A 54,245-nucleotide genomic window follows, 5' to 3' on the forward strand; every position below is an offset into this window, starting at 1 on the left:
CACCACCCCAAATGGGCAAGATTCAGCGTCCACAAAGGTGAATTCAGGCTGATCAACACCCGATCCATCCTCAAATAGTTCATCCCGAACAAACCGCGGCTCCAGACTCTCTTTTAGGACTCGTTGTCCAGAGGTTCCTTAACTGAATCGGTTGTCATGATCAAAAACTCATCCCAAGCAGCTATTCACTTCATTGTCCATCCACCGCATTTGGCGATGACCTGGCCGGTTCGGGTAGACGAAGTCTCGGACTTTCATTTGGAGAAGGTTCGAGTACGGTGATCGGCTTCCCCTTCACCCCCGCGTAAACCACCACAATCTCGGCGGGTTCTGTGCCGTTGTTGCTGCCGTAGTGGGGCTGATTCACCATCTCGATCAGCCCGTCCCCTGCCTTCAGCTGCACCCTGGAGCCCGCCTCACTGATCACCAGCAGCTGCCCGCGAATCAGCATGCCAGCGTTGATCACCGGGTGGATGTGCATGGGTAGTCTCACCCCCGGGGGAATCGTGATGTGCAGCACGGTCACTTCCGGCTCGCCGCTGGGATAGGCGGGCAGCTGTGTTCCATTCCATGCCTGGCCTGAGCGGACCAGCGTCTGCACCTTGACCGCGGCGGGCTCCCCATCCGCCAATGCCCTTGGTCCTGCCCATAGCAGGCTGCCACCGATCAGCAGCAGAGCGAGCCAGCGCTGTCGGTTCTTGAGCCGCGCCTGGGACCTTGTTGTTGCACGCACGGGCATGGGAGGTCTTCGTCACCCAGAAGTCTGGGTGGTTCGCCACAGGATTGCTAGCCCGTTTCTGCCGAGGTCCTGCGGAGCGTGCAGTCGTGGGCCAATTCGCCGAGTGAACTCAGCTCCCATTCTGTATGAAGTTCTTCTTTGAAGTGCTTATATGTGCAGGACAGGTCTATTTGTAATTATTGTGTAGGGAATGGAAAATCAGTGAGGTCTGGTGGCACCCATCGTGCCTTCGCTTCATCCGACCAAACGAGCTCCGGAGAGTAGTGATTGTATAGCCAGGCGATCGTGCATGTGGATACAGCAAGCGTAAAGTCTTGCCAAGCAGAAATTCGGGAACTTGGCTGCGTTAGTTGTTCACGGATCTTTGCAAGAAATGCAATCGTCACAGTTTCATTGTAACCGTTAGGATCGCCGCGCGCTCGGTTGTAATCATTGATTTTGCGTCGGATTGTTTTTAGCGTTTCATTGAAAGTATGATTGTGCAAATAGTAGACGGCTACAGCGAGGTGGGCGCGGTGCGTCCAGTGTTTGTAAGGAAGTTCCTGTACCTCAAACTGGTCGACTAAACGCGCGATCTCGGCATCACTGTTGAGCGGTAGTTCGATCTTCGATGTAGCGGGACTCATCGGCATTGAAAGCAGCGAATCTTGGATCTGAACTAAGTGGGGATTTCAGTCGGATCACGCTCAAGGTGGCGCGGCGGGTAGGGGCCGGATGAAATGACCAGGCATTTTGGCACCGGCCTCTGGATCTTGAGTTAGGTGTTGCATTTGCTCGCCGACTGGTGTGCAGAGTTCAATGAGGCAGCCATCCGGCGCTCGGATATACGAGACGATTTGCCCCCAGGGTTTCGTGACAGGCGCGCTCAATTCAATGGCACCTTCTCCTAATGCATGTGCATGGGCAGAAGCGACGTCAAGCGTTACTAAACCGATTTCCATCCCTAGCGGTATTGTTGATTCATTTGCACGAATATGGCCACCAGCGAAATTCGTATTGCCAAGTGTATGTGCAGCAAATGCTAGCGTTGTTTCTCCGGTCTCAAGTTCTCCATATGTTCCGGATTCATGGAGGAAGCGTCGCTTCAGTCCGAATGCACGCTCGTAGAAACTCAGGGATGAAGCAACATCGGCGACGTACAAAATTGTGTATCCGAGTTTCATCATCAAAATCTAGAAATGTTCATGTCCAGCCTATCCCAAGCGGCGATCGAAGACCCAGCCGTCGGCTTGGACATGCGCCAACGATCGGGGGTCACGCACGCGATTTGCCGCGTCGGCGTGCAACGCTGTTGTTGGGCATCTTCTTGTAGAGGTATGTGAAGTTGCCGTCTTCTCGGGCCTCTGCCCACACCTCTTTCATGCCGTTGGCAGCAAGCAATGCCGTGTATCCAGCTCTACCCAGGCTGTAGTGATCGATCGCATTGACATGAGGTCCTATCGAGCCCTTACATTGGCCCGGTTCCTCACCACCGGTAAACAACAGACAGCCACCCGCCCCGAGGAGACCCAGGGAAGAGATGCGCGGACGTTGTGACGGATAGAGCCCAAGCATGACCGCTGGTAGCGGCAGAAGGGCCAAGTAGTTCAACCAGGGCTGGATAGGCGAGAAGCCCCGATAGATCCATTCCAGGACATCGCTGAAGGTGTGGAAGCTGGGAGCGATCATGGCCCCAAGGATGGTGAGTCGGGTGGCAATGCGATTCATCAGGCCTCCCTGGAAGGTTGTTGTCGTCAAACGCTGATTTGGAAGGCTCGCATCAAACCTCCTTCTCGCTGTCGTCTGCAGCATAGGAGCGCATTGCCCTGAGTGCAGAACTGCTGAATCGCTGTGATGGCACAGGTTCTTGGATGGACGCTTCCAGGCTCTGGTGACTTATGCGGGTCCGCCTATGACCGTTCATGGTGTTACTCAACCCCAGTTTGATCTGTGGTTTCTGATCGTTTTCCTGAGAAGGGTTGCCTGCCATCGCGTAGAAGTAGCAGCAGGATGGGGAGAACACGGCAATCCAGCCAGCCAAGGACTGGCCGACCTGGATGATCGACTCAGTGTTTTTTCAGACCCTCAGCTTTGACGCGCTTGAGGTTCTCGCCTTGGTCGAGGATGCAGGCCACCCACGCCTCAGCTCTCAAGACCGGCTCTGCCGGGATGGTGTCGCCAACACCAGCAGCGCCGCGCTCACCAATAGCACCAGAGTGGAGAGTACCTGGATCTGGGGAGAGATCTCCCTCTGAAAGGCTCCGGCCAGATAGAGCGGCAAGGTCACGATCTCGCCGGCGGTGAAGCTGCTCACGACGTAGTCGTCGAATGACAGGGAGAAGCAGAGCAGGGTGGCCGCCAGGATTCCCGGCGCCAGCAGCGGCAGGGTGACCCGGCGGAAGGCCGCCAGCGGCGGTGCCCCCAGATCCTGGGCGGCCAGCTCCAGGGTTGGATCGAATCCTGCCAGTCGGGCCTTGAGGATCAGCGCCGCGTAGCTGAGGCAGAACAGGCTGTGGGACAGCAGCAAGGTGAGTGGTCCACGCGGTAGATCGATGCCCACGAACAGGTTCAGCAGTGCTGTGGCCAGCACGATCTCCGGGTTGGTGAGCGGCAGGGCCAGCAGCAGCTCAATCGAACGACTGCCGCGCACCCGGGCACGGCCCAGTGCCAGGGCCATCAGCCCCCCCAGCAGCACCGCCAACAGCGCCGCCGCCACGGCCAGGCCGAGGCTCGTGAAGAACGCCTCGGTGAGCGCGGCATCGCGCAGGGGATGGCGCCAGTTCTCCAGGGTGAAGCCCTGCCACACCAGGTTGAAGCGCCCGCGGGGCGCGTTGAAGCTGAACAGCACCGTGACCACCACCGGCGCATAGAGCAACCCGTAGGCCAACGCACTCCACACTCCCAGCGCCAACGATCCCAGGCGGTTCATGGCAGCGGCAGCTCCTCAATGCCACGGCCGCGCAGCTGCAGCAGCACTGCCAGCGTGATCAGCGCCATCAGCACCAGCGTCAGGGCTGCCGCCCGCGGTGCCTGCAGTTGCACCAGCAGCAGGTTGTCGATTGTGTTGGCGATCATCCGCTCGTTCGGCCCACCCAGGAACAGTGGATTCACCACATCGCCGGCGGCGGGGATCAGGCTCAGCAGGATGCCGGCACCGAGCCCCGGCAACGACAGGGGCCATACCACCTGCACAAAACTCCGCAGCGGACCGGCGTGCAGATCGTTGGCGGCCTCCAGCAGCCGTGGATCAATCCGTTCCATCGCCACCACCAGGGGCAGCACCAGGAACGGCAGCAGGTTGTTGGTTAGTCCCAGGATCACCGCGGCGGCGGTGTTCAGCAGCCGTCCATCGCGCAGCACCCCCAACCCATCGAGCACACCCGTGAGCCCCAGGGCCTCCACCAGAGCCAGCACCGGTCCGTTGTCACCCAGCAGGCTGGTCCAGGCGATCGCTCGCACCAGATAGGAGGTGAGTGAGGGCAGTACCACCAGTCCGATCAGCAGCGGTTGCCAGCGCCCGCCTCGGAAGCGGATCGCAAAGGCCAGTGGGTAGGCCAGCACCAGGCCCAGGGCCGTGGCGATAGCGGCAAAGCCGAAGGAGCGCACCAGGATCGGGCCATAGGTCTGCAGCACCTCCAGGTAGTTGGCTATCCGGCCGTTGAACACCGTGTCCAGGCCGAAACGGCTGAGGGGTTCCGACAGCGACAGCGGCACCAGGGCCAGCAGGGGCAGCACGTACAGCCCCAGGAGCCAGAGCAGGCCTGGCGCCAGCAGTGCCCACGGCCACCAGCACCGCCGCCGGCGGGCCCCAGCCCTCCCCTCAGCCCTCGGTGATGCGGGCAAAGCGCTCCTCCCAGCGGGCCTCCTCGGAATCGCTCAGGGGGCCGAAAATGTGGAGTCTTTTCTGCTCCGCCGCATCCGGGAACATCAGCGGACTGGCGGCCAGGGCGGCTGTGGCCGGATCCTTGGCCAGGATGTCGCGCACCCCCTCCACCGGTGAGATGTATTGCACGGCAGCGGCGATGCGGGCCGCCTCGATCGGGTCGTAGACCCAGTTGAGCCATTGGGCCACTTCCTTGCGGTGGCGGGCGCCCTTGGGCATCAGCATCACGTCGGCCCAGAGCACGCCACCGCTTTCCGGCACCAGGAAGCGCAGGTCGGGCTGCTCCAGAGCCAGCTGGGCCACATCCCCCGACCAGCCGATGCAGGCGGCCAGATTCCCGGCCAGCAGATCGTTCTGATAGTCGTTGCCGGTGAAGCGGCGGATCTGCCCATCGCGGCGGGCCTTCTCCAGCCGATCGAACGACGGTTGGGCCTCCTCCCAGGTGGGGCGCCTGATGTCCTTGCCGTCGGCCAGCATCAGCAGCCCCATGGTGTCGCGCATCTCCAGCAGTGCTGACACCCGACCCTTCAGGGCAGGATCGAATAGGTCGTCGATGCCGCGCAGTTCGCGACCTGTGGCCTTGATGTTGTATGCGATGCCTGCGATGCCGGACTGCCAGGGCAGGCTGTAGCGCTGCTGCGGATCCCAGGAGGGGTTGCGCAGGGAGGGGATGAGGTTGCGGGCGTTGGGCACGTCGGCCAGGGGTAGCGGCTCCACCCAGCCGAGCCGGATCAGCCGCTCGGCCATCCAGGAGGTGAGCACCACCAGGTCCTGGGAGAGGGGCTGGCCGGCGGCCAGCTGGGGCCGGATGCGTGCGAAGAACTGGCGCACGTCGTTGACATCTTCGACGTAGCGCAGACGGATGCCGGTGTCCTTGCTGAAGCGCTCGACACTGCCGGGGGCGCCTGGGGCGCCCGGATCGATGTAGAGCGGAAAAGTGGAGATCACCAGCTCGCCACCGCGATCACCTCCGCCATCCCCGGCGCCATCACCCGTGTTCCCGCCGGGTCCCCGCCCGCAGGCCTGCAGCAGCGCCGGTGCCAGAACGGCGCCTGAGGCCCCCCAGGCCAGCCGTTTCAGGAAGGTTCGACGGCCGTACGGGGGCGAAACGTGGGACATCAAGGCAACGAGGCCTCCAGGAGATGACTGTCGGCCGGATCCCAGCGGCACCAGAGTTCCGTTCCGATGCGCAGATTCTCCGGCAGGGCGGCGCTGGTGTCTATGGCGATCAGGGGTAGGTCATCGGCGCAGCACAGCCGCACCTCCACCGTGGCTCCCTGAAAGGCGAGCTCGCGCACCCGTGCCCGCAGCCCCCGCTCGCCCTCCGTTGGTGGGCTGGCACTGAGCCGCAGACGCTCGGGCCGCAGCAGCCGCAATCCGCCCGCGGCACCTTCGGGCAGCAGGTTGGCGGCGCCCAGGAAGGTGGCCACCACGGCGCTGCGGGGGTGGTCGTACAGCTGCCGTGGCGTGCCCACCTGCTCCAGCCGGCCTCCATGCAGCACCGCCAGGCGGTCGCTGAGGCTGAGGGCTTCCTCCCGGTCGTGGGTCACCAGCAGGAAGGTGATGCCCACCTCCCGCTGGATGCGCTTGAGCTCGGAGCGCATCGTGCGGCGCAGGTCGGGGTCGAGGGCGGCCAGCGGTTCGTCGAGCAGCAGGGCGGCCGGTGCATTCACCAGCGCCCGCGCCAGGGCCACCCGCTGCTGTTGGCCGCCGGAAAGCTGGTGGGGCCGCCGCCGCGCCAGCTCAGGCAGTCGCACCACCTCGAGCACCTCCCCCACTCTCCGGCGGATCTCCGGTTCCGTCAGGCGTTGCGAGCGGGGCCCGAAGGCCACGTTGTCCCAGACGCTGAGATGGGGGAAGAGGGCGTAGTTCTGAAACACCAGGTTCACGGGCCGCCGGTGTGGTGGCGCCTCGGTGAGGTCGCGGCCCTGCAGCAGGATCCGGCCCGCCTGGGGGCGATCGAAACCCGCGATCAGGCGCAGGGTGGTGGTCTTGCCGCAGCCGGAGGGGCCCAGCAGGGAAAAGAACTCCCCCGCGGCGATCGAGAGGCTCAGGTCCTCAATGGCGGCGGCGTCGCCGTAGCGCCGGCTCACGTTGCGCAGGGCAATCACGTCGGAGGGCAAAGCCTCGATGCTGCCGTTCTCCCTGGCGGGCTCCGTGAGCACAGGTGGTGCGCGATTGGGCCACTCTTTAGCAATTCCTCCGCCAACCTGAGGTCCACCGCTGACGGATCCCCATTCGCCTCAGGCGTTCTTGCTGACCCTGTCGCTGATCAGAACTTCCATATGTCCTCCTCGGGCCGAGTGGTTAACTGTTGAGGACTTGTGTCAACTGGCCAGCCAACTGTTGAAGCATCGCTTTTCGTCTCCCCAATGAATAGGGGCTGCTGTCTTGATCACCTGGCTGCCCGGTCGGGACCAAGCAACAGTGCCTTGGTGTTTCCCTCCAGCCGAATGCTCTCGATCAGGAGATAGAGGCTCAGAAACAGTGAGCCTCCGAAGGCAGCAAGGAGTGCCAGGCCTAGGCCGGCAGGCGAGAAGTGGTGCCGCCATGCCACCCAGGTCCCGGACAGGCCAAGCATGCAAAGGAAATCGAGGTCGAATTGACCCGGCCATCCCACCTCGGCCATGTCGCCAATCAACAATGACAGCAGGCCCATCCCATGGCTGGAGGCAACAACTCCTGTGTAGCCCGCGATCACAAGGAAGACAACGACCAGAGCGAAACGAAAAACACCCATGCGCTCACTCTTTCTCAACGAGGTGCCGTAAGCCTACGATCACATTCTGATCGTCAATGTGGTGGGTGCCGATGGAGACTCACTGCAGATCTCCTGCTTCTACCCGCGCCCGAATCTTCTTCAGCAGTTCCCGCACCTGGGGGGTGCAGTCATAAAACATCCCACCGTGGCGAGCGCTCCTGGCCACGAAGAACAGGGCGCAGCGCAGTTCCGTGAGCGTGGTTGCACCATTGTTGTTGGCCAGATCGGCGCAGGCCTCGAATGACCCGGCTGCTTCGTAACCATTGATCGTGTGGGCGAAGTGCTCCCAGCCGTGCAGGTCTCCCTCGGGATCAGGAATCCGTGCAAGATCGGGCTGGCGGTTGGTCAGTTCCTTCAAAATGGTCGGCTGCTGCCTGGTTGGAGACTAGGGGCGCTTCTTCATGGGCATGGCTGGTTCTGGCAACAAGATCCTGAAGGGCTTGCCCGTCCTGCCTCTGGGCCAGGACGGTTTTGCTGTGCATTCTTTTTCGCTGTGCATTTGTTTCTGCCCAGGGCGAGTGGGCGCAATAGCAGTCCAGGTCCCCGCACTGTTCTTCGCAGGAAGATTCGCTCGGCAGCCCGCCCTCGCCTGCACGCTGATTTCAGACGTGCGCCCCCGCTCAGATGAACGACGACCAACTCTGCTTTGCCCCTGAGCCCCCTGGCCGCGGGGCGAGTTCTGGTCCCAGATGCGGCAACCTTGACGGCATCCGCGAGCAGCCGATGCGCCGAGCCTGCTGGTTGTCCCTGGCCCGCACGGCGGCGGTTGGGCTGTCTCCCCCCGCCTGGGCCCATGCCGAGAGTGGCCACGGCGGTGGCTTTGTGGCCGGTTTTCTGCACCCCATCGCCGGGCTCGATCATGTGGTGGCGATGGTGGCCGTGGGCCTCTGGGGTGCCGTGCTTGGTCCCCCTGCTCTGGGGGTTCTGCTGGGCGAGACTCGCCGCTGGCCAGGTGGGCGCTCCTTCGTGCGAACAACTGGGGGTGGCGTGACTCTGGTGGGACTGTGGTTTCTGGAGCGGGCCCTCACGTGAGCATCCTGGCCCATCTGGTTCCCACCGGGCTGGGTCCCTGGGGTGACGGCATCGCCCGGCTCCTGCTGGACCCCACAGATCTTCTGCTGATTGTTTGTCTGGTGCTGCTGGCCTTCCCCTGTATGGCCGTGATCACCCTGATCGGGTGTCTCACTGCCCTGGGGGTTCGGCTGGGTCGGCTGGTCGTCCTGGTGCTCAGCACCAGCCTCACGATCGCCTTCGCGATGGTGGTGGGCTCCACCCTGGCCGGTCATCAGGGTGCTCTGCCGGCTCTGCTGGGCGAGGTGGTGGCGATCGCCGTGCTCGTCAGTCTGCTGTTGTTGCCCCTGGCCCCGCCCCAGCCGCGCTGGCTGGCCATCGGCCTGCGGGTGGGCGGCAGCTGGATCGCCGCTGCCGGCCTGCTGATGCTCGGCTGGCTGTGGCGACATCCGCAGTAAGGGGAGCGTTGGTTCCCCTGAGGGATGAGGGGCAGCAGAATGGCGCGAACGGTTCCAGAGGGTCACTCCCTGGAGGCAAGGAGGAAAGTCCGGTGGGGTGCGGGTTCGTCCTGCGCTGAGTCCGGCACTGTCCCGCAGCTGTGATGGAGGCCCTCCGGCTTTCTCAGTCAGAACGCTCGCCGTGTTCAACCACCATCACCGGCGCGGACCGGCTCATTCGATGACACCCTCCTTCTCCTTCCGATCCCTGGCCTCGATCGTGGGCGCTTCCTGCCTGGCGATGCTGCTGCTGGATCAGCCGGCCCAGGCCCACGGCATCGCTCAGGGCGGCGTCGCTGCCGGCTTCCTGCATCCGATCAGCGGTGCCGATCACTTGTTGCTGCTGATCGGTGTGGGGGCGGCCGCCTCCTGCATCTCCAGTCAGCTGCTGCTCTGGGGCCTGGCTGGTGCCATGGCCGGTGGGGTGTTCGGGGCGATGGGAGGCAGCTTGCCGGCCCAGGAACTGCTGGCGGCCCTGGCGATCACGGCGGTGGCGGTGCTGGCGCTGCGCAGCCTGGGCGCCCGCCAGGCACCCCAGATCAGTGGCTGTGGTGCCCTGGTGGGCACTGCTGTGGCCGTTCACGCCATGCTGCACGGCCTGGAGGCCCCGGCGGACGGCTCTGCCGCGCTGTGGTGGCTGGGCGCCTTCGGAGCCTCGCTGCTGGTGAGTGGCGGCAGTTTCCTGCTGCTGCGACGCCTGCCCCTGGGCTTGACCCAGGGACTCGCCCTGCTGCTTGCCCTCTGTGGGGGCGTGATCGCCCTGGAGCCCATCGGGCAGCTGGTGCGCTGATCCCTTGGTGCGCTGATCCTGGCGTTCTCGCCCACTCCTTGCCCTTCATCCGGTTCTCCATGTCCGCCGATGTCCTCGTGATCTCCGTCAGTGCCGGCGAGAATCTCCGGCTCGCTGAGCGCTTTGCGGCAGCGGCACGCGGGCACGACCTGTCCGCGGAGGTGTTCGGCCTGACGGAGCTGCCACTGCCTCTGTTCAATCCTCTGACCCTGGCGGAGAGCGGCATCCCCGCCGGGGTTGCCGAGCTCAATGCACGGCTGGATGCATCTCCCCGCTGGGTGATCTGCACACCGGAGTACAACGGCTCGATCCCGCCACTGTTCACCAGTGCCGTCGCCTGGCTATCGGTGCAGGGGGACGATTTTCGCAGGTTGTTCAACCATCGGCCGATCGCGATTGCCACCCACTCTGGCGGTGGTGGCTACACGGTGCTCACCGCGCTGCGGCTGCAGTTGGCCCATCTCGGTGCCAATCTGGTCGGCCGGCAGCTGGTGAGCAATCGCGCCAATCCAGCCAAGGACGACTCGATCGATGATCTGGTGGTGCGTCTGCAGAGGCTGGCAGCGATCAATCACTGATTGATCAGCATTTGATTGATTGGCAATTAATCGATCAATCGCTGATTGACCCACAACGGATTGATCACTAACGGATCAATCAAGAACTGATTGATCCACAGTCGAATCGATTGATCCGGGCGCAGGCTCTCAGCGTGGCGCCTGCTGAGTTCCGTACCACTTTCGGTACCACTGCTCCATCTGTTCAATCTCCTCGCTCTGTACCCGCACCATGGCTTGCTGCAGCTTGCGCAGCTCGGGGTGTTGGGCGTTGATCTGGGCCATGGAGGCCATCATCACGCCCATCTGATGGTGGGGAATCATCTGTTCAATGAAGGCTCGATCGAAGTCTGGAGCCTGGCTCAGGGCGACCAGGTTGGTGCCCCAACCCATGGGCCCGCCCCCCATTCCCATCCCCATTCCCATCGCTCCCATCCCGCCCTGCCAGCCCCAGCCCGCGCCAGGTCCCCAGGTGGGCACGCTTTGGCCGAACCATTGCTGATACCAGGCGCGCATCTGGGCGTTTTCTTCGGTCTGACTGGTCTTGATGCTCTTCGCCAGGGCCTTGATCTCAGGCCGCTGCGCGCGGGTGAGGGCGAGATCGGCCATGGCAATCGCACCGTCGTGGTGGGGGATCATCATCACGATGAACTGCTGGTCCGAATAGCCCATCCCCATCCGGCCCGGGCCTCCCACGCCTCCTCCAGTCCCGGGCATGCCCGCCCCGCCTCCGTACCCGGGCATGCCTGGTGCTCCTCCAGTTCCATGCATGCCTGCACCGCCCCAACCCTGGGACAGGCACTGGGCGCCGGGCCACAGGCAGATCGTGATCACTCCTCCTGCGCCCAGCAGCAGTAGGGCTGGCCGTCCGAAGAGTCTTCGGCGTGGATCGTTGGTGGTCATCCTTTGAACACCGCTCGCTAATCGTCCATTTCCAAGGTGGCCACGGGCTAGCTAGTGGATTGACAAGTCAGCCGAATGTTCACGCGCCCTCCGCCGGCCGGGGGCTGCTCAGACGTTGAGATTCGGGCAGATCACGGCAATGTTCGGCGCTGGATCGCTTTGCCAGTTCGTAAGCAGGCTTTGCAGTTCCTTCCTGAACAGACGCAGCTCCCGAAGCCTTTTGTCCACCAGATCGATCTGCCGTTGGAGCTGCCGCTGGATGTCGCCGCAGGGGAGCTCGCCGGCATCGTGCACCGCCAGACACTCCTGAATTTCATCAAGAGTCAGACCGAGGCTCTTGAGCCGCCGGATGAAGTCCAGGCGCCGCAGGCTCTCCTCGGCGAACAGGCGGTAACCGCCTTCGCTGCGGCCCAACGCCGGCAGCAGGCCGAGATCTTCGTAGTAGCGGAGGGTCTTGATCGGCAGGCCACTGCGGCTGGCGAGGGCCCCGATCTTCATGCCAACGGCGGTCATGGGCTTGACTCTCCTCTCGTGGGGAGACTCTAAGGTGACGGATCTGTGCTCCCCCCTCACTCCGTGAACCGCTTCGCTCTCGCTCTCCTGGTATCGGCTGGCGTCTGCCTGGGCAGCAGCGAGGCCCGTGCCCAGGCCAACGACATGTTTCCGAGCCGGGCCGCTGCCGAACAGCGAGCCAAGGAACTCCAGTGCAGTGGTGCCTTCGCGATGGGAAAGGAATGGATGCCCTGCCAGAACTTTGATGTGTACGAGAAGGCCGTCTCCCAGGAGAAGTGACACCATCAGTTCCTTTCTGACCATCCCCGCGAGACCACGATGACCCCGCACATCAGCGGCCCCTTCCAGCAGCCCAACCGTTGGGCCCTGCTGACTGCCCTGGCAGCTGCGGCCTTCGCCCCGTTGCTCACCACCTCAGCCGCTGAGGCGCATATGAAGGGCATGTTCAAGACCAAGCAGGACGCTGAAAAACGTGCCGCCGAGCTCAAGTGCAAGGGAGCTTTTGCCATGGGCTCGCTGTGGATGCCCTGTGCCAATGAGCAGGCGCTCCACAAGGCTCTGCAGAACAACTGACCCAACGCAGGGGATCCCCTTGAGCCGACGTCATCTGCGCCGCCGCATCCATCGAGCCCTGGTGCCGATCGCAGCGGTCCCCCTGATCATCACCGCGCTGTCGGGCTCGATCTATGGACTGATGCTGGCGAACAACATCGATGCCTTCTGGCTGCTCAAGGTCCACACGGGCAACTTCGGGATGCTCAATCTGCAGCCCTATTACTCGGCGATCATCGGAATTCTGACGTTGATGATTGCCATCTCCGGCGTCGGCCTGATGTTCGGCGGTCGCCGCAAGCAACCAACATCACAGAGCCCAGAGGCGAAAGATCCGGAATCAAGATACGAAAATCACCGGACATAGCTCTCTATCTGACTGGACATCACTAACTTGAAGCCATAGCCCCGCGCCAACGCCAGGCCCCTGATGTCACGCACCCAATGAGCGCCCCTTCCCCCGGCCCACCCTGCTGCCATGCCGAGGGCCCAGCCGGATCAGCGGACAGTATGTCTGGATCGGCGGACGGCATGGAGCGGGAGCTGGCCCGGGAGCGCACCCTGCTGCGCCGCAAGGTCAGCGTGGCTGCCGTGCTCACCGTTTTGGTGATGTTCTCCAGCCTGCCCCACATGCTGGGGCTTCACAGCCTTGCGTTCCTGCCGCTCTGGTTCAGCAGCCCCTGGACCCAGTTGATCCTCACCACCCCGGTGTTGTTCTGGTGCGGACGTGACTTCTTCACCGGCGCCGTGTCGGCTTTGCGGCAGCACTCCGCCGACATGAACACCCTGGTGGCGGCCGGCACCGGCATCGCTTACCTCACCTCGCTGTTCACCACCCTGTTCCCGCAGGTGCTGATCGCTGAAGGCCTGCCGGCCGACGTCTACTACGAAACCGTGGCGGTGATCCTCACCCTGGTGCTGCTGGGCCGGCTGCTGGAGGCCCGGGCCCGCGGCCAGACCTCAGAAGCGATCCGGCTGCTGCTGCAGCTGCAGCCCCCCACCGCCCGAGTGCTGCGGGAAGGACAACCGGTTGACGTGCCGGTGTCGCTGGTGGTGGTGGGGGACCTGGTGCAGGTACGACCGGGCGAGAAGCTGCCCGTCGATGGGGTGGTCGAAGAGGGCAGCTCCTGGGTGGAGGAATCGATGCTCACCGGTGAACCCACACCTGTCGCCAAAGCGCCTGGCGATGCGGTGATCGGCGCCTCAATGAACCGCAGCGGCAGTTTCACCTTCCGGGTCAGCCGGGTGGGCGGCGACACGGTGCTGGCCCAGATCGTGGAGCTGGTGCGCCAGGCCCAGAGCTCCCGCACCCAGGTGCAGCGCCTGGCCGATCAGGTGGTGGGCTGGTTCGTGCCGGTGGTGATCGCCCTGGCCATCGCCGCCTTCGTGGTGTGGTTCCTGGTGAGCGGCAATCCCGTGCTGGCGATGCTGTTTCTGGTGAGCGTGCTGGTGATCGCCTGCCCCTGCGCCCTGGGCCTGGCCACCCCCACCTCGATCATGGTGGCCTCCGGCAAGGGGGCCGAGAACGGCCTGATCTTTCGCAGCGCCGAGGCTCTGGAGACGGCCGGCAAGCTGCGCACCGTCGTGCTCGACAAGACCGGCACCCTCACCCGCGGCCAGCCGGAGGTGACCGATTTCGAGCGGCTGAACGGTGGTGGACTTCCGGCCCGCACCCTGCTGGCCCTCACCGCCGCGATCGAATCACGTTCCGAACACCCCCTGGCTGAAGCGATCGTGACCTATGCCCGCAGCCAGTTGAAGGACGGCGCACTGCCTGCGGTGGAGGGCTTCGAGGCCGTGGCCGGCCGCGGCGTGCAGGGATCGATCGCCGGCCAGCAGGTGCGGGTCGGCACCCCCCGCTGGTTCGAGGAGCTCGGCATCGACACCGCCGCCCTCAAGCCCCTGGTGGAGCGCCTCGAGGCGGCCGCCTGCAGTGTGGCGGCCGTGGTGGTGGACGGGAGGATCGAGGCCTGCTTCGGGGTGGCCGATCCCCTCAAAGCGAGTTCAGCGGCTGCCGTGGCCGCCCTGCGGCGCCTGGGTCTGCAGGTGGTGATGCTCAGCGGCGACGCCCGCCGCACCGCCGAGGTGGTGGCCGCCCAGGTGGGGATCGAGCGGGTGATCGCCGAGGTGCGCCCCGCCGACAAGGCCTCGGTGATTCGCAAGCTGCAGGAGCAGGGAGAGGGCCCGGTGGCGATGGTGGGCGACGGCATCAACGACGCCCCCGCCCTGGCCCAGGCCGACGTGGGCATCGCCATGGGCACCGGCACCGATGTGGCGATCGCCGCCAGCGACATCACCCTGATCTCCGGCAACCTGGCCGGCGTGCCGGCGGCGATCGAGCTCAGCCGCGCTGCCATGGCCAACATCCGCCAGAACCTGTTCTTCGCCTTCGCCTACAACGTGGCCGGCATCCCGATCGCCGCCGGCCTGCTGTTCCCCCTCACCGGCTGGCTGCTGAGCCCGATGATCGCCGGCGGCGCCATGGCCTTCAGCTCCGTGTCGGTGGTGAGCAATGCCCTGAGGCTGCGGAACTTTCGGCCCAAGCCCCTGCCCGTTGCCGCCAGTTGATGACCCATCTCTTTGCTGCCGACCTGGTCAAAGCCGAACCGCTCTGGCGTGCCATTGATCAGCCCGTGGTGCTGAAGGCCCTGGTCGCCACCGTTGGTGTGTTGCTGATCGCCTGGGAACTGTGGTGGTTCCTCGGCCGCCATGGCGGTGGTGTGGCGGCCCGCGACGGCGAGGCGGGCGTGCAGGACATCACCATCACCGTGGATGGCGGCTATGCGCCCTCAAGAATCAAAGTGAAGGCCGGCCGGCCGCTGCGGCTGGCGTTTCACCGGATCGATCCGAGCGGCTGCGTGGCCCAGGTGATCTTCCCCGATTTCCACAAGACCCTTGATCTGCCCCTTGATGCCACAACAACCCTGGAATTGCCGCCTACCGAAGCCGGCAGCTATCCCTTCCACTGCGGCATGAACATGGTGCGAGGCGTGCTGGAGGTTGTGGACTAGAGGGCAAAGAGCGCGTCGTAGTTGTGGTATTCCGGCTTGCGCAACCCCTCCACCGCCAGCATCCGGCGCAGCTCTCTGATCTCGGCCCGTTGGGCCACGATCACGGCCCGGGCAAAGCGCCGGATCGTGGGGTTCGTGCTCTTGGCCAGAGCGTCGTGGGCCATGATCAGCGCGCCGCCGTGGTGGTCGAGCATCCCTTCGAGGAACCACACCACCCGGTTCTCCCTGGTGGGTCCGTCGCCCATCATCCGCATGCCGTCGATCTGGGCCTGGCTCATCCGGGTCAGACCAGACAGGCTGTTGGGATCGCCGCCGGCCGCCAGCGCCACCGGATAGACGGGAGCCTGGGGGTACCAGGCCTTGCGCCAGAGGCCCATGGCGCGGATCTCCTGGGCCTGATCCCGCCAGATCGTCTTGCCCAGGGCCCCGACACCGGGTTGGCCGATGTCGAACACGAATTCGCTCATGCGCAGGGCACCGGTGTGGTGCTGCACCATGCCGTCGATGAAGCGCAGGTCGTAGGTGACGCCGGCCGGGCCCACGTCATGGGCATGACCGGCATGGGCAGGATCCACTCCGGTTGGAGTCGTCATGCCTGGCATGTCGTCCATGCCGCGATGACCCTCGTGGGGATCCCCCTGGGCGAAGGCCGTGGACGACATCGTGGAAGACAACAGCACAGCTGCAGCCAGGGCCGTGAAGCTGATCCGAAGCGTGCCTGCTGGCATCAAAACAAGGCGAATGACGCCACCGTATGGGCTCCCCTTCACTGGAGAGTCAAGGGTGATGTTGGTGGTCTCTCGGCTTGCTGGCACAGCGAGCAGCAGGGTTGGCCAAGATCAGACGCGCAACCCAAGCGTCCCCGCATCCTCCCCAGCATCTGAGATGGCCTTGTCAGAGCAGCAGAGAACGGCCTTGCACCAGAGAACGGCCGTGCACCAGAGAAGGGCCGAGCCGCTGGAGGATGCAGCACCCACGCCAACCACCACGTTCCCGGCCATCCGCCGCGGTGCCCTCACCACCCTTCAGGTCAATCTCGGCTACCGCTGCAATCAGACCTGCAGCCATTGCCATGTGAATGCCGGTCCCAGCCGCACCGAGATGATGGATGACGCCTCCCTGGCGTTGATCCCCCAGGTGCTGGAGGCTCGCCGGCTCGACACGCTCGATCTCACGGGTGGCGCGCCGGAGCTGCACCCCCGCTTCCGCGAGCTGGTGGTGGCCGCCAGACAGCTGGGGGTGAGGGTGATCGACCGCTGCAATCTCACGATCCTGTGTGAACCGGGCCAGGGGGATCTGGCGGTCTTTCTTGCCCAGCAGGGCGTCACGGTGGTGGCGTCGCTGCCCTGCTATTCGGCCAGCAATGTCGACCGGCAGCGGGGCGATGGTGTGTTCGTGCGCAGCATCGCGGGTCTGCGCCAGCTCAACGCCCTCGGCTATGGCCGGCCTGGCTCCGGTCTCGAGCTTCACCTCGTCTACAACCCCCAGGGCCCAGTGCTGCCGCCACCCCAGGCGCGCCTGGAGGCCGACTACAAACGGGTGCTGGCGGCCGACTTCGGCATCGTGTTCAACCAGCTCTATGCCCTGGCCAACATGCCGATTCAGCGCTATGCGGCCGTGCTGCGGGCCAGCGGCGAACTGGAGGCCTACCAGCAGAGGCTTCGCACTAGCCACCGTGAGGCGAATCTGGCCCAGGTGATGTGCCGCTCGCTGATCAGTGTCGATTGGCAGGGAACGCTCTACGACTGTGATTTCAACCAGCAGCTGCAGCTTCCCCTCGGCGGCGCCTCGGGGGCTGAGGGTCGCCGCGCTCACCTGGAGGATCTGCTGCACTGGGATCCAGCCTCTGAGCCGATCGCGGTGGCAAACCATTGCTTCGGTTGCACGGCCGGCAGCGGCTCCAGCTGCGGCGGGGCGCTGGAGTGAGCCCCCTCATTCGGGCGGCGAGGTCTGGCAGCCGATCAGGTCCGGGGCCCAGTGCTGCGCCAGGTCCAGAAGTTGCGGATCCAGGCGGCTCAGGTCTGCGGGGGTGTCGATGTCGACCAGTTGCGGTTGCTCCTGCCAGACCCAACCCGCCGCTGCCAGGCGCCGCCGCGTCTGCTCCAGAACCACCGGGGTGCTCCACGGCATCGCCTCGAACAGGCTGATCTCAAACCGCCGCAGGCCCAGCAGCACGTAGCCCCCATCATGGCTGGGCAGCAGCGTTGCGTCGTGATCCCGCAGATGGTGAGCGGCGGTGCGCAGTTCGCTGCTGCCCAGAGCGGGGCAATCCATACCGATCAGCAGCACCGGTTCACCCCTCTCCAGGGCTCGCCGCGCCGCCCGCGCCATCCGCGCCCCCAGATCTCCCTCCCCCTGCTCGCTCCAGGCCAGATTCGGCGGCAGGTTGAGCTCCTGCCACAGGGGCAACTGCCGCGAGGGCGCCACGCAGAGCTCCACCGGGCCGAGGGCGGCCTCGATCGCCATGGCCGCCGCGCGTTCCAGCATCGCGGCCGCTAGGGTCGCCGCCCCCCGGGGGCCGAGGGCGGGGATCAGCCGGGTCTTGACCTGGCCGGGTACGGGCGCCTTGGCGAAGAGGATCGTGCGACAGGTTTCGCTCACGGCGGTGATCGGCGGAGGGACCCGGCGGGCTGCCGCCAACCCTGGCAGTGGCAGAGCGGTTCCGGAGTAGCGCCACAGCGGTCGAACCCTTGATCCAGAGTGAAGTCCTTCCGTCAGCGGTCAGTTCTTTCCATCAGGCCTGACCCCTTTGCGCCCTGCGCCGCTCCCCTGAGACCCCATGCCTGCCGATCCCTCCACCTGCTCCAGTGGCGCCGCTGAACTCAGCAGCGTGGTGCGGCAGTACTACGGCTCCACCCTCACCAGCAGCGACGACCTGCGCACCAACGCCTGCTGCGATGCCACTGCCGTGCCGCCGGAGCTCAGGCCTCTGCTGGCGCGCCTCCACCCCGAGGTGCTGTCGCGCTACTACGGCTGCGGCCTGGTGGCGCCGCCCCTGCTGGAGGGGGCCCGGGTGCTGGACCTCGGCTGTGGCAGTGGTCGGGATGCCTACCTTCTCGCCCAGCTGGTGGGGCCCAGCGGTGAGGTGGTGGGTGTCGACATGACGCCCGAACAGCTGGCCGTCGCCAACCGCCATCGCGAGTACCACGCCGACCAGTTCGGCTACGCGAATGTGCGCTTTGTCGCCGGCACCATCGAGCAGCTGGATCAGCTCCATCTCGAGCCCGCCAGTTTCGATCTGGTGATCTCCAACTGTGTGGTGAATCTCTCCACCGACAAGCTGGCGGTGTTGCAGGGGGTGCGGCGGCTGCTCAAGCCTGGCGGGGAGTTCTACTTCGCCGATGTGTATGCCGACCGGCGCATCCCTGAGGCCCTGCGGCAGGATCCGGTGCTCTATGGCGAATGCCTCAGCGGCGCCCTCTACTGGAACGATTTCCGGCGGCTGTCTCAACAGACCGGCTTCCTGGATCCACGTCTGGTGGCGGATCGTCCCCTGGCGATCACCGACCCTGACCTGGCCTCCAAGACCGGAGAGATCCGCTTTTTCTCTGCCACCTATCGCCTGTTCCGGATCGATGGCTTGGAGGATGCCTGTGAAGATCACGGCCAGGCGGTGATCTATCGCGGCACGATTCCTGCCCACCCCCATCTGCTGCGCTTCGATCAGCACCACACCATCGAGACCGGCCGGGTCTTTCCGGTGTGTGGCAACACCTACCGCATGCTCGCCGAGAGCCGCCTGGCGCCCCATTTCAGCTTCATCGGCGACTTCAGCCGCCATTACGGCCTGTTCCCCGGCTGCGGCGGAGCCCTGCCCTTCACCTCCAGCGCGACGGCGACAGCAGGCGGCGTGTCAGCAGAGGCAGCAGTTGCCGCAACAGCCTCAACGGGCAGCTCCTGTTGCTGAATCGAGGCGCGCAGCCCCGGCAACCAACCGACCCTCAGCGATACAGCCGGGCCAGGGTCGAGGCCGGCACCCCAAGCCGATAGGCCAGCCGCAGGCTCCACATCAGCAGGATCGTGCGAACGACGCCGTTGCGCTCCCAGCGCCGGCCTGAGGTCGTCACCTGGGCCTTGAGGCAGACGGGTGGGGCGAGGGCCTTCAGCCGGGCTGAGAGATCCACGTCTTCCATCAGCGGTTGCGGCGTGAAACCGCCGCTCTGCCGGTACGCCTCGCGGGTCATGAACATGGCCTGATCGCCGGTGGCGATGCCACTGAGGCGGGAGCGCAGGTTCATGGCCCAGGCCACCACCGCCAGCATCCGTTGCTGCCCGTCGATGCGCACATCGAACCGGCCCCAACAGTGAGGGCTGTGCAGGCTGCGGCGCACCAGCTCCAGGCCATCGGCGGGCAGCTGCGTATCGGCGTGCAGAAAGAGCAGGATCTCGCCCCTGGAGCGCTCGGCGCCCGCCTGCAGCTGCCGGCCCCGGCCCCGCTCCGCCGCAACGACCTGGAGGCCGAGCTGCTGAATCAATACGAGCGTGCCGTCTTCGCTGCCGCCATCGACCAGCAGCACCTCAGCGCCGCTGGCTGCCATGGTTTGCCAGGCAGCGCCGAACTGCCGGACAGCCCGGGCCTCATTCAGCAGCGGGATGATCACACTGAGGCGCGGCTGGACCAGCGGATCCAGGGCCGGATCGTTGTCGAGGCGGGTGATGATCGTCACGCTGCCGATGGGGGCCGCTTGAAGTCCGGGCACTTTGATTCGGCGCCGGGGCGATCCGCGACACCGAACCCACCGAGGTGCTGGCTGGGTCGATCGAGCGGGTCACCTTTGACAACCCCAGTACAGGCTTCTGCGTGCTGCGCATCAAGGCGCGCGGCCACCGCGATCTGGTCACGGTGGTGGGCCATGCCGCCGAGATCAGTGCCGGTGAATGGGTCACCCTGAGTGGCGTCTGGGTGAACAGCCGTGAGCACGGCCAGCAGTTCAAGGCCGCTGTCCTGCGTGCTTCGGCGCCCACCACGGCCGAGGGGATCGAGAAGTACCTCGGTTCGGGGATGATCCGCGGCATCGGTTTCCGCACCGCTGATGCGATCGCCGCCCGGCTCGGGATCGAACCCACCGCGATCATCCGGCCGCGGAGCTGCTCCGGCTCGCCGGTGCCTTGCTCGCCGTCGAGCGAGCCGATGACACCGCGGTGAGCGCCAGCCAGTCAGCGGCGGTGCAGCAGGCCCTCGTCAGCAAGGTGCTTGTGATCACCAGGCCGCCAAGCGGATGGCCGAGGCCACCGGTTTGGAGGCGAAAACCATCCACCTGCTGCTGGATTCGACCCGGCGGCCTGCGGCTTCCGGCGGGGCCGCGAGCTGCCGCTGGAGTGCGACCTGCGGGTGGTGGATGTGGACCAGTTGCCCTCGGTGGGACCAGGCCAGGTGCTGGCCGATGGAATCCGCAGCAGCGCCCTGCCGGTGGCGCGGCTGAGCGAGGTGTTTCGGCAGGCGGCCAGCAGCCGCATTATCACCACCGCCCATGCCATCAATGCCGGCATGATCCCCGATCTGCGCAGCCCGGAGGCTGATGTCCCCACCGACTTTTACTTCCTGCCGGCCGAAATGCCCGAGCAGGCCGTGGCCCTGATCCTCAAGCTGGTGGGCGAGCGCATCCCGGCCCGGTTCGGTTTCGATCCGATCGCCCAGGTGCAGGTGCTCACCCCCATGGCCCGCGGTGGTTGCGGCTCACGATCGCTCAACCTGGCGTTGCAGCAGTTGCTCAACCCTGATCCGGCCGAGCAGGTGGAGCGCTTCGGCTGGCGCTTTGCCGCCGGCGACAAGGTGATGCAGATCGCCAACGACTACGACAAGGAGGTTTCAACGGTGATGTGGGCACCATTGATGGGCTGGATGCCGATAACAGCGGACTGACCGTAGCGGACTGTTTGTAGCGAAATGACCGTGTGGTTCGACGGGCGGGCGGTGATCTACGGCTGGGGTGAACTCGACAACCTGGTGCCGGCTTATGCCTGCACGATTCACGAAAGTCAGGGTAGTGAATATCCGGCAGTGGTGATCCCCCTGCTGACGCAGTACCACGCCATGCTGCAGCGCAATCTGGTGGGCCAGAAGAAAGCTCTGGCCATGGCCGTGAAGAATTACCTGGGTCGCAAGCGCTACACCAAGTTGGCCGAGTGGCTCAACGGCTGCTCGGGACCAGGCTTCCAGCGGCCGGAGCAACGGACAGTCTGATACGGCTGTCTGATGCTGCGTAGATTGGGTCCTAGGCTAAGTCCACAAAGACGCCATGGGGTGTGGGACTTCGTCGGCGACTGTTTGCGATTCAGGCAACCACCCTGGCGATTGTCACCGTGGCCGCCATGGGGGGCTGGGCCCTGAGCTCGTGGTCCAGCCATCGGGTCTCGGTCCAGGCACGCCGGGTGGCGTTCCAGTCCGACAGCCTCACCCACCTCAGTTTCAAACTGCTCCAGGCTGTGCCCCACACCGGCCAATACTTGCTGCCAGGCACCCCCACCCAGCTGCTTCACCAACTCGACAGCGACGTCGAGGGGCTCAGGGGTTTCGGCACCACCCTGGATGAACAGCTGGCCTCGTTGACCCTGGCCTCAGGCGATCCCGCTCTGCATCGGGAACTGGAAGCCATCCGCCTGCTCACGGTTCAGGTGCAACGCAACCTGGAGAGAACGGCCGTGGAGGTCCGAGCTGCCCAGGCCAGGCAGCAGCCGGTGCCGATCGCGGTTCTGGAAAGCATGCTGAGCGACCCGGCCATCACCGCCATCCGCCGCCACGGGGAGGTGCTGGCGACGCTGCAGCGCAAACTCGATGACCAGCGCGACACCCTCAAACGCGAGGAGGATCAGGCGCTCAGGACCGGCTTTGCCTTCTGGTTGACCGGACTGGCGCTGGGCTGGCTTGTGGGCCTGCTGTTCGCCTGGCGAACTGCGGATCGGATTCTGCACCCCTTGCTGCAGCTCGAGAAGCTGATGCAGGCGCCTGGGGAAGACGTGAACCTCGCCATTCAGAGCTCGACGATCAACCATGCCCCCTCGGAGATCGGCAGCCTGATTCGCAGCTTCTTGAAGTTGGTGGCTGAGGGACAGGAACTCACGGCACAGTTGAAATCCCTGGCCAGTACCGATGGCCTCACCGCTGTCGGCAACCGCCGCCGTTTTGATGAGGGATTCAGTGAGGAATGGAGCCGAGGGCTCCGCAGTGGACAGCCGTTAAGTCTGCTGATCCTGGATGTGGACCACTTCAAGCTCTACAACGATCTCTACGGACACGTGCAGGGGGACGCTTGCTTGAAGACCGTCGCCGATGTCATCCGCCGCCAGGCCCGGCGCAGCTCCGACCTGGTGTGCCGGATCGGCGGCGAGGAATTTGCGGTGCTCTTGCCCGATACCGCCCTACCTGAAGCCACCCAGATGGCCCACGACATCCTCGCGGCGCTGGATGCCCTGGCGCTCGTCCATGGCTCGAGCCCCGTGGTCGGTTGGATCACCGCCAGCATCGGCGTCGCCTGCGCCATCCCGCAGCACGATGACTCCCCAAGCCTGCTGATGGAACGGGCTGACCAGGCGCTGTACATCCGCAAGGACCGCCAGGGCCGTCACGGCGTGACCGTGGCTGAGCCCGATGTCGATCTCGCCACCGAGCTGGAAGTCGAGGCGGCGCCGATCAGCCCTGTAACCCTGGGCTGAACAAGCGATGCCTAACGTTGCAGAGCCGCGCGAATGACCGAGCTGTCCACGGGGGGCAGGGGTGCATCGGCGGGAAGCAGATCCAGATAGGCCTGAACCTCCCGCAAGGTGATGAGGTTGCGCTCAAGAACTCCGTTCGGGGCGAACAGTCGTTCCTGTTGGTAGAGGGACAGGAAGACCAGGCCCTCCAGGGAGTTGCGGAAGGCCTGCTCCGTCACACCTTCATGCCGGGCCATGATGGCAATCGCCGGCTGGGGCCGCTCATCAGCCTCATCGTGGGCGTCCTGCCAGACACGCACCAAGCGGGCCATCGCTTGCCGATTGCTCGCCAGGAAGTCTGGATCCACCACAAGGATGTCGAAGATCTCGCCCGGAATCTCGCGGCTGGTGAACAGGGGACGGACTTTGCCGGTAGCGATGGCCTTTTCCAGAAAGGGCGGGAACAGGGCAGCGGCAGCCACATCACCACGGGCCAGGGCCTCCGTCATGGCCTCAGGCGGCATGGGGCTCAACTCGACATCATCAAGCTTGAGGCCATGACGGGCCAAGGCACGGCTCAGGACGAACGGGCCCAAGGTGGACGGGGTGATGGCCACGGTCCGGCCGCGGAGCTGGGTAATGGAATCAAGGGAGCGTTCCACCACCAGCTGATCACCTCCACGGGATTCATCCAGTACCAGCACCACCACCGGGCAGCGTTTCGGAACACGGTTGCAGAGGTCCACGGCCTCCACGGTGGTCAGCTGGGCCAGATGGAGATCACCGCGTAGATAGGCATGCACGATGTCCTGAGGATTGGCGTAGACCTTCAGGTTGAGGGACAGCCCATGGCGCCGGTCCAGGCCCAGCTCCTGGGCCAGTGGAAAAAATTCAAATCCCGGCCAGCGACTCACCGGCACCGTGAGAGTGGTGATGCTGGAACTGCAGCCGACGGTCCCAAGCGCGAGCACAGTCAGCCCAAGCCATCGCACCAGGAGGCGCGGTACGGCAGCGAGGGGCAGAGGCGCCACGGAAGAAGCCAGGTGCTGCATGATAGTTAGCACAGTCTGACTGTTTTCGCAGTGAAGCGCTGCCGAGGATGGCGATTGCTCCTGGGTAACGGCCACTGGATAACTGGCAGCTGCCACCGGTGAACAGCGATCGAGTGCTCGTGATCGCTTGGCTGCAAGCGGATTGCGGCGTGAAGTCAACCATTGGGGTCCGACTGACTCTGCGTCTTGCACATGATCCAGATGCTGGGTGAGATCATCAGGATTCTGGGACGAACCGCAGGAGGTTGACCAGGTTCCAGGTGGGGAACTTTTGCCTGGGACGTGTTGCCTGAGATATGTTGCTTGAGACGATCACCTGGGTGTGATTCTGCTCTTTCTTAGCGATGGATGGCTACAAGATTGCCATCAGGATGCTACTCAGTTCCGAACTCTCGACATGGTACCCAGCCAGTCAGTCGGACTCGTAATCTTCTCATCCATTGAGGCCGTATTCGTGATCATGCCCCAGCCCTTGCGTCAGATCTGGATTGTTGATGCCACGTAGTCGGCTGGAGTCGATGCTTGGCCGCGTGCCACGGCTCCTGAAGGTATCCGACACAGCCTGACTGCTGCGGCAGTGTACCAAAATCCTCCGAGCCATGACTGAGCAGGCGGTGGCCGACCGTCAGCTGGAAACGTCCCGATCGCGATGATCCGCCTTGCCGTTTGGGACGCTGCGGTTGAGTGCTGAGGGAGCTGCGAAATCTCGGTTGTGTTTGCTGCCCATGGACGTGGTGCCTAGGCACCACTAGCATGATTGTGTTCTCACCTGTTGGCGGCAATCCAACTGCCAAAACCATTCAAACTATGGCCCAGGTTGAAGCTGAATCCGCCCAACGTGCCCTGGATATGATCCAGAAGGCCCTGGGGAGGCGAGAAGGTAGTTATCCAGGTCGTGTCACGATTCGAAATCGCGATCCGCTGCTGGCCTCGCGTCATCGGTTTGGAGAGTTGATGGCGGCAGCGCAGGCCAGTCTCGGAATGTGTCTTGGCGACATCTGGCAGCGGCGTGGAGGAGCCGTTCAGGACGTGATCACCGATGCCCATGCTGGCGTGCACCAGCACCATGGCATCGCCTACTTACGCCAGAATGGCCGTGAGCTCGGCTTCACTGATTACGGCGCACCGGGATCCTTTGATGATCCAGTGGGAAGTGAGTTCTACACCACTCGCGATGAACATTTCATCAAGTTCGAAACGCTGTATCCACGCCTGCGTGATGCTGTGTATCGTGTGCTGAAGTGTGCTCCGAGCGCACGGGCCGTTGAGCAGGCTGTCAGCACATGGGACGCTGAAGCACTGGAGCGGGCCTTGCGCGATGAGGGAGCTGCCGTAGGGGTGGTGCGCAGCGCTGAGGAATGGCGCCGCCATCCAGTCGGAGCCCGACTGGCGGCTAAACCTGTGGTTGAGCTGATCAAGATTGGCGAGAGTGATCCGATTCCCTTGCCGCCGAATCTTCCCGCGGATGGTCGCCCACTGCGCGGCATCAACGTTCTCGATTGCACCCATGTGATCGGCGGACCGATCACTGCCCGCACGCTGGCTGAGTTCGGGGCGAATGTGCTGCATCTCTCACGGGTTGATTATCCCGATCACCTCAACTGGCGACTTGAAACGGATATCGGTAAACGCGCCGCCTACTGCGACCTGCGGGACAGTACGGACCGTCAGGATTTCTTCCGCCTGCTCCAGGATGCCGATGTCTTTACCTGCTCTTACCTGAATCTCGATAAGAAAGGCATCTCACCTAAGGCTCTGGCTACCAGCAAGCCCGGGATCATCGCGCATGAGTTGCGCTGCTTTGACTTTGAAGGTGAATGGGCAGACTTCCGCGGTTTCGACATGTTGGCCGTGGCCGTTTCCGGCTATGTGGACGAGGAAGGTGCCGTGGATGCCCCCTTGATGCCTGTGCAGAATATCTTCGCTGACTACCTGGCTGGTTATGTCGGCGCCGCTGCGATCACGGCGGCCTTGCTCAAACGTGCCGAAGAGGGGGGCAGCTACCAGGTGCGGGTCTCCCTCACCCGCATGTGCATGTGGGCCCAGGACGTCGGCTTGCTGGATGCTGCCGCCCTCAATGGAAGCCGGCCATGGGCTGATCTGATTCGCGAAGCCCAGCTTCCGGTTGAAACCATCGACGGTCCATTCGGCACGATCACCTACCTGCCCAGTCTTCTGGAGATGACGGACATCAAACCCGGTTTCGACCGCTCGACCCAGCCGCTCGGATCCTCCTCTCTCAGCTGGGCCTAAACAACGCCATGCGTCCTGCTCTGATGCGATGTAGAGGGTCTCTCCAGGCCATTCGTGCATGCCTCTGCGCCAGAGCAACTGCAGAATTGCCAGGCCGTCATCCTGCTGCGGACGCGCCCGATCCACCGCTTCGCCAGGATTGGAGCCCCGCACCTGCACCATGCTGCTGCCCAACCCCCTCTGCCCCTTCACTGCCGTCAGGATCGCCGGACTGCAGGCCACGGTGCTGCTGCTGCTCACCCTGCTGATCAAGTCGAGGATTCAGATCAAGGCCGCGTCGGCGCTGGGGGTGTTCCTGCTGGCCCTGCAGACGCTGGTCTTCCTGGCCGCCAGTGGAGCCCTGGGCATCGCAGCCCTCGCGGCTGGGGTCGTTGCGTTCAGCCGCCGCCAGCCCCAGGCGGCGTGACGCCGTTGCCACCGTGGCGCCCCTTGCTGCGCGCTGCCCGCCAGCGGGAGGGTCGCGCACCATCGGCCCGTTGGCTGCAGCTTGCCAGCGTTGCGGCCGATGGCACCCCGCGGCTGCGCACCCTGGTGTTCCGCGGCTGGGCTGAGGACGCCGCGCTGGATCTGCTGCCCAGAGCCCGCAGTCAGTTCCGCCTGCGCGGCCAGCACCGCTCAATGCCGCTGCGGCCTTTCCGGCCGAGCTGGCCGACGACACCCCGCTGCCTGGTCACTTCCAGCTGCTGCGCATCGGGCTGGAGCAGGTGGAACTGCTGGAGCTCAGTGATCAGCCGCATTGCCGCCGTCGCTGGTGCCACGCTGGCGGCTGGCAGGAGGAGCGGCTTAACCCCTGAGGGTGCCGCAGGCCCAGCCGGTGTGACTTGCGCGCAAGCTCCGCAACACCGGCATTGACGCTCCCTGGAGGGCTTTCCAGGATTCAGGCATCCCGCCCTTGTCCGATGAACGGTGCTCAGGCCCTGGTGCGCATGCTCGAACAGCACGGGGTCACGCACGTGTTCGGCATTCCCGGCGCCAAGGTCGACAGCCTGTTCATTGCGTTGCTCGATTCCCCGATCAAGCTGGTGCTCTGCCGCCATGAACAGAACGCCGCCTTCATGGCCCAGGCGATGGGGCGCCTCACCGGCCGGGTGGGGGTCTGCGCGGTGACCTCCGGGCCGGGGGTCACCAACCTCCTGACCGGTATGGCCACGGCCACCTCCGAGGGGGATCCGGTGCTGGCGATCGGGGGAGAGGTCCCCCTGGAGGATCGCTTCAAGCACACCCACCAGGTCCTCGATGGCGTGGATGTGATGCGGCCCGTCACCAAATACGCCCAGTCCGCCCTGATGATCCACGATCTGCCGGAGGTGTTCGGCAATGCCGTGCGGGCCGCCGAAGGCGGGCGCCCCGGCGCGGCCTTCCTCGGGCTTCCCAGGGATGTGGGGCTGGCGGACTTCCCGACCGAGCCCTCACCGGCATGGGGCCAGCCGGTGTGTCTTGGTGCCGCCGCTCCAGCGGCGATCGAGCGGGCCGCGGCCCTGATCAACGCCGCCAGCCGCCCGATGGTGCTGCTCGGCCTGCAATCCTCCCGGGCTGGCCTGGCGACGAGTCTGCAGGCCTTTCTGCAGGCTGCCGGGATCCCCTACGGCTCCACCTTTCAGGGGGCGGGGGAGTGGGCGGCTCCGGATCAGTTCGTGGGTCGGTTGGGCCTCTTCGTCAACCAACCCGCCAACCAGCTGCTGGATGCCGCCGACTGCGTGATCACGGTGGGCTTCGATGCGATCGAGTTCGACCCCAGCCTCTGGAACACGGGCAATCCGAGGCCCGTGGTGGCGATCGACGTGCTGCCGGTCGAACAGGACCAGGCCTTTCTGCCGGCGGTGGAGTTGATCGGTGATCTGGCGGCCACCCTGGAGGCCCTCAGCCCCCAGCTCCACGTCAGCGTGGAGGAGGCCTATCGCCGCAGCGGTGATGCCCTACATGCGGAGCTGATGGCCACCGCCGCCGAGGGGGCCGCCATGGACGGCATGCCGGTTCATCCGCTGCGGGTGATCCATGAACTCCGGCAGGTGGTGACCCCCGACACCACCCTGGCCCTGGATGTGGGCTCCCACTACATCTGGATGAACCGCTATTTCCCTGCCGCCCACGCCCGTCAGGTGCTGGTGAGCAATGGTCAGCAGACCCTGGGCGTGGCCTTGCCCTGGGCGATGGCCTGCAATCTCTGCAGGCCAGGCATGCCGGTGATCTCCAGCTCCGGGGATGGTGGTTTCCTGTTCACGGCCACGGAGCTGGAAACGGCCCGGCGCCTGGGCTGCCGTTTCGTGCACCTGATCTGGAACAGCCATTCTTACGACATGGTCTCGTTTCAGGAGCAGGCCCACTACGGCCGCACCGCCGGCGTGCAGCTCGGTGACTACGGCGTGCCGGCCTTTGCCGAGGCTTTCGGCTGCAAGGGCTATCGGATCACGGCCGCCGACCAGCTGGGGCCTGTGCTGCGGGAGGCCCTCACCCAGCCGGTGCCGGTGCTGATCGACATCCCGATCGACTATTCCCAGAACCTGAAGCTGATGCAGAACGTCCACCAGGACTTCATTCACTGAGCAACAAATACCCCAGCCAGCAACACCCCAGCGCCATGACCCATTCCCCCGACGCCACCCATCACCTGCGCCTGCGGCTGGGTGAGGGCCTCTGGCAGGCCCTGCAGGAGCGCTGTCGTCGCACCGGTGAAAGCACCGACCACGTGATCAGTGTCGCCCTGGCCGAGGCCCTCGATCTCGACCATCACACCCTCTACCAGGTGTCCACCTCGGGGGCCCTGGTGGAGGGGGTCTACCAGGGCTGCGTGCGGGTCAGCGACATCCTGCGCCATGGCGATTTCGGCCTCGGCACCTTCGACGGCCTCGATGGCGAGGGCATCCTTCTGGATGGACTCTGCTGGCAGGCCTGCGGCGATGGCAGTGTGCGGCGGGCGCCGCTCGATGCCCTGGCCCCCTTCTGGGTCGCCACCCGCTTCCAGGCGGATGAGACCCTGCAGCTGAGCGGCATCACCAGCTGGGCCGACCTCACAACCCGGCTGGATGCGGTCCGCCCCAGCGCCAATGTGTTCACCGCCATCCGGATCCGTGGCCACTTCGCCTGCATCAAGGTGCGGGTCGCCTGCCGATCGGCTCCGGGCACCGATCTGGTCAGCGCCACGGCCCACCAGGCCGAATTCAGCCTCGAGGACCTGGATGGCGTGCTGGTGGGCTTCTGGACGCCGCAGTTTGCACGCACGATCAATGTGCCCGGCTATCACCTGCATCTGCTCAGTGATGACCACGCCCACGGGGGGCACGTGCTCGATCTTGTCGCCGCCGAGCTCACGGTGGAGTTGCACACGGACAACCATCTCCAGCTGGCCTTGCCGGAAACCCCGGCGTTTCTGGCGGCCGATCTGAGTGGAGATCCCTCTGCCGCCCTGGCCAAGGCGGAGGGTGGTCAACGCTGAGCCTGCCCTCAGGGCGTCGCCTGGCCCTGGTGCCACGACGAGCCAGGGGAAGCGCGCGCCTGCCGAATCTGTTTCATGGGCAGCGCAGGGACTGCTCCGGCAGGACCCCCTCGAACAAGAACCGGGTCACGGTCTGATCCACGCAGGCCACACCGCGCCCATAGGCCAGATGGCCATCGCCGTTCCACTCCACCATCCGCGAATCCGGCAACTGGCGATGCAGGGCCCGCGCCCAGCCCACGGTGGTGGAGGGGTCGTAGGTGGTGCCGATCACCAGCACCGGCGGCACACCCCGTGCCTGCAGGGGCCGTGGGGGAAGGGCAGTGCGGACCGGCCAGTAGGCGCAGGGCAGGGTGGACCAGGCCCGTGAGGCCCCGTTCACGGGGGCGTCCCGCCGCCAGGCCGCCGCCTCGAGGGGCACCAGGGCTGGATCGCGGTTCGTGGCCAGGTCGTGGCACATCACTGCCAGATAGGGGGTGTCCGCCGGGTTCACCATCAGATCGGGGCCATCGGCCAGGGTCAGCATCGGCTCAGGATCGCCTCGCAGCGCCGCAGCGAGCGCCTGCTGGAGCGGCTTCCAGGCACTGGGCGGGTCGTACATCGACGACTGGATCACCCCCAGCGCCCTGGCGCCGGACAGCTGCCGGCCATCGCTGCTGCGGTAGGGCCGCGCATCGAGACCCGCCACGACGCCATGGATGGCGGCGATCGCCTGCCCGGACTCCGATGGCAGCGGGCAGTCCGGCTGGCTGTGGCAATCGGCGAGGAAGCGCCCGAGGGCCTGATCCATGGCCAGGGCCTGATCGCGGCGGAAGGGCCCGTAGGGCAGCGAGGGATCGAGGGCGCCATCGAGCACGAATCGCCCCACCCGCTCGGGGAAGAGTTCGGCGTAGATCGCCCCGAGATAGGTGCCGTAGGAGACCCCCAGGTAGGTGAGCCGTGTTTCGCCGAGGGCCGCACGCACCCGGTCGAGGTCGCGGGCCCCATCGCGGGTGCCCACGAAGGGCAGCCAGGCGCTGAAGCGCTCCTGGCAGCGGTCGGCCACCATCCGGGCCAGCCGGTTGGCGCTGGCGATCTGGAGCGGAGTGCGGGGCGCACTCACCTGGTTCTGGATGTCCGCCTGCTCGGCGGCCGAGAGGCACTGGATCGCCGGCACGCTGCCGGCGGTGCCGCGCAGGTCGAAACTCACCAGGTCGTAGCGACTGCGCAGCGCCTCCAGCTCCGCCGGCCGCTGACGCAGTTCCATCACGCCGGACAGGCCCGGGCCGCCGGGGTTGTAGACGAGCGTTCCCAGACGCTCGCCCGCACCGGTGGCCGGCAGGCGAATCAGGGGGAGTTGCCAGCGAGGGCCGCTGGGATCGGTGTAATCCCGCGGTACTTCGAGGGAGGCGCACTGGAACGGGCCGCCGCAGGGTTTCCAGACCAGAGCGTCTGCGGCTGCCGCTGGTGCTGCGGCGCCGCTGAGCAGCGTGACGGCACCAGCAGCAGCGGCTGCCACCAGGGGGACTGCCGCCGCGGTGGTGAGCGCCCCATGACCTTTCCCGGCGTTCCAGGGCTGTGCCAGCCAGGAGGAAACAGACACGGGCAGGCCTGGTGTGTGTGGGGATCGCCGCCCCATTCTCGGGCCTGCTCACGTCCCCAGGCTCCGCCGCACTGCGGTTGGCCGTTGAGCAGAATCAGCCCATGGAGCTTCATGCCGATCTGGCCCAGCGGGTGATGCTGGACACCACTTCCCTTCCCTGGACGCCATCGCCGCTGGCCGGAGTCGAGCGGCGCCTGCTCGATCGGCTCGGCGGTGAAGTGGCCCGCGCCACATCGATCGTGCGCTATGCCCCCTGCAGCCGCTTCGATCGCCACAGCCACGGCGGTGGCGAGGAAATCCTGGTGCTGCAGGGCACCTTCTCCGACGAGGCCGGCGACCATCCGGTCGGCACCTACCTGCGCAACCCCACCGGCTCCAGCCATGCGCCCTTCAGCACAGAGGGCTGCACGCTCCTGGTGAAGCTGCACCAGATGCATCCGGCCGATCAGCAGACCGTGGGGATCGCAACCCCAAGCGTCGACTGGCTGCCTGGCCTGGTGCCGGGGCTGGAGGTGATGCCCTTGCACGCCTTCGGCTCGGAGCATGTGGCCCTGGTGCGCTGGGCGCCCGGCACGGTGTTCCAACCGCACGGCCATCCCGGTGGCGAGGAAATCCTGGTGCTGGAGGGGGTGTTTCAGGATGAGCAGGGCACCTATCCGGCCGGCAGCTGGTTGCGCAATCCCCCTGGCAGTGTGCATCGTCCCTGGAGTGACTCGGGCTGCACCATCTGGGTGAAAACGGGTCACCTGCCGGTCAGCGTGGGACCGGACGGATCCGCAGCCTGAGCCCCAGCCTCAAGGCTCAGTCGACGAAGCGTTTGTACAGCCAGCGCACGAAGCCGCCCACCACAGGCACCGGCGCAAAGGTCGGCCCCACGAAGTCGAAGTAGTCACGGTGGTCGATGATCTTGCCGGCGTCGTTGAGAAGTAGCCGTGTGGTGCCGGGATAGGTGAATGTGATGCCCTTGATCATCAGGCCCATCTCCCATTCAATGAACGCGGTCTTCCCCTGAATCGCGATCGCCCCTGCGGTGAGGTAGACGTCATCGCAGCGTTTCACCAGACCCTTCTGAGCCTCGATGTACGACGCGATCCCCTGGCGCTCCTGGGTGGGGTCCTGAAAGTGAACGTCGTCGGCATAGAGGGCGCGCCATTGCGCTTCTGCCGGGGCCGGTGTGCCGTAGGGCTTGGTGAACAGGGCTCGCAGGCTGGCTTCATCCATGGTGTTGAGTCAGAGCAGGCGGTGGTGGCAAGGGTCTGGGCCGGCATCAGCGGCCGAGCGGGGTGGTCAGCTGTTGGAGAAGGGTTGCGTTGAGGGTGTTTTCACACTCAAGCCACAGGATCGGCAGAATGCTGCCCCCCTGTCCCCGCTGGGCCGAGCGCTCACACACGGAATGGCGGGTGCTCCTCCAGCGCTCCAGCGTCAGGCTGCCGCCCAGCAGGGGCGACAGACGCTGATCGGCCTGGTCCCGCTCCTGCCAGAGGCAGGCCGCCATCTCCTGGGTGTTGCCGTTGCAGTCGGGGCGGAAGGGGAAGGCCTGGCGACGTTGGACGGATTGTTGCAGGGTCTCCTGCTGCAGGGTCTTCGTCTCCAGCGGAGTGGTCACTGATTGCGCCCACCCTGCCGCTCCCGAGAGCAGTGCGATAGCGGCGATCACGCTGCCCGCTCGGCTGGCCCAAGGCATGGTGATCTTGCAGACCTGGCCTTTGAGTCTGGCCCGCGACGGACGGATATTGCAAGCAGAACCGTTAAAACAGTTCGATGAGAAGGCTTGTCTTTCTCTAAAAGCGGGTGACCGGACTCGAACCGGCGACGTTCAGCTTGGGAAGCTGACATTCTACCACTGAATTACACCCGCATCATTTAATCCTAGCAAGCCGGGCATCCATTCGCTCTGGGTGCCCGGCTTGCTGTTGCCTCCTCAGGGTTTGGCGGGGCTGCAGTTCACCTCGGCGGTGAGTTGCTTGTGGGCGGCAAGCAGGGGCTGGGCCTTGCCCTTCAGTTGGCCGGCGGCCTCCTCCAGGGTGAGCTTCTTGGTCTTGGCCACCGTGGCCACGTCTTTCTTGAAGGCCTTCACCTGCTTGCGGAAGTCCTGCAGGCGGATTTCCTGCAACTTCTTCTCTTCATCAGACAGGGCCTTGAGGGAGCTGCCGAGTTCCTTGTTGGCGGCTTCGGCATCGCCCACAGTCGACTGGGGGGTGAGGGCCGCCGTCTTCTCGAGGGCCACACCAACGGCTGCCAGCTGGGTGCAGATCTCCCCTTCGGTCTTCTGTTCCATCTTGGCTGTGTCCTGCTTCTGGCAGGCGGCCAGAGCAAGGGAGAGAACGGCCCCGAGGGCCAGGACTGTGCGACGCATCGCGAACACGCAAGTGCTTCAACGGTAGGTGGGCCCCTCCCGGGGACCCACCGCCCGGATGGAAGCCGTCAGCCGGCCAGAGCCGCCGCCGTGGCCGCCATCCCCGCCCCCGGGGTGCCCTTGTGCAGCCCCAGACCCTGCAGAGTCGCTTCGATTGCCGCCACGGCCGTGAGCACGTCGCGATCACACACGAAGCCGAGGTGGCCGATGCGGAACACCTTGCCCTTGAGGTGGTCCTGGCCGCCGGCCAGCAGGATGTCGAAGCGCTCCTTCACGGCCTTGCGCAGCACCTCTGCGTCGACGCCCTCCGGCGCCACGGCGGTGATGGCGGGGCTGCCATGGCCGGCGGCGGCATAGAGCGGCAGGCCCATGGCCGTCATGCCGGCCTGGGCGGCGGCCCGGTGGCGGGCATGGCGGGCGACGATGGATTCCAGGCCTTCCTGTTGCATCATCTCGAGGGCTGCCTCGAGGGCGAAGTAGAGATTCACCGGCGGGGTGAAGGGGTTGCTGTCGGCATGGGCAGCTTTGCGGTACTTGCCCAGATCCAGATAGAACTTCGGCAGATCGGAGCGCTCGTAGGCCGTCCAGGCCCGATCGCTCATGCCAACGAAGGCCAGGCCCGGAGGCATCATGTAGCCCTTCTGGGAGCCGGAGCCCACCACGTCCAGGCCCCAGGCATCCATGGGCACATCGCAGGCTCCCAGGCTGGTGACGCAATCGGCGATGGTGAGGGCGGTGCCGTGGGCACGCACGTGGGCGGCGATGGTCTGCAGGTCGTTGATCACCCCGGTGGAGGTTTCCGAGTGGGTGAGGATCACGGCCCGGATCTCCTTGGCCGTGTCGGCCTCCAGGGCGGCACGGAAAGCCTCCGGATCCAGGGGCTGGCCCCATTCGGCCTTGATCACCTGCACCTCAAGGCCAAAGGCCTTGGACAGCTTCACCCAGCGTTCGCCGAACTTGCCGTTATCGCCGCAGAGCACCTTGTCGCCCCGGCTGAGCACGTTGATGATGCCGGCCTCCATGGCGGCGGTGCCGCTGCCGCTCATCACCAGCACGTCGCCGCTGGTCTGGTGCAGCCACTTCAGCTGCTCGGTGGTGCGCTTGACAATCTTCTGGAACTCGGCGCTGCGATGCCCGATCGGATGGCGACTCATCGCCAGCAGGACGGTTTCCGGCACCGGGGTGGGGCCGGGGATCATCAGAGTGAGCTTGTCCTGCATGGGGCTGGGGCGAAACGCGGCGCGACGCGACAGCGGCGCAATCAATCACTGTAAAAAAACGTTCTCCCCAGGCCATGCTCCCCTCGGCCGCCGGCCTCACCGCTACGACCCCAGCTGACACCAGTGCCGTCGGTTCTGCAGACACCGGCACGGGCTACACGCTGCCGGTGTGGCTTGCCGCCGCAGCCAGGGTGGCTCTGCTGGCCCTGCGGGGGGAGGCGTTCAGTCCTCAGCAGCCGCTGCTGCTCGAGGAACCCGATGACGTCGCAACGGCGATTCCAGTGGAGTCGGCAGCCCTGCTGGCCGATGGCTGGGCCCTGGGCATCAGCCGCTGCGACCCCGGTGAGGAGGTGCTGGATCTCACCCGTGGTCTGGCTGTCTGGGCCCTGCTGCGCTGGTGGGATCCAGGGTCTGTCGCCTCTGCTGATCCGATCGCAACGGCCCCGTCCCCCCACTGGCTGCGACTGGAGGCGGGTGAGGGGGCCGGGGTGGAGCAGGCCAGCGGACGCCTCTGCCTGTCGGCCTATGCCCAGGGTCTGCTGGAGCGCACCCTGCGGCCCCTCGTGCCCGAGGGGCAGGGGCTGCGGCTGAAGGTGGTGCTGCCGGAGGGCCGGCGCCTGGCCGAGCGCACCAGCAACGCGGCCTTCGGGGTGGTGGACGGCCTCGCCCTGATCGGCACCCAGGCCGAGGTGCAGCGCAGTGCCGCCCCCGATCGCCTCGAGCAGGCCCTGGCCGAACTGGCGGAGCGCCTGTCGGCACAAGACTTCGGCGGCGATCTTGTGCTGGTGATCGGCGAGAACGGACTGGATCTGGCCGCCCGGCTGGGTCTGGCCGCGGCCCAGGTGATCAAGGCCGGCAACTGGCTCGGCCCCCTGCTGGTGGCCGCGGCGGAGGGGGGCGCGCAGCGGCTGCTGCTGTTCGGCTATCAGGGCAAGCTGATCAAATTGGCCGGCGGCATCTTCCACACCCACCACCACCTGGCCGATGGCCGCGCCGAGGTGCTCACGGCCCTGGCGGCCCTGGAGGGCCTGCCAGGGCCGCAGTTGAAGGCACTCCATGCCGCGCCCACCGTCGAGGCGGCCCTGGCCGAGCTGATGGCGGTGGATCCAGACGCGGCCGGCCGGCTGCGGCAGCGGATCGCCGCCACGGTGGAGCAGCGGAGCCGCGCCTACCTGGCCCACTACGGCCACCTCTCCATGGCGGTGGGTGCCGTGCTGTTTGACCGGGGGCGGCAGATCGTGGCGGCGGGACCGGTGGGCGCGGCGCACTGGGCTCGGGCTGGAGCAACGCCGTTGCCGCCGGAACGGGTGGGTGCCCACGGCAGTGACACCTAGGCTGGCCCGAATGCTCAAACGGCCGCAGGCCCCGATGTCCGAGTCCTCCCAGTCGTCCCGCTATCCGGCGATCGTGATCCTCGATTTCGGCTCCCAGTATTCGGAGCTGATCGCCCGCCGGGTCCGGGAGACGGAGGTGTTCTCCCTGGTGCTCGGCTATGCCACCAGCGCCGAGGAGCTGCGCGCCATGGCTCCGAAGGGCATCATCCTCAGCGGTGGCCCCAGTTCGGTCTATGAAGAGGGGGCGCCGGTCTGCGACCCCGCCATCTGGGATCTCGGCATTCCGGTGCTGGGCGTCTGTTACGGCATGCAGTTGATGGTGCAGCAGCTCGGTGGCGCCGTCGTGGCGGCGGGCCGGGCCGAATACGGCAAGGCGCCGCTGCAGGTGGACGATCCCACCGACCTGCTCACCAACGTGGACCAGGGTTCCACCATGTGGATGAGCCACGGCGATTCGGTGGAGCGCCTCCCCGCAGGCTTCGTGCGCCTGGCCCATACCGACAACACGCCGGAAGCGGCGATCGCCAATCACCAGCGGCACCTGTACGGCGTGCAGTTCCATCCCGAGGTGGTGCATTCCACCTGCGGCATGGCGATGATCCGCAACTTCGTGTATCACATCTGCGGCTGCGAGCCCGACTGGACCACCGCCGCCTTCATCGACGAAGCCATCGCTGATGTCCGGGCCCAGGTGGGCGACAAGCGGGTGCTGCTGGCCCTCTCAGGCGGGGTGGATTCCTCCACCCTGGCGTTTCTGCTGCACCGGGCGATCGGGGATCAGCTCACCTGCATGTTCATCGACCAGGGCTTCATGCGTAAGGGCGAGCCAGAGTTTCTGGTGGAGTTCTTCGATCGGCAGTTCCACATCAATGTCGAATACATCAATGCCCGTGAACGCTTCATCAACAAGCTCGCCGGCATCACCGATCCAGAGCAGAAACGCAAGATCATCGGTGCAGAATTCATCCGCGTCTTCGAAGAGGAAAGCAAGCGCCTCGGTCCCTTTGATTACCTCGCCCAGGGCACCCTCTATCCCGACGTGATCGAAAGTGCCGGTACCAACGTCGACCCCAAGACCGGCGAACGGGTCGCCGTGAAGATCAAAAGCCACCACAACGTCGGTGGCTTGCCCAAGGATCTGCAGTTCAAGCTGGTGGAGCCCCTGCGCCGGCTGTTCAAGGATGAGGTGCGCAAGGTGGGTCGCAGCCTCGGCCTGCCGGAGGAGATCGTGCGCCGTCACCCCTTCCCGGGGCCGGGCCTGGCGATCCGCATCCTCGGCGAGGTGACCGCCGACAAGCTCAACATCCTCCGCGATGCGGATCTTGTTGTGCGGGAGGAAGTCAGCAATGCTGGCCTCTACCACGAGATCTGGCAGGCGTTCGCGGTGCTGTTGCCGGTGCGCAGTGTCGGCGTGATGGGCGATAAGCGCACCTATGCCTTCCCGGTGGTCGTGCGCTGCGTCTCTTCGGAAGACGGCATGACCGCCGACTGGTCGCGCCTGCCCTACGACCTGCTCGAAACCATCTCCAACCGCATCGTCAACGAAGTCAAGGGAGTCAACCGGGTGGTGCTCGACATCACCAGCAAGCCCCCCGGCACGATCGAATGGGAATAGGGGTGACTGGTCGCCGCGGGGGAGCTCCGATACCATCGGGCCCCGGCTGATTTCCCTTGACCGTCACCAGCTCCGGTGTGACCGCTGCAGGCGCCGCTGCCGAGTCGGATTCCCAGATCCAGCGGCGGCTCCAGCAGGACAGCATCCAGCTGGCCGGCAAGGTGGTCTACCTCAACCCCTTCCTGTACTGGCGCCGCTTCGACGCCAACACCGACCGCTGGCTGCGTCAGCCCGGCCAGCTTCCCGAGGAGCAGATCCGGGTCAACCGCAGCCGCTTCTATCCCGAACTCGACTGGGACCTGCTCGATCCGGCCGAATACAGGATCAAGGAAGGGGCGGTGGAGATGTTTCTCAAGACCATGGAGTTGATCACCACGTTCAACCCCGAGCTCAGTTCCGGCCATCTGCTCGAGGTCGAGCGCAAGATGGCCGTCACCAAGAAGCGCAGTTTCGAGCGCTGGGTCGAGAAGGCCCTGCGCCGCCGCGAGCAGGCCGAGCAGAAGGAGCGTCGTCGCTTTGATCGCGAACGCTTCTGGCGGGGCTGGGGTGAGTGGATTGTGCTCGATACCACCCGTCAGGCCTTGGTTCCGCTGATGGCCTTGCTCGTGATGGCCGTGGGAGCCGGCTGGTGGTGGGGCAGTCAGCAGAGCTGCCGGCAGGTGGTCGTGACTCCAGGCGTGCAGCGGGCTGCGCCCTGACCTGATGCCCGCAGAGCGGAAGCCTGCGGGGCAGACTGGGGAATGTGCTCTCTGCCCGCGTCCGCGATGGCTGCCGATCCCTTCGACGCGCTGCGACTGACGCTGATGCAGGACGTGCTGCCGGTGGGTCTGGCAGTGGTGGAGCGGGCTCGCAAGGGGGGTCCGGCTGAGGTGCTGGCCGCCTTCAACGACACCAGTGACCCCCTCGGCCAGCTGCGCGAGGAGGGAGAACCGGTGGCCAGCCAGGTGCGTGAGGGGCTCGACCGCGTCCAGCCCGGTCTCGGCAATCCGGTGATGAAGGTGGAGGTGCGGGACGTGCCGACCGAGCCATCCGCCGCCACGGCGGCCGATGATGCGGCCCTGGCCCGCACCCTGGAGCGGATCTCCGGGCGGTTGCGGCTGCTGGAGCAGCGGCTTGAGGGCTCGGTGTCCTGAGCGATGGCGATCGGACAGGCTTCAGTGCGGCATTCCGGTATGGGCCAGCAGCCCCTCTGGCTGCTGCTGCTTGTGCTGGCCTGCTGCAGCGCCATGGGGGCCCGGCTGGTGTGGCTGCAGTTGCTGCACGGCCCCGAATTCCGCGAGATGGCCGATGAGAATCGGATCCGTCTGATGCCCCGCAGCCCGATGCGGGGTCGGTTGCTGGATCGCCATGGCCGCGTCCTGGCCACCAACCGTCTCACCTACAACCTCTACATCCAGCCGCGGGAGGTGGGCGATGACCGTTGGCCGGTGCTGCGCGATCAGCTGGTGCGGGTGGTGGGTGTTGGAGCTTCCGCGCTCGATGAGAATCGGCGCAGTGGCGCCAACCCGGAGGGCTACCGCATCGAGCTGGCCGGTCCGCTCACGCCCCAGCAGGTGCTGCGCTTTCGCGAACAGGCTGATCAGCTGCGTGGCGCCGAGGTCGACGTTGACGTGCTGCGCAGTTATCCCAATGGCAGCCTGGCGGCCCATGTGCTCGGCTACACCAGCGGCATCACCGGCGAGGAATACGACCGGCTGCGCAGCGAGGGCTACCGCATCCGCGATCGCATCGGTCGCAGCGGTGTCGAGAAGGTGTATGAGTCGCACCTGCGCGGTGAATGGGGCGGGCAGCAGCTGGAGGTGAACGCCGCCGGCCAGGTGCAGCGCGTGCTGGGCGACAAGCCCGCCAAGGCGGGCAAGGATCTGCTCCTCACCCTGGATCTCGATCTGCAACGCGCGGCCGAACGGGCCCTCAACGGCGTGCGCAAGGGGGCGATCGTGGCGATGGATCCCCAGACTGGCTCGATTCGTGCCCTGGCCAGCCGGCCTACTTTCGATCCCAATGTGTTCTCCGATGGGCCCACCACGGCCCAGTGGAACGATCTCAACCGTCCGGAAGCGCCGCTGCTGAACCGTGCCTTCCAGGGATTTCCCCCGGCCAGCACCTTCAAGATCGTCACCACGATCGCCGGGATCGAATCGGGCAAGTACACCGCCGGGTCGACGGTGCCCACGATGAATTCGTTCTGCTACTACGGCCAGTGCTACGCCGATCACGGGGCCTTTGGGGCCATCGGGTTTCCCTTTGCCCTGGCTGTGAGCAGCAACAGTTTCTACTACCAGGTGGGTCTCAAGGTGGGTCCCGATGAGCTGTTCAAGGCGGCCCGCCGCATGGGCTACGGCAGCCTCACCGGGGTGGAGCTGACCGAGGAAGACACGCCTGGGCTGCTGGGGGATCAGGCCTGGAAGAAGGAGGCGCTGGGTGAACCCTGGACGCCGGTGGACACGATCACCTCCGCGATCGGCCAGGGGGCGGTGACGGTGACGCCGATCCAGATGGCCCGGCTCTATGCGGCGGTGGCCAACGGTGGCTGGCTGGTGACGCCCCACCTGGTGGAGCGCCCCACGCCACGCACCTGGATCGGCCTGCGGCCCGACACCCTGCGGGTGCTGCGCCAGGGGCTGCGCGATGTGGTGACCAGCGGGACCGCCACGATCCTCAATGATCCTTCCCTGCCACCGGTGGCAGGCAAGACCGGCACCGGTGAGGATCCCCCCCGTCCTGACCATGCCTGGTTTGGCGGCTATGCCCCTGCCGGCAAGCCCACCCTGGTGATCATTGCCTTCGGCGAGAACAGCGGCGGCTACGGCGGCACCGTGGCGGCGCCGATGGTGAAGGCGCTGATGACCACCTGGTTCAGGGGTGCAGTTCCCCAGCCAACCAGCCAGAAAAACTGATCCTCACCAGAAGAGTTGAGCCTCAGGCGACCAGCTGCAGCTGCGGTTGCCCCAGCACCTGGTGGTAATACGCCCGCAGCTGGGCGGTGGCGCCGGCCCAGCCCCAGCGCTCGGCCTCCTGGCGAGCGTTGCGGCGCAGCTGCTCCAGACGGCTGGCATCGCCGAGCAGGCGTTGGACTGCGGCGGTGAGGCTGGCAGCTCCGCCGTCGGCGCCCTCGGGTTCGTAGAGGCAGCCATTTTCGCCATCGGTCACGATGTCCGGAATGCCGCCACGGTTGGCGCCCACCACCGGACAGCCGGCGGCCATGGCCTCGAGCAGTACCAGGCCCAGGGTTTCGGTGCTGGAAGGGAACAGAAAGGCATCGCCGCTGGCATAGGCAGAGGCCAGCTCTTCCCCAGCCAGATAGCCCACGAAAGTGGTGGGAGTGCCGGCGAAGATTCGCTCCAGCTGGCTGCGGTAGGGGCCATCCCCCACCAGCGCCAGGCGTGCGTCGGGCAGGGCCTGCAGCACCGGCTTGATGCGTTCGATCTGTTTCTCAGCCGAGAGACGGCCGATATAGAGCAGCAGCTGGCCGGTATCGCTGCGGCCGCCCAGCAGCCGCTGCCGCATCGCCGGGCTGCGCAGCTCGGGACGGAACAGATCGGTATCCACACCCCGCTGCCACAGGGCGGTGGACTGGATTCCTTTCTCGCTGAGTTCCTCCACCATGGCCGTGGAGGTGCAGAGGTTGAGGCGGGCCTGGTTGTGGGCCGCCTTGAGCAGTTCCCAGAGCAGGGGCTCCAACATGCCCATGCCGTAGTGCTCCAGGTATTTGGGCAGATGGGTGTGGTAACTCGCCACCAGGGGGATGTCCCGCGTCTTGGCGAGCCAGATGCCGCCCAGCCCCAGCACGGCGGGGTTCACCACATGCACCAGATCGGGGGCGAAGCTTTCCAGGGCCTCGGACACGGCGGGCCGCGGCAAGGCCAGCTTCAGTTCGGGATAGAGCGGCAACGGCATCGCCGGCACCCCCACCACCTGGGCTCCCCTGTAGGTCGGTGGTGCCCCCTCCGGGCAGAAGATCAGCACCTCGTCGCCCGCCGCGACCAGATGCTCCACGGTCTTGGTGAGGCGGGTCACGATCCCGTCCACCTTGGGCAGGAAGGTTTCGGTGAAGAAGGCGATCTTCAAGGGATCAGGCAACCGGCACGCTGTGGATGGCCTCAGCCTGCTTGTTGGTCCAGGCGGACACGCAGGGAATGCGGCTGCGATCGCAGCGATCCGCCCAGCGGCGCGCCACATCCACCACTTCAGCCAGCAGGCCGTCGTCGAGGGTGGTGGGCTTGAGGCCCAGCTCGATGAAGCAGCGGTTGTCGACGATCAGGTCGTTCTCCACCGCCTCGTTACGGGGATTGGGCAGGTAGTTGATCTCCGCCCCGGTGAGGGCTGACACCTTGCGGGCCAGTTCGCCGACCTGATGGCTCTCGGTCATCTGGTTGAAGATCTTCACCTTCTCACCGGCCTCAGGCGGGTTCTCCAGGGCCAACTGCACGCAGCGCACCGAGTCGCGAATGTGGATGAAGGCACGGGTCTGGCCGCCGGTGCCGTGCACGGTGAGGGGGTAGCCGATGGCCGCCTGCATCAGGAAACGGTTCAGCACCGTGCCGTAGTCGCCGTCGTAATCGAAGCGGTTGGTGAGGCGCGGATCCTTTTCGGTGAGGTCTGTATTGGTTCCCCAGACGATGCCCTGGTGCAGATCGGTGATGCGGATCTGATCGTTTTTGTTGTAGTAAAGGAAAAGCAGCTGATCCAGCGTCTTGGTCATGTGATACACGCTGCCTGGGCTGGCAGGGTGCAGGATCTTCTCGGTGAAGCGGCTGCCATCGGGCTGGGGCACCTCCACCGTCAGGTAGCCCTCGGGAATCGTGGCGCCGCGGTGGGAGCCGTAGCCGTAGACGCCCATCGTGCCCAGGTGCACGATGTGGATGTCGAGGCCGCTCTCGACGATGGCGGCCAGCAGGTTGTGGGTGCCGTTGACGTTGTTGTCGACCGTGTAGCGCTTGGTGGCGCTGCTCTTCATCGAGTAGGGCGCGGCCCGTTGCTCGGCGAAGTGCACCACCGCCGCCGGCCGCTCGTCCCGCAGCAGATCCAGCAGCCGGGTGTACTCGTGGGCGATGTCGAGGTGGACGAAGCGCATCGCCCTGCCGCCCACCTGGTGCCAGGCCTTGAGCCGGTCGCCGATCGTGGCAATCGGCGTCAGCGACTCCACCTCCAGATCGATGTCGATCTTGCGGCGGCTGAGGTTGTCGATGATCACCACATCGTGGCCGGCGTCCGCCAGATTCACCGCACAGGGCCAACCGCAGAAGCCGTCGCCGCCGAGAACGAAAACCTTCACGCCAGACTCCTGCTGTACGAGCACGTGCTCCGGATGGCAAGCTACTACAGGCATCCGGCCCGGATCCTGACCCGCAGGTTTGTGGATCCGAGCCCTGCGGTCTCGCAGCGGATTCAGCTGATGCCCACCGCCACGGCCACCAGCAGCAGCACCAGAACGCTGCCGCCCACGATCAGGGCCATGGAGCTGCGGCTGGTGCCCTGGCCCGCTTCCATCACTTCCATGCGTGGCTCCTTGGCGAAGGCGTTCAGCCGTCCACCGTCTTCTTCCGTGACCTGCATGACGCCCTCGCGTAGGTAAGAGCACGCACCTTATGGAGTGCCACGGGAGGCTTCGCGCTTCCTCTATGGAACTTCACGGCTCTGGGGTTTCAGGGCGCTTGGCGGCGGTGCGACTCACAGTGTCAGCTGCCCACCCGGCCCTGCAGCGGCGAGCTGGCCCGTGCGTCCTGCCGCACCGGCAGTCGGCCGGCGGCATGGGCAATCCGGCCGGCCTCGCAGGCCATCGCCATCGCCCTGGCCATGGCCGCTGGATCTCCCGCCAGGGCGATGGCGCTGTTGACCAGCAGGGCATCCGCCCCCATCTCCATGGCCTGGGCGGCTTCGCTGGGAACGCCGATGCCGGCATCCACCACCACGGGAATGCCGGAGTTCTCGATGATCAGGGCGATGTTGGCGGCGTTGCGGATGCCCTGGCCGGAGCCGATCGGTGAGCCGAGTGGCATCACCGTGGCACAGCCGGCCTCTTCCAGCCGTTTGGCCAGCAGAGGATCGGCGTTGATGTAGGGGAGCACGGTGAACCCTTCCTTGACCAGTTGCTCGGCGGCCTCCAGGGTGCCGATCGGGTCCGGCAGCAGATATTTCGGGTCTGGAATCACCTCCAGCTTCACGAACGTGTTGTCTTCCTGGCCGGCCAGCTTGGCCAGTTCGCGGCCCAGACGGGCCACCCGCACCGCTTCGTCCGCGGTGGCGCAGCCCGCCGTGTTGGGCAGCATCCAGAGGCGTTGCCAGTCGATCGCCTCGATCAGCCCCTCATGGCCGGCCGCCACGCTCTGCACCCGACGCACGGCCACGGTCACGATCTCGCAGGCGCTGGCTTCGAGGCTGGCCTGCATCGCCGCCAGGCTGGGGTATTTGCCGGTGCCGGTCATCAGGCGGCTGCGGAACGTCCGCCCGCCGATCACCAGGGCATCGGCCGGAGGGTTGCTGGGCTCAGGCTGGGACACGGCCGGATGCATTGGGCGAGCTGGTCCATCGACCGTATCGCGATGGGGTTCCCGCCTTTACCCTTGGGCCACACGATCCACTCCATTCCATGCCGCTCGCCCTGTTGCTGGCCGCCATGCCTCTCACGGCGACGCCGGCCCTTCCCGGGAATGAATTTGTTCCCTTCACGACGCCCACCCCCTACGACTCTTCCCGGCCCCTGGGCATGCTCGAGCCGGTGGAGACGTTCGACCCGATCGCCCGGGCCCAGGTGATGGCCCAGCAGATGCCACGGGACTGGGTCGGCACCTACCAGCCGTTCGGCGGTACTCCCGTGTCCGTGGATCTGCGCCTGGCCTCCACCACCGCCATCGGCCAGATGGTCGACCTGCGGGGCCAGATCACCGTGGGCTCCGTCACCTGGCCGGTGCAGGGCAATCTCAATGCCAAGTCTGACCAGATCGATCTGTTGCTGCTCTGCAGCCAGTGCGACGTGGCCGGCCTGGAGGCGGGTGGTGAGTTCCAGGGCCTGCAGGGTCTTCAGCTGAGTGGCTGGAACGCGCCCCGCCTCACCAGCATGGGGGGTCGCCTTGAGCTCCAGCCGGCTGTGAGCAGTGCTCCCAGGCCTGCCGCCCCGGCGTCCGTCGGCACACCAATCCGCGGACTCTGGTGACGGACTGAGGTCGAGGCCACACGTTCAGCCCGTCCTGCTCATCGGCCGTCCTGCTCATCGGCCGTCCTGCACAAGCGGCGGCCATGGCCCCCTAGGCCTCAGGGCCATGGTTTGGCTGGCTCGATGGTGCTCCTGCACACAAGTTTCGCAAGCCGCACGGTCTGTGCAGATGCACGGTTCTTGGAACTGACCATGGCTGGGAGCCCCTGGCGTCTCTGACCGATCAGGCTTCCGGATTGGGAAGGCTGGTCTTGAGGGCAGATTGGCTGCGCTCCAGACGCTTCAGCCGGCGCTGGGCTGTTTTGTTGGTGGGCTCAAGAGCCAGGGCTTGCTTGTAGGCCTCACAGGCTTCCTCGAGTTTCTGCTGCTTCTCAAGGGCGTAAGCAAAGTTATTCAGTGCCACCGGGTAAGCCGGTTTAGCCCGCAAGGCGGATTCGTAGTGACGAATCGCCGATTTATAATTCCCCTGCGCAGCCAGACCGAAACCAATCGCGTTGGCAATCAAGGCGCGGGCTTCTCCGGGGGATTGTTCCGCATCCACCTGTTTGAGCGCGCGCTTGAGGGTGTCGACGGCCTGGCCGTACAGCCGTTTGCGCAGTTGAACGGAGCCGAGCTCGTACAGGGTTGCCGCATCGCGCTCAACACCCTGACCCTCCAGTCGGGCCAGGGTTGATTCATCCCGGCGTACCCGCAGGATCTGGCGTGTCACCACAACGGCGGCACCGCCGAGCAGAACCACCAGACCAATCAGATAGGCCTGAGGCAGAAGAAGATCCATGGGGACGACCGCCGCCGTCAGGCTTTGACGGCGCTGGCGACGCTGGTGAAGCTACCGGGATCGACCACAGCCAGCTGGGCCAGCATCTTGCGGTTGAGACGCACGTCTGCCTTCTTGAGACCACCCATCAGGCGGCTGTAGCTGAGGCCGTTGATGCGAGCGGCGGCGTTGATGCGGGCAATCCAGAGGCGGCGGAAATCACGCTTGCGACGACGACGGTCCCGATAGGCGTTGCAGAGGGCCTTCATCACCCGCTGGTTGGCGGTGCGGAAGAGCGAGCCGTTACCGCCGCGGAAACCCCGGGCCAGGCGAAGAATTTTATTGCGACGTTTGCGGGCTACGTTGCCCCTCTTGACGCGGGCCATGGGGAGGAATCGGGTTGGAAAGGATCAGGAATCAGGCGAGCCGGACGCTGCTGGCTCAGGCGTAAGGCATCATGCGGGCCACGTTTTCGGCGTCGCGCTCATCCACCACGGCCATCGTGCCGAGATAGCGCTTCCGCTTCGGGCTCTTGTGATCGAGCAGGTGGTTGAGGAAGGCGCGCCGGCGCATGAACTTGCCGCTGCCGGTCACCTTGAACCGCTTGGCGGCAGCTTTGCGGGTCTTGAGCTTCGGCATGTCTCGCGGCGCGGACGCAAACAAGCAAAGTACGACGCGGCCCTCCCTTTCGCCAAGCAACCCGTCTCTGCCATGGCTGCAGCCTCCCGTCTCCTTGCCCCTTCACCGCCGCTGCGGGGTCTTGCGGTCAGCGCGCTGCTGCCCCTGATGCTGGCCGGGGGTGGCTGCCGGGCCTCGCTTCCAACCGATCACGCTTCAACCGCAACGACCCCGGCGGCGGCCACTCCGGAGGCGATAACCCCGACCGTGGCAATTCCGGCCGCTCCGCCCCCGCCGGGGGCAGTGGCCATGGAGTCGGAGCTGCACTGGCCCGTGCCGCCGCCGCCCAACCCCGATCCGCGCGATCCCCGCCTCTGGGTGGCCCTGGCCGCCCGGCTGGCCCCGGCGACCCAGGCCGCCGCTCCGGTGCCGCTGAGGCTGCGCAGTGCCCGTGGTGCCCTCACCCTCACCGATGCCGCTGGCCACAGAGTCCAGGCAGCCGATCTGGTGCTGCACTGGCGCTGGCAGACACTGGCCCAGCCCCGGATCTGGCGGCGCCAGGTGCTTGGGCCCTTCGCCAGCTTCGAAAGTGCCGAGCAGGCCGCCGACCAGTGGCGGCAGCTGGGGGTGGAAGCGGTGATCGCCCACCCGGGCGACTGGGAGGTGTGGGCGCCCGCCTCCGCCCTGCCGCCGCTCGGGCTCCAGCCCCGGCTGCAGGAACGCCGGCTGCTGGGCCGCTGGTTGCCGGAGCTGCGGCCGGCCGAGGGGGCGCGGCGGCTGCAGGAGCCGATCCGGATCGAGGCTCCCGGTGGATTGCGCTGGCAGAACGGGGTGTACGGCGGACCCTTCCGGCTGCAGCCCGATGCCTACGGCAGCTGGGCGCTGCTGGAGGAGGTGCCGCTGGAGCGTTATCTCGAAGGTGTGGTGCCCCATGAAATCGGAGCTGGCTCGCCGGCGGCGGCCCTGGCCGCCCAGGCGGTGCTGGCGCGCACCTGGGCGCTGCGCAATCAGCATCGCTACCGGGTGGATGGCTATCACCTCTGTGCTGACACCCAGTGCCAGGTGTATGGCGATCCACGCCAGGCCGGCGGGGCGGTGCGCCAGGCGATCGCCAGCACCCGCCACCAGGTGCTCAGCTATGGCGGTCGGCCGATCCATGCCGTCTATCACGCCACCAACGGTGGTGTGGCGGCGGGCTTTGAGGAGGTGTGGAGCGGTGCGCCGCTTCCCTATCTCAAGGCTTTTGTGGACGCCCCCTCCTCCCTGCAGGCCTCCCTGCCCCTGCCGCTGCAGCCGGAGGGTCTTGCCCTGTTGCTCCGCCAGGGCGGGACCGCCTATGGCGCCAACCATCCCGTCTTCCGCTGGCAGCGCCAGCTCTCCGCCGCCCAGATCAGCGCCGCTCTGCGGGGGGTGGCCCCAAGGCTTGGAGAGCCCCGCAGTGTGAAGGTGCTGCAGCGGGGGCCCAGTGGCCGGGTGCTGGCCCTGGAGATTGTCGGCAGTGGCGACACCACGGTGCTGCGGCTCGATGCGATCCGCCGCAACCTGCGCACGTTGCCCAGCACTTTGTTTGAGGTGCGGCCCGTGACGGCGGGCCAGTGGCGCGTCGTGGGGGGTGGCTTCGGCCATGGCGCTGGTCTGTCCCAGGCCGGCGCCATCGATCTGGCCCGCCGCGGCTGGGGCCTGCAGCGGATCCTGCAGCACTACTACCCGGGCACGGCGCTGCTGCCGCTGACGGGGCTGCAGTCTGAGGCTCCGCCTGTGATTCCGGAGCGTCACCCTTAAAGTCTGGCCACTCACGGGGTGTCCATGGCTGCCGGCGACAGTGCCACTGCCAGCGACAGTGCCACGTCCGGCCGGAGCACTGCCGGCCATGGCACTGGCAGCCATGGCACTGCCGGTCATGGCACAGATCGTCGCGCCAAATCGGCTCTGTTCCTGCTGGGCTGCACCTGGGCCGGCCTGGCGCCCCATTGGCTGGCGCCGGGGCGGAGCCTTCTGCCGGCCCTCAGCCTGGCGGTGCTGCTAGGCAGTTACAGCCTGCGCACGGTGCTGCTGCAGGCCCTGCGTCAGGGTCGCCGCAGCCGCGAGATGGCCCCGACTGGCCGGGCATCCGCCCCTGATCCACTGCCTTCTGTTGGGCTTCCTGCGGTGGACCTGGCTTCTGCGGACGTGTCTGCGGGGGACTTGCCGGCCGTGGATCTCGTGGTGGCCGCCCGCGACGAGCAGGCGGTGATCGGTCGCCTGGTGGATCGGATCCGGCAACTGCGCTATCCGCAGGGCCAGTTGCGGCTCTGGGTGATCGACGACGGCAGCGACGATGCCACCCCCGAGTTGCTGCGGGAGCTGGAGCAGACCACGCCGCTGTTGCGGGTGCTGCGCCGCCCCCGCGATGCGGGTGGGGGCAAATCCGGCGCTCTCAATGAGGTGATGACCCTGCTGCGGGGTCGCTGGATGCTGGTGCTCGATGCCGATGCCGGCTTGCAGCCGGACCTGCTGGAGCGCGTCATTCCTGCCGCCGAGGCCAGTGGCTGGTCGGCGGTGCAGCTGCGCAAGGCGGTGGTGAACGGCCCTGTCAACCTGCTCACCCGCGCCCAAGCCATGGAGATGGCCCTCGATGCGGTGATCCAGGAAGGTCGCCTTTCCGTGGGCGGTGTGCCCGAGCTGCGAGGCAACGGCCAGCTGTTGCTGCGCGACGCCGTGCAGGCCTGCGGCGGCTTCAACGAGGCCACGGTGACCGACGACCTCGATCTCAGTTTCCGCTTGCTGCTGGCCAACCAGCCGATCGGCGTGCTCTGGGATCCTCCGGTGGAGGAAGAGGCGGTGCTCAGCCTCGCCGCCCTCTGGCGCCAGCGGCAGCGTTGGGCGGAAGGAGGCCTGCAACGCTTCTTCGACTACGGCCAGGGCCTGGTGTTCGGGCCGCTCCGGTTCAGCCAGAAACTTGATCTGACCTGCTTCTTCCTGCTGCAATACATGCTGCCGGTGGTCTCGATCGCGGATCTGGCCGGCGCTCTGATCACCCGCACCCTGCCCACGATCTGGCCGCTCTCGATCGTGGCCCTTGGTCTCTCTGGCCTGGCGATCGTGAGTGGCTGCCGGCGCCCCAGCGAGGGGCCTGCCCTGCCGGCCATGGGTCCGCTGGCGATGGGTCTGGGCATCCTCTATCTGGTGCACTGGTTCGTGGTGATCCCCTGGGTGAGCCTGCGCATGGCTGTGTTGCCGAAGCGTCTGGTCTGGGTTAAGACCCTTCACCTCGGCGATGACGCCAGTGTCGAAGACGCCGTCAGCACGTAGAGCACCGCAGCACGTAGAACACCGCCAATGCCGCTCTGGTCGGCGGGGGCAATCCGGGCCGGCTCGATCGATCAGCCCGGCCTCGAACCCGAAGCGGTCAGGCTCTGAGCGCAGCTCAGGCTGTCGACTCGCTCCCGCTTGTCGCCAGGCTTTCAACCGACAGCTCCTCCCCCTCGAGGGGGCCGTCCAGCTCCACCACTTCCCCCTGGAAGAAGTCGGCCAGTCGCCGCGCCTTCTCATCCAGTCGGCCAGCGCCTGGGTCGAGGCGCGGCGGGGTGGGAGTGGCTGGCCCTGGGGAGGATGAGGTTGGCGGCGGCACCAGGCTGGCGGCCTGCTGCTGTGGCGCGGGGGCCATGGCGCCAGCTGGCCCCTGAACCGGGCGGGGTGGCGCTGCTCGTGGCTGAGCCGGTTCCAGAGCCGGCTGTTCCTCAGGCCGGGCTGGCTGCGCCGCAGGCTGGGCTGGAGCCGCCTCGGGGCGAGGCGCTGCTGACACACTGGAAGTGGATGGGCCTGGAACGGATCGGCCGCTGGTATGGAAGGCCTGGGCTGGTGATGGGGGGGCGGCGGCAGGGCTGGTTTCGGCGCCGGCCGCCGGACCCTGATCACTGCTTTCCAGCACCAGCTGGCGCGGACTGCCCACAACGGACGTGATCGCCCGCTCCAGCAGCGGCAGGCGGCTCTGCACCATCGCGATCCAGGTGCTGGCCACACGCACGACGGCTCGCTGCCCGTCGAGGCGCACCAGCTGGGCCTGCTGGGAGAGCAGCATGCGGGTCGAGGGCAGTTCCAGCCCCGCCAGGATCTGTTGCCAGAGTTCCGGCAAGGCAGTCGTGGTGTCGTTCGGCTGGGGTGCTGTCGCTGCTGCTGCCGCTGCAGGGCTGGCGATCGGGTGGGCGATGGCCGTGGGGTTGGCTGCAGTCGCTGGGTTAGTGGTGGCCATCGGTGCGGCCGGGTTCACGGTTGGCTGGGCCGTGGGGTGGGTCGTGCGCTCGGGTGTGGTGGCTGGTTCGGCCGATCCCGCGCGGCTTCCTGTGACCGTGCCCGTGCCCGTCGCAGTCGCGGTCGCCGTGGCTACGGCCGGCCTGGGGGGTGCGGCGGCGGCGGTGATGGTGGGTTCCGCCAGCAGACCCAGCAGCAGCACTTCCAGCCACAGCCGCGGCTGCACGCTCTGGCGCAGTTGCTGTTCGCTGCCGCGCAGCTGCGCCTGCCACTGCAGCAGGCGGGCCTTGCCGATCTGCCTTGCCAGGTCGGGGAGCTGGGGCCGGAACTGCGGTGAAAAACTGGTGAGCTCGAGCCGCTCCGGTGCCACACCGGCCAGCACCAGATCGCGCAGCAGGCCGGCCAGTCCCTGCAGCACCGCGCCCGGTTCGCGGCCCCGTTCCAGCAACTGGCGGCTGGCGTCGATCACCCCCAGCGGCTCCGATGTCGCCATGGCCCTCGCCAGCTCCAGCAGCTCCTGCTCGGGCACGGCCCCCAGCAGCTCCCAGACCGCACCGGCCTCGATCGGTGGGGGCAGCAGGCTGAGCTGATCGAGCAGGCTTTCCGCATCCCGCAGTCCCCCCTGGGCCCGCTGGCACACCACGTGCAGCGCTTCGGGGGTGATGCCGATCGACTCCTGCTCGGCGATCCAGCGCAGGTGCTGCTCCAGGGCCTCCAGGGGGATGCGGCGGAAATCGAAGCGCTGGCAGCGGCTCAGGATCGTGGGCAGCACCCGCTGGGGGTCGGTGGTGGCGAGCACGAACACCACCCGTGGCGGCGGCTCCTCGAGGGTTTTGAGCAGGGCGTTGAAGGCTGCGGTGGAGAGCATGTGGCACTCGTCCACCACGTAGACCTTCCAGCGGGCCTGCACCGGCGCGAAGCGGGAGCGTTCGATCAGCTCGCGGATGTTGTCGACACCGGTGTTGGAGGCGGCGTCGATCTCGATCACGTCCAGGGCATTGCCCGCGGCGATCGAGACGCACAGCTCGCAGACGCCGCAGGGCTCGGGCGTGGGCCCCGCATGGGCGATGCAGTTGAGCGAGCGGGCCAGGATGCGGGCGCTGGAGGTTTTGCCGGTGCCACGCGGGCCGCTGAACAGGTAGGCCGGCGCGATCCGCCCGGTGCGCAGGGCATTGCCCAGGGTGGCGGCGATCGCCTCCTGTCCCACCAGCTGGTCGAAGCGCTGGGGCCGGTACTTGTGGTGCAGCGGCTGGTACGCCTGGCTCATGGCGGGCTCATGGATCGCTGCATCGCTGATCGCTGCATCACTGATCGCTGCATCGCCGCTCGCTGCGTCGTTCCGTCCGGATGGGGCGGCCGAAGATTCGAGGCTACTGGCCGCCCCCCTGCTCCAGCAGTCGCTCCAGACGCCCTTCCAGCTCCTCGACCTCGCTGAGCTGATCGGCCAGCTTCTGGGCGGCCAGGCGCAGGGCGGCGAACTGGTCGCTGCCGCTGCCCTGGCCCCAGCGTTCCTCGGCCCTGGCCAGCTCGGTCTCCAGGCGCCGCTGCAGGTTGAGCCGTAGCCCATCGAGCTGCTCAAGGCTTCTGCGGGCCAGGGCGCGCCCCTGCTCGAGCTGCCGGGCATCGAGGTTGAGGCCCTGGCGCAGCAGCAGGCGCACGGCGCCGATCAGGGCTGCCGGCACCGCCTGCCCGAAGACCTGAAGGCCGCGGCTGCCGGTCTGGAGCCAGTCCTCCACCTGGCCGCTGCGATGGCGGCCGGTCTTGCACCAGTGGGCGAAATGCTCGCAGTTGTTGAACAGCAGGTTGTAGTTCTGCTCCCCCAGCCGGCTCATGGCGCGCCGCAGGGTCACGCCGCACGGGGAGCAGGCCTGCGGTGGATAGGTCACCAGGCTCACCGGCTGGCCGCTGCTGAACTCCTCCAGGGGGCTGCGCAGGATGGCCTTGCCCTCCAGGTAGTGGGCCACCGTGCCATCGCCCAGGTCGATGCCGTGGTGGTGGAACAGGCCGTGCTGGCGGGGTACCTCCAGATGATCAGCTGCAGCCATCGCCGCTTGCCCCGTCAGGCGGTCTTCTCGCTCTGCTCCCGCTCGAGATTGCCGCTGGGGTAGGGCACCACCTTGGCCAGGCTGCGCTGCTCGACCAGATCCCGGCTGATCGTGAAGGTCTTCACGTCCTGGCGGGAGGGAAGGTCGTACATCAACTCCAGCATCAGCTCCTCGACGATGCCGCGCAGGGCGCGCGCACCGGTCTTGCGGCGGTGCGCCTCGATGGCGATCGCCTCTATCGCGTCCGGTTCGAACTCCAGCCGCACGTCATCCATGCTCATCAGGGTCTGGAACTGCTTGACCAAGGCATCGCGCGGCTCGGTGAGGATCGCCTTGAGGGCGCGGGTATCGAGCGGTTCGAGCACGGCACTGACCGGCAGGCGGCCGATGAATTCGGGGATCAGGCCGTAACGCACCAGATCATCCGGCTCGAGATGCCGCAGCACCTGGGCGGATTGATGGTCCTTGCCGCGAGGGCGAGCCCGTCCGTCGGCCTGCAGGAACCCGATCGCGTTGCGGCCGAGGCGCCGCTGCACCACGTCTTCGAGGCCCACGAAGGCGCCGCCGCAGATGAACAGGATCTGGCTGGTGTCGATCTGGATGCAGTCCTGATAGGGGTGCTTGCGGCCCCCCTGGGGTGGCACGTTGGCGACCGTGCCCTCCAGCATCTTCAGCAGCGCCTGCTGCACGCCTTCGCCGGAGACGTCGCGGGTGATCGAGGGGTTCTCGCTCTTGCGGGCGATCTTGTCGATCTCATCGATGTAGATGATGCCCCGCTGGGCCACCTCCACATCCATGTCGGCCTTCTGCAACAGCCGCAGCAGGATGTTCTCCACGTCCTCGCCCACATAGCCCGCTTCGGTCAGGGTGGTGGCGTCCGCCACGGCGAAGGGCACGTCCAGCAGCTCGGCCAGGGTCTGGGCCAGCAGGGTCTTGCCGCAGCCGGTGGGGCCGATCAGCAGGATGTTGGACTTGTGCAGCCGGGTGGCGGTGCGGTCGGTCTCTCCCTGGCCATCGCCCTGCCAGGCCAGGCGCTTGTAGTGGTTGTACACGGCGACCGAGAGCACCTTCTTGGCGTCCTCCTGGCCGACCACCTGCTGGTCGAGAAAGGTCTTGATCTGCTGGGGCTTGGGGATCGAGGCCAGGGTCGGCGCCGGCTTGGGAGCCTTCTTGGCCCCGCCCTTGCGGCTGTTGTCGGGGCTGCTGCGGCTGGCAGACCCCGCCGGCGAGTCGACCAGTTCCTCATCAAGGATCTCGTTGCAGAGATCGATGCACTCGTCGCAGATGTAGACGCCTGGCCCGGCAATCAGCTTGCGCACCTGTTCCTGCGACTTACCGCAGAACGAGCACTTCAGGTGAGCATCGAACTTGGCCATCGCGCAGGGGGCGTTCGGGTCAGGGTTGGGTGCCGGGGCTGGCAGGGTGACCCCGAATCTCCAGGATCAACGCAAACCGCCCGTGGTGGGGCAGTCCTTAAGGATCAAACCGGTAGAGATCAGACCGGTACCGGTTGGCCGGTGGTGGCCGATCCCTCCTCGACGACCCTGTCGATCAGGCCGTATTCAACCGCTTCTGCCGGAGAAAGGAAGTAGTCGCGGTCGGTGTCTTCGGCGATCTTTGCCAGAGGTTGGCCGGTGTGGTCGGCCATCAGGCCGTTGAGGGTGTCCTTCAGGAAGAGGATCTCGCGGGCCTGGATCTCGATGTCCACGGCCTGACCCTGGGCACCGCCGAGGGGCTGGTGGATCATGATCCGCGCATTGGGCAGGGCC

At 66.2% G+C, this 54,245-nt stretch carries 61 protein-coding genes, 1 tRNA gene and 1 riboswitch (1 of these 63 running past the window's edge); of the genes, 29 read left to right on the forward strand and 33 right to left on the reverse strand.

Annotation, left to right across the window (positions count from 1 at the left end; all coding sequences use genetic code 11):
• Positions 1–190 precede the first annotated feature (190 nt).
• The 10 genes from KQ310_RS07030 to KQ310_RS07075 form a co-directional block, all read right to left on the reverse strand.
• Entirely contained in the window at positions 191–739 is a 549-nt protein-coding gene (locus KQ310_RS07030; RefSeq protein ID WP_259721057.1) for a cupin domain-containing protein, read from the reverse strand.
• A gap of 176 nt (positions 740–915) precedes the next feature.
• On the reverse strand, positions 916–1,365 hold the full coding sequence (locus KQ310_RS07035) for a hypothetical protein (RefSeq protein WP_259721058.1): 450 nt from the start codon (positions 1,363–1,365) through the stop codon (positions 916–918).
• Between the two features lie 60 nt (positions 1,366–1,425).
• The gene (locus KQ310_RS07040) at positions 1,426–1,905 is read right to left on the reverse strand and encodes a VOC family protein (RefSeq protein WP_259721059.1); all 480 of its coding nucleotides are present in this window, start codon (positions 1,903–1,905) and stop codon (positions 1,426–1,428) included.
• A gap of 88 nt (positions 1,906–1,993) precedes the next feature.
• The gene (locus tag KQ310_RS07045; protein WP_259721060.1) at positions 1,994–2,446 is read right to left on the reverse strand and encodes a hypothetical protein; all 453 of its coding nucleotides are present in this window, start codon (positions 2,444–2,446) and stop codon (positions 1,994–1,996) included.
• 421 nt (positions 2,447–2,867) lie between these two features.
• Positions 2,868–3,647 carry an ABC transporter permease gene (locus KQ310_RS07050; RefSeq protein WP_259721061.1) on the reverse strand — a complete coding sequence of 260 codons (780 nt, stop codon included), beginning with the start codon at positions 3,645–3,647 and terminating at the stop codon, positions 2,868–2,870.
• Positions 3,644–4,453 (reverse strand): ABC transporter permease, encoded by an 810-nt coding sequence (locus KQ310_RS07055; RefSeq protein WP_259721062.1) that lies wholly within the window; start codon positions 4,451–4,453, stop codon positions 3,644–3,646. Before KQ310_RS07055 ends, KQ310_RS07050 begins: the two co-directional genes overlap by 4 nt.
• 85 nt (positions 4,454–4,538) lie before the next feature.
• Positions 4,539–5,720 carry a PotD/PotF family extracellular solute-binding protein gene (locus KQ310_RS07060; RefSeq protein WP_259721063.1) on the reverse strand — a complete coding sequence of 394 codons (1,182 nt, stop codon included), beginning with the start codon at positions 5,718–5,720 and terminating at the stop codon, positions 4,539–4,541.
• Positions 5,720–6,766, reverse strand: coding sequence for an ABC transporter ATP-binding protein (locus KQ310_RS07065; RefSeq protein WP_259721064.1), 1,047 nt, complete (start codon positions 6,764–6,766; stop codon positions 5,720–5,722). The genes KQ310_RS07060 and KQ310_RS07065 overlap by 1 nt, the downstream gene beginning before the upstream one ends.
• A 230-nt stretch (positions 6,767–6,996) precedes the next feature.
• A complete protein-coding gene (locus tag KQ310_RS07070; RefSeq protein ID WP_259721065.1) occupies positions 6,997–7,260 on the reverse strand; it encodes a hypothetical protein in 264 nt (87 codons plus the stop codon).
• 160 nt (positions 7,261–7,420) lie between these two features.
• Positions 7,421–7,720: a hypothetical protein gene (locus tag KQ310_RS07075; protein ID WP_259721066.1), complete on the reverse strand. Its 300-nt coding sequence runs from the start codon at positions 7,718–7,720 to the stop codon at positions 7,421–7,423.
• 365 nt (positions 7,721–8,085) lie between these two features.
• Here KQ310_RS07075 and KQ310_RS07080 point away from each other — a divergent pair, with 365 nt between their 5' ends.
• The 4 genes from KQ310_RS07080 (at position 8,086) to KQ310_RS07095 (ending at position 10,238) form a co-directional block, all read left to right on the forward strand.
• Positions 8,086–8,394, forward strand: coding sequence for a HupE/UreJ family protein (locus KQ310_RS07080; RefSeq protein ID WP_259721067.1), 309 nt, complete (start codon positions 8,086–8,088; stop codon positions 8,392–8,394).
• Positions 8,391–8,831 (forward strand): hypothetical protein, encoded by a 441-nt coding sequence (locus KQ310_RS07085; protein ID WP_259721068.1) that lies wholly within the window; start codon positions 8,391–8,393, stop codon positions 8,829–8,831. Before KQ310_RS07080 ends, KQ310_RS07085 begins: the two co-directional genes overlap by 4 nt.
• 32 nt (positions 8,832–8,863) lie before the next feature.
• Positions 8,864–9,030: riboswitch (cobalamin riboswitch) on the forward strand.
• A 21-nt stretch (positions 9,031–9,051) separates the two neighbouring features.
• Positions 9,052–9,660 (forward strand): HupE/UreJ family protein, encoded by a 609-nt coding sequence (locus KQ310_RS07090; protein WP_259721069.1) that lies wholly within the window; start codon positions 9,052–9,054, stop codon positions 9,658–9,660.
• A 59-nt stretch (positions 9,661–9,719) separates the two neighbouring features.
• A complete protein-coding gene (locus KQ310_RS07095; RefSeq protein WP_259721070.1) occupies positions 9,720–10,238 on the forward strand; it encodes an NADPH-dependent FMN reductase in 519 nt (172 codons plus the stop codon).
• A gap of 129 nt (positions 10,239–10,367) precedes the next feature.
• Here KQ310_RS07095 and KQ310_RS07100 read toward each other — a convergent pair whose 3' ends face one another.
• Both KQ310_RS07100 and KQ310_RS07105 read right to left on the reverse strand, forming a co-directional pair.
• Positions 10,368–10,889 (reverse strand): DUF305 domain-containing protein, encoded by a 522-nt coding sequence (locus KQ310_RS07100; RefSeq protein WP_259721071.1) that lies wholly within the window; start codon positions 10,887–10,889, stop codon positions 10,368–10,370.
• Positions 10,890–11,228: 339 nt separating this feature from the next.
• Positions 11,229–11,633 carry a heavy metal-responsive transcriptional regulator gene (locus tag KQ310_RS07105; protein WP_259721072.1) on the reverse strand — a complete coding sequence of 135 codons (405 nt, stop codon included), beginning with the start codon at positions 11,631–11,633 and terminating at the stop codon, positions 11,229–11,231.
• A gap of 63 nt (positions 11,634–11,696) precedes the next feature.
• On the opposite strand from KQ310_RS07105, the gene KQ310_RS07110 reads away from it, so the two are divergent.
• The 5 genes from KQ310_RS07110 to KQ310_RS07130 all read left to right on the forward strand — a co-directional run bounded on the left by KQ310_RS07110 (position 11,697) and on the right by KQ310_RS07130 (position 15,196).
• Positions 11,697–11,912: a DUF3721 domain-containing protein gene (locus KQ310_RS07110; RefSeq protein WP_259721073.1), complete on the forward strand. Its 216-nt coding sequence runs from the start codon at positions 11,697–11,699 to the stop codon at positions 11,910–11,912.
• Positions 11,913–11,951: 39 nt separating this feature from the next.
• A complete protein-coding gene (locus KQ310_RS07115) occupies positions 11,952–12,206 on the forward strand; it encodes a DUF3721 domain-containing protein (protein ID WP_259721074.1) in 255 nt (84 codons plus the stop codon).
• Positions 12,207–12,225: 19 nt separating this feature from the next.
• Positions 12,226–12,552 (forward strand): hypothetical protein, encoded by a 327-nt coding sequence (locus KQ310_RS07120; RefSeq protein WP_311134717.1) that lies wholly within the window; start codon positions 12,226–12,228, stop codon positions 12,550–12,552.
• Between the two features lie 143 nt (positions 12,553–12,695).
• Positions 12,696–14,753 (forward strand): copper-translocating P-type ATPase, encoded by a 2,058-nt coding sequence (locus tag KQ310_RS07125; RefSeq protein ID WP_259721076.1) that lies wholly within the window; start codon positions 12,696–12,698, stop codon positions 14,751–14,753.
• Positions 14,753–15,196: a cupredoxin domain-containing protein gene (locus KQ310_RS07130; RefSeq protein ID WP_259721077.1), complete on the forward strand. Its 444-nt coding sequence runs from the start codon at positions 14,753–14,755 to the stop codon at positions 15,194–15,196. The genes KQ310_RS07125 and KQ310_RS07130 overlap by 1 nt, the downstream gene beginning before the upstream one ends.
• Here KQ310_RS07130 and KQ310_RS07135 read toward each other — a convergent pair.
• Positions 15,193–15,924 carry a DUF305 domain-containing protein gene (locus KQ310_RS07135; RefSeq protein WP_259721078.1) on the reverse strand — a complete coding sequence of 244 codons (732 nt, stop codon included), beginning with the start codon at positions 15,922–15,924 and terminating at the stop codon, positions 15,193–15,195. The two genes, KQ310_RS07130 and KQ310_RS07135, sit on opposite strands and share 4 nt — an antisense overlap.
• Positions 15,925–16,081: 157 nt before the next feature.
• Between KQ310_RS07135 and arsS the strand changes: the two genes are divergently transcribed.
• Complete coding sequence (gene arsS, locus KQ310_RS07140; RefSeq protein ID WP_259721079.1) at positions 16,082–17,122, forward strand: arsenosugar biosynthesis radical SAM (seleno)protein ArsS; 1,041 nt, start codon at positions 16,082–16,084, stop codon at positions 17,120–17,122.
• A gap of 6 nt (positions 17,123–17,128) precedes the next feature.
• On the opposite strand, the gene KQ310_RS07145 is transcribed toward arsS, so the two are convergent.
• A complete protein-coding gene (locus tag KQ310_RS07145) occupies positions 17,129–17,836 on the reverse strand; it encodes a TIGR04282 family arsenosugar biosynthesis glycosyltransferase (protein WP_259721080.1) in 708 nt (235 codons plus the stop codon).
• Positions 17,837–17,975: 139 nt separating this feature from the next.
• Between KQ310_RS07145 and KQ310_RS07150 the strand changes: the two genes are divergently transcribed.
• Positions 17,976–19,103 (forward strand): methyltransferase domain-containing protein, encoded by a 1,128-nt coding sequence (locus KQ310_RS07150; RefSeq protein ID WP_259721081.1) that lies wholly within the window; start codon positions 17,976–17,978, stop codon positions 19,101–19,103.
• A gap of 34 nt (positions 19,104–19,137) precedes the next feature.
• On the opposite strand, the gene KQ310_RS07155 is transcribed toward KQ310_RS07150, so the two are convergent.
• Positions 19,138–19,863, reverse strand: a complete 726-nt coding sequence (locus KQ310_RS07155) for a TIGR04283 family arsenosugar biosynthesis glycosyltransferase (protein ID WP_259721082.1) — start codon at positions 19,861–19,863, stop codon at positions 19,138–19,140.
• Positions 19,864–19,940: 77 nt separating this feature from the next.
• On the opposite strand from KQ310_RS07155, the gene KQ310_RS07160 reads away from it, so the two are divergent.
• The 4 genes from KQ310_RS07160 (at position 19,941) to KQ310_RS07175 (ending at position 22,849) form a co-directional block, all read left to right on the forward strand.
• The gene (locus tag KQ310_RS07160; protein ID WP_259721083.1) at positions 19,941–20,342 is read left to right on the forward strand and encodes a hypothetical protein; all 402 of its coding nucleotides are present in this window, start codon (positions 19,941–19,943) and stop codon (positions 20,340–20,342) included.
• A 186-nt stretch (positions 20,343–20,528) separates the two neighbouring features.
• On the forward strand, positions 20,529–21,059 hold the full coding sequence (locus KQ310_RS07165) for an AAA family ATPase (protein ID WP_259721084.1): 531 nt from the start codon (positions 20,529–20,531) through the stop codon (positions 21,057–21,059).
• 24 nt (positions 21,060–21,083) lie between these two features.
• Positions 21,084–21,380, forward strand: a complete 297-nt coding sequence (locus tag KQ310_RS07170; RefSeq protein WP_259721085.1) for an ATP-binding domain-containing protein — start codon at positions 21,084–21,086, stop codon at positions 21,378–21,380.
• 62 nt (positions 21,381–21,442) lie between these two features.
• Complete coding sequence (locus KQ310_RS07175; protein WP_259721086.1) at positions 21,443–22,849, forward strand: GGDEF domain-containing protein; 1,407 nt, start codon at positions 21,443–21,445, stop codon at positions 22,847–22,849.
• An 11-nt stretch (positions 22,850–22,860) separates the two neighbouring features.
• Here the strand turns inward: KQ310_RS07175 and KQ310_RS07180 are convergent, their stop codons facing one another.
• Positions 22,861–23,859, reverse strand: coding sequence for an ABC transporter substrate-binding protein (locus KQ310_RS07180; protein ID WP_259721087.1), 999 nt, complete (start codon positions 23,857–23,859; stop codon positions 22,861–22,863).
• A gap of 774 nt (positions 23,860–24,633) precedes the next feature.
• On the opposite strand from KQ310_RS07180, the gene KQ310_RS07185 reads away from it, so the two are divergent.
• From KQ310_RS07185 to budA, 5 genes are all read left to right on the forward strand, one after another.
• The gene (locus KQ310_RS07185) at positions 24,634–26,133 is read left to right on the forward strand and encodes a CoA transferase (RefSeq protein ID WP_259721088.1); all 1,500 of its coding nucleotides are present in this window, start codon (positions 24,634–24,636) and stop codon (positions 26,131–26,133) included.
• Between the two features lie 160 nt (positions 26,134–26,293).
• Entirely contained in the window at positions 26,294–26,539 is a 246-nt protein-coding gene (locus tag KQ310_RS07190) for a hypothetical protein (RefSeq protein WP_259721089.1), read from the forward strand.
• Complete coding sequence (locus tag KQ310_RS07195) at positions 26,536–26,985, forward strand: hypothetical protein (RefSeq protein ID WP_399237863.1); 450 nt, start codon at positions 26,536–26,538, stop codon at positions 26,983–26,985. The genes KQ310_RS07190 and KQ310_RS07195 overlap by 4 nt, the downstream gene beginning before the upstream one ends.
• Positions 26,986–27,032: 47 nt before the next feature.
• On the forward strand, positions 27,033–28,676 hold the full coding sequence (gene alsS, locus KQ310_RS07200; protein ID WP_259721090.1) for an acetolactate synthase AlsS: 1,644 nt from the start codon (positions 27,033–27,035) through the stop codon (positions 28,674–28,676).
• A gap of 35 nt (positions 28,677–28,711) precedes the next feature.
• The gene (budA, locus tag KQ310_RS07205) at positions 28,712–29,566 is read left to right on the forward strand and encodes an acetolactate decarboxylase (protein WP_259721091.1); all 855 of its coding nucleotides are present in this window, start codon (positions 28,712–28,714) and stop codon (positions 29,564–29,566) included.
• Between the two features lie 73 nt (positions 29,567–29,639).
• On the opposite strand, the gene KQ310_RS07210 is transcribed toward budA, so the two are convergent.
• A complete protein-coding gene (locus KQ310_RS07210) occupies positions 29,640–31,148 on the reverse strand; it encodes an alpha/beta hydrolase (RefSeq protein ID WP_259721092.1) in 1,509 nt (502 codons plus the stop codon).
• Between the two features lie 101 nt (positions 31,149–31,249).
• Between KQ310_RS07210 and KQ310_RS07215 the strand changes: the two genes are divergently transcribed.
• Positions 31,250–31,933: a cupin domain-containing protein gene (locus tag KQ310_RS07215; RefSeq protein WP_259721093.1), complete on the forward strand. Its 684-nt coding sequence runs from the start codon at positions 31,250–31,252 to the stop codon at positions 31,931–31,933.
• A gap of 16 nt (positions 31,934–31,949) precedes the next feature.
• Here the strand turns inward: KQ310_RS07215 and KQ310_RS07220 are convergent, their stop codons facing one another.
• The 5 genes from KQ310_RS07220 to KQ310_RS07240 all read right to left on the reverse strand — a co-directional run bounded on the left by KQ310_RS07220 (position 31,950) and on the right by KQ310_RS07240 (position 34,724).
• Positions 31,950–32,369, reverse strand: a complete 420-nt coding sequence (locus KQ310_RS07220; protein WP_259721094.1) for a nuclear transport factor 2 family protein — start codon at positions 32,367–32,369, stop codon at positions 31,950–31,952.
• Positions 32,370–32,415: 46 nt separating this feature from the next.
• Complete coding sequence (locus KQ310_RS07225) at positions 32,416–32,754, reverse strand: lysozyme inhibitor LprI family protein (protein ID WP_259721095.1); 339 nt, start codon at positions 32,752–32,754, stop codon at positions 32,416–32,418.
• 180 nt (positions 32,755–32,934) lie between these two features.
• A tRNA-Gly gene (locus KQ310_RS07230) sits at positions 32,935–33,006 on the reverse strand.
• Between the two features lie 63 nt (positions 33,007–33,069).
• Positions 33,070–33,504 carry a hypothetical protein gene (locus KQ310_RS07235; RefSeq protein ID WP_259721096.1) on the reverse strand — a complete coding sequence of 145 codons (435 nt, stop codon included), beginning with the start codon at positions 33,502–33,504 and terminating at the stop codon, positions 33,070–33,072.
• Positions 33,505–33,572: 68 nt separating this feature from the next.
• Positions 33,573–34,724: an alanine--glyoxylate aminotransferase family protein gene (locus KQ310_RS07240; protein ID WP_259721097.1), complete on the reverse strand. Its 1,152-nt coding sequence runs from the start codon at positions 34,722–34,724 to the stop codon at positions 33,573–33,575.
• 74 nt (positions 34,725–34,798) lie between these two features.
• On the opposite strand from KQ310_RS07240, the gene cbiD reads away from it, so the two are divergent.
• The 5 genes from cbiD to mrdA all read left to right on the forward strand — a co-directional run bounded on the left by cbiD (position 34,799) and on the right by mrdA (position 40,570).
• Entirely contained in the window at positions 34,799–36,058 is a 1,260-nt protein-coding gene (gene cbiD / locus KQ310_RS07245) for a cobalt-precorrin-5B (C(1))-methyltransferase CbiD (protein ID WP_259721098.1), read from the forward strand.
• 34 nt (positions 36,059–36,092) lie between these two features.
• The gene (guaA, locus tag KQ310_RS07250) at positions 36,093–37,673 is read left to right on the forward strand and encodes a glutamine-hydrolyzing GMP synthase (RefSeq protein ID WP_259721099.1); all 1,581 of its coding nucleotides are present in this window, start codon (positions 36,093–36,095) and stop codon (positions 37,671–37,673) included.
• Positions 37,674–37,729: 56 nt separating this feature from the next.
• Positions 37,730–38,371, forward strand: coding sequence for a hypothetical protein (locus KQ310_RS07255; RefSeq protein ID WP_259721100.1), 642 nt, complete (start codon positions 37,730–37,732; stop codon positions 38,369–38,371).
• 66 nt (positions 38,372–38,437) lie between these two features.
• Complete coding sequence (locus KQ310_RS07260) at positions 38,438–38,806, forward strand: hypothetical protein (RefSeq protein WP_259721101.1); 369 nt, start codon at positions 38,438–38,440, stop codon at positions 38,804–38,806.
• Between the two features lie 39 nt (positions 38,807–38,845).
• Positions 38,846–40,570 (forward strand): penicillin-binding protein 2, encoded by a 1,725-nt coding sequence (gene mrdA / locus KQ310_RS07265; protein WP_399237869.1) that lies wholly within the window; start codon positions 38,846–38,848, stop codon positions 40,568–40,570.
• A gap of 22 nt (positions 40,571–40,592) precedes the next feature.
• On the opposite strand, the gene KQ310_RS07270 is transcribed toward mrdA, so the two are convergent.
• The 4 genes from KQ310_RS07270 to KQ310_RS07285 all read right to left on the reverse strand — a co-directional run bounded on the left by KQ310_RS07270 (position 40,593) and on the right by KQ310_RS07285 (position 44,173).
• Positions 40,593–41,741 carry a glycosyltransferase family 1 protein gene (locus KQ310_RS07270; RefSeq protein ID WP_259721103.1) on the reverse strand — a complete coding sequence of 383 codons (1,149 nt, stop codon included), beginning with the start codon at positions 41,739–41,741 and terminating at the stop codon, positions 40,593–40,595.
• A gap of 4 nt (positions 41,742–41,745) precedes the next feature.
• Positions 41,746–42,948 (reverse strand): NAD-dependent epimerase/dehydratase family protein, encoded by a 1,203-nt coding sequence (locus tag KQ310_RS07275; RefSeq protein ID WP_259721104.1) that lies wholly within the window; start codon positions 42,946–42,948, stop codon positions 41,746–41,748.
• A 113-nt stretch (positions 42,949–43,061) separates the two neighbouring features.
• Positions 43,062–43,229 carry a photosystem II assembly protein Psb34 gene (gene psb34, locus KQ310_RS07280; protein WP_259721105.1) on the reverse strand — a complete coding sequence of 56 codons (168 nt, stop codon included), beginning with the start codon at positions 43,227–43,229 and terminating at the stop codon, positions 43,062–43,064.
• 122 nt (positions 43,230–43,351) lie between these two features.
• Complete coding sequence (locus KQ310_RS07285; RefSeq protein ID WP_399237872.1) at positions 43,352–44,173, reverse strand: thiazole synthase; 822 nt, start codon at positions 44,171–44,173, stop codon at positions 43,352–43,354.
• Between the two features lie 89 nt (positions 44,174–44,262).
• On the opposite strand from KQ310_RS07285, the gene KQ310_RS07290 reads away from it, so the two are divergent.
• Positions 44,263–44,826, forward strand: a complete 564-nt coding sequence (locus KQ310_RS07290) for a hypothetical protein (RefSeq protein ID WP_259721107.1) — start codon at positions 44,263–44,265, stop codon at positions 44,824–44,826.
• 223 nt (positions 44,827–45,049) lie between these two features.
• On the opposite strand, the gene KQ310_RS07295 is transcribed toward KQ310_RS07290, so the two are convergent.
• Genes KQ310_RS07295 through rpmI form a run of 3 tightly spaced genes read right to left on the reverse strand, consistent with a single transcriptional unit; the run spans position 45,050 to position 46,222 of the window.
• The gene (locus KQ310_RS07295; protein ID WP_259721108.1) at positions 45,050–45,604 is read right to left on the reverse strand and encodes a tetratricopeptide repeat protein; all 555 of its coding nucleotides are present in this window, start codon (positions 45,602–45,604) and stop codon (positions 45,050–45,052) included.
• A gap of 17 nt (positions 45,605–45,621) precedes the next feature.
• Entirely contained in the window at positions 45,622–45,969 is a 348-nt protein-coding gene (gene rplT, locus KQ310_RS07300) for a 50S ribosomal protein L20 (protein ID WP_259721109.1), read from the reverse strand.
• Positions 45,970–46,024: 55 nt separating this feature from the next.
• On the reverse strand, positions 46,025–46,222 hold the full coding sequence (gene rpmI / locus KQ310_RS07305; protein ID WP_259721110.1) for a 50S ribosomal protein L35: 198 nt from the start codon (positions 46,220–46,222) through the stop codon (positions 46,025–46,027).
• Between the two features lie 72 nt (positions 46,223–46,294).
• Between rpmI and KQ310_RS07310 the strand changes: the two genes are divergently transcribed.
• Both KQ310_RS07310 and KQ310_RS07315 read left to right on the forward strand, forming a co-directional pair.
• Positions 46,295–47,983 carry a SpoIID/LytB domain-containing protein gene (locus tag KQ310_RS07310; RefSeq protein ID WP_259721111.1) on the forward strand — a complete coding sequence of 563 codons (1,689 nt, stop codon included), beginning with the start codon at positions 46,295–46,297 and terminating at the stop codon, positions 47,981–47,983.
• A 24-nt stretch (positions 47,984–48,007) separates the two neighbouring features.
• Positions 48,008–49,492, forward strand: a complete 1,485-nt coding sequence (locus KQ310_RS07315; RefSeq protein WP_259721112.1) for a glycosyltransferase family 2 protein — start codon at positions 48,008–48,010, stop codon at positions 49,490–49,492.
• A 115-nt stretch (positions 49,493–49,607) separates the two neighbouring features.
• Here the strand turns inward: KQ310_RS07315 and KQ310_RS07320 are convergent, their stop codons facing one another.
• The 4 genes from KQ310_RS07320 to clpP form a co-directional block, all read right to left on the reverse strand.
• Positions 49,608–51,698 (reverse strand): DNA polymerase III subunit gamma/tau, encoded by a 2,091-nt coding sequence (locus KQ310_RS07320; protein WP_259721113.1) that lies wholly within the window; start codon positions 51,696–51,698, stop codon positions 49,608–49,610.
• Positions 51,699–51,801: 103 nt separating this feature from the next.
• Positions 51,802–52,476 carry a lecithin retinol acyltransferase family protein gene (locus KQ310_RS07325; RefSeq protein ID WP_259721114.1) on the reverse strand — a complete coding sequence of 225 codons (675 nt, stop codon included), beginning with the start codon at positions 52,474–52,476 and terminating at the stop codon, positions 51,802–51,804.
• Positions 52,477–52,490: 14 nt separating this feature from the next.
• Entirely contained in the window at positions 52,491–53,852 is a 1,362-nt protein-coding gene (clpX, locus tag KQ310_RS07330) for an ATP-dependent protease ATP-binding subunit ClpX (RefSeq protein ID WP_259721115.1), read from the reverse strand.
• A 119-nt stretch (positions 53,853–53,971) separates the two neighbouring features.
• On the reverse strand, positions 53,972–54,245 hold the 3' portion of the coding sequence (clpP, locus tag KQ310_RS07335) for an ATP-dependent Clp endopeptidase proteolytic subunit ClpP (protein WP_399237905.1). 431 nt of this gene lie beyond the right edge of the window; only the last 274 of its 705 coding nucleotides appear in the window; its start codon lies beyond the right edge, outside the window — the gene reads right to left on this strand; the stop codon is at positions 53,972–53,974.

This window comes from Synechococcus sp. CS-1328 (assembly GCF_025128095.1).
Taxonomy (GTDB): domain Bacteria; phylum Cyanobacteriota; class Cyanobacteriia; order PCC-6307; family Cyanobiaceae; genus CBW1002.

Bases quoted from the DNA above. Each gene is read 5' to 3' on its own strand.
- KQ310_RS07030 (WP_259721057.1), bottom strand. From the start codon at position 739: ATGCCCGTGCGTGCAACAACAAGGTCCCAGGCGCGGCTCAAGAACCGA.
- KQ310_RS07035 (WP_259721058.1), bottom strand. From the start codon at position 1,365: ATGAGTCCCGCTACATCGAAGATCGAACTACCGCTCAACAGTGATGCC.
- KQ310_RS07040 (WP_259721059.1), bottom strand. From the start codon at position 1,905: ATGATGAAACTCGGATACACAATTTTGTACGTCGCCGATGTTGCTTCA.
- KQ310_RS07045 (WP_259721060.1), bottom strand. From the start codon at position 2,446: ATGAATCGCATTGCCACCCGACTCACCATCCTTGGGGCCATGATCGCT.
- KQ310_RS07050 (WP_259721061.1), bottom strand. From the start codon at position 3,647: ATGAACCGCCTGGGATCGTTGGCGCTGGGAGTGTGGAGTGCGTTGGCC.
- KQ310_RS07060 (WP_259721063.1), bottom strand. From the start codon at position 5,720: ATGTCCCACGTTTCGCCCCCGTACGGCCGTCGAACCTTCCTGAAACGG.
- KQ310_RS07070 (WP_259721065.1), bottom strand. From the start codon at position 7,260: ATGGGCCTGCTGTCATTGTTGATTGGCGACATGGCCGAGGTGGGATGG.
- KQ310_RS07080 (WP_259721067.1), top strand. From the start codon at position 8,086: ATGCGCCGAGCCTGCTGGTTGTCCCTGGCCCGCACGGCGGCGGTTGGG.
- KQ310_RS07090 (WP_259721069.1), top strand. From the start codon at position 9,052: ATGACACCCTCCTTCTCCTTCCGATCCCTGGCCTCGATCGTGGGCGCT.
- KQ310_RS07095 (WP_259721070.1), top strand. From the start codon at position 9,720: ATGTCCGCCGATGTCCTCGTGATCTCCGTCAGTGCCGGCGAGAATCTC.
- KQ310_RS07100 (WP_259721071.1), bottom strand. From the start codon at position 10,889: ATGGGCTATTCGGACCAGCAGTTCATCGTGATGATGATCCCCCACCAC.
- KQ310_RS07105 (WP_259721072.1), bottom strand. From the start codon at position 11,633: ATGACCGCCGTTGGCATGAAGATCGGGGCCCTCGCCAGCCGCAGTGGC.
- KQ310_RS07115 (WP_259721074.1), top strand. From the start codon at position 11,952: ATGACCCCGCACATCAGCGGCCCCTTCCAGCAGCCCAACCGTTGGGCC.
- KQ310_RS07125 (WP_259721076.1), top strand. From the start codon at position 12,696: ATGTCTGGATCGGCGGACGGCATGGAGCGGGAGCTGGCCCGGGAGCGC.
- KQ310_RS07130 (WP_259721077.1), top strand. From the start codon at position 14,753: ATGACCCATCTCTTTGCTGCCGACCTGGTCAAAGCCGAACCGCTCTGG.
- KQ310_RS07135 (WP_259721078.1), bottom strand. From the start codon at position 15,924: ATGCCAGCAGGCACGCTTCGGATCAGCTTCACGGCCCTGGCTGCAGCT.
- arsS (WP_259721079.1), top strand. From the start codon at position 16,082: ATGGCCTTGTCAGAGCAGCAGAGAACGGCCTTGCACCAGAGAACGGCC.
- KQ310_RS07150 (WP_259721081.1), top strand. From the start codon at position 17,976: ATGCCTGCCGATCCCTCCACCTGCTCCAGTGGCGCCGCTGAACTCAGC.
- KQ310_RS07170 (WP_259721085.1), top strand. From the start codon at position 21,084: ATGACCGTGTGGTTCGACGGGCGGGCGGTGATCTACGGCTGGGGTGAA.
- KQ310_RS07185 (WP_259721088.1), top strand. From the start codon at position 24,634: ATGATTGTGTTCTCACCTGTTGGCGGCAATCCAACTGCCAAAACCATT.
- KQ310_RS07190 (WP_259721089.1), top strand. From the start codon at position 26,294: ATGCTGCTGCCCAACCCCCTCTGCCCCTTCACTGCCGTCAGGATCGCC.
- alsS (WP_259721090.1), top strand. From the start codon at position 27,033: ATGAACGGTGCTCAGGCCCTGGTGCGCATGCTCGAACAGCACGGGGTC.
- budA (WP_259721091.1), top strand. From the start codon at position 28,712: ATGACCCATTCCCCCGACGCCACCCATCACCTGCGCCTGCGGCTGGGT.
- KQ310_RS07215 (WP_259721093.1), top strand. From the start codon at position 31,250: ATGGAGCTTCATGCCGATCTGGCCCAGCGGGTGATGCTGGACACCACT.
- KQ310_RS07220 (WP_259721094.1), bottom strand. From the start codon at position 32,369: ATGGATGAAGCCAGCCTGCGAGCCCTGTTCACCAAGCCCTACGGCACA.
- KQ310_RS07235 (WP_259721096.1), bottom strand. From the start codon at position 33,504: ATGCGTCGCACAGTCCTGGCCCTCGGGGCCGTTCTCTCCCTTGCTCTG.
- KQ310_RS07240 (WP_259721097.1), bottom strand. From the start codon at position 34,724: ATGCAGGACAAGCTCACTCTGATGATCCCCGGCCCCACCCCGGTGCCG.
- cbiD (WP_259721098.1), top strand. From the start codon at position 34,799: ATGCTCCCCTCGGCCGCCGGCCTCACCGCTACGACCCCAGCTGACACC.
- guaA (WP_259721099.1), top strand. From the start codon at position 36,093: ATGTCCGAGTCCTCCCAGTCGTCCCGCTATCCGGCGATCGTGATCCTC.
- KQ310_RS07260 (WP_259721101.1), top strand. From the start codon at position 38,438: ATGGCTGCCGATCCCTTCGACGCGCTGCGACTGACGCTGATGCAGGAC.
- mrdA (WP_399237869.1), top strand. From the start codon at position 38,846: ATGGGCCAGCAGCCCCTCTGGCTGCTGCTGCTTGTGCTGGCCTGCTGC.
- psb34 (WP_259721105.1), bottom strand. From the start codon at position 43,229: ATGCAGGTCACGGAAGAAGACGGTGGACGGCTGAACGCCTTCGCCAAG.
- KQ310_RS07290 (WP_259721107.1), top strand. From the start codon at position 44,263: ATGCCGCTCGCCCTGTTGCTGGCCGCCATGCCTCTCACGGCGACGCCG.
- KQ310_RS07295 (WP_259721108.1), bottom strand. From the start codon at position 45,604: ATGGATCTTCTTCTGCCTCAGGCCTATCTGATTGGTCTGGTGGTTCTG.
- rplT (WP_259721109.1), bottom strand. From the start codon at position 45,969: ATGGCCCGCGTCAAGAGGGGCAACGTAGCCCGCAAACGTCGCAATAAA.
- rpmI (WP_259721110.1), bottom strand. From the start codon at position 46,222: ATGCCGAAGCTCAAGACCCGCAAAGCTGCCGCCAAGCGGTTCAAGGTG.
- KQ310_RS07310 (WP_259721111.1), top strand. From the start codon at position 46,295: ATGGCTGCAGCCTCCCGTCTCCTTGCCCCTTCACCGCCGCTGCGGGGT.
- KQ310_RS07315 (WP_259721112.1), top strand. From the start codon at position 48,008: ATGGCTGCCGGCGACAGTGCCACTGCCAGCGACAGTGCCACGTCCGGC.
- KQ310_RS07320 (WP_259721113.1), bottom strand. From the start codon at position 51,698: ATGAGCCAGGCGTACCAGCCGCTGCACCACAAGTACCGGCCCCAGCGC.
- KQ310_RS07325 (WP_259721114.1), bottom strand. From the start codon at position 52,476: ATGGCTGCAGCTGATCATCTGGAGGTACCCCGCCAGCACGGCCTGTTC.
- clpX (WP_259721115.1), bottom strand. From the start codon at position 53,852: ATGGCCAAGTTCGATGCTCACCTGAAGTGCTCGTTCTGCGGTAAGTCG.